At 45.0% G+C, this 40,923-nt stretch carries 34 protein-coding genes and 8 pseudogenes; 18 read left to right on the top strand and 24 right to left on the bottom strand.

Annotation, left to right across the window (positions count from 1 at the left end):
• Positions 1–122 precede the first annotated feature (122 nt).
• A pseudogene (locus tag FTT63_RS10575) lies at positions 123–349 on the top strand (transposase domain-containing protein); the annotation flags it as partial.
• Positions 350–407: 58 nt separating this feature from the next.
• Here the strand turns inward: FTT63_RS10575 and FTT63_RS10570 are convergent.
• From FTT63_RS10570 to FTT63_RS10550, 5 genes are all read right to left on the bottom strand, one after another.
• Positions 408–1,154, bottom strand: coding sequence for an IS5 family transposase (locus FTT63_RS10570; RefSeq protein ID WP_180192260.1), 747 nt, complete (start codon positions 1,152–1,154; stop codon positions 408–410).
• Between the two features lie 263 nt (positions 1,155–1,417).
• Positions 1,418–2,218 carry a sulfite exporter TauE/SafE family protein gene (locus FTT63_RS10565; protein ID WP_180192259.1) on the bottom strand — a complete coding sequence of 267 codons (801 nt, stop codon included), beginning with the start codon at positions 2,216–2,218 and terminating at the stop codon, positions 1,418–1,420.
• A 41-nt stretch (positions 2,219–2,259) separates the two neighbouring features.
• A complete protein-coding gene (locus FTT63_RS10560) occupies positions 2,260–2,751 on the bottom strand; it encodes a flavin reductase (protein ID WP_160232475.1) in 492 nt (163 codons plus the stop codon).
• Positions 2,752–2,860: 109 nt separating this feature from the next.
• Positions 2,861–3,889 carry a methionine synthase gene (locus tag FTT63_RS10555; RefSeq protein ID WP_180192258.1) on the bottom strand — a complete coding sequence of 343 codons (1,029 nt, stop codon included), beginning with the start codon at positions 3,887–3,889 and terminating at the stop codon, positions 2,861–2,863.
• A 43-nt stretch (positions 3,890–3,932) separates the two neighbouring features.
• The gene (locus tag FTT63_RS10550; RefSeq protein ID WP_016658148.1) at positions 3,933–4,919 is read right to left on the bottom strand and encodes a DUF1852 domain-containing protein; all 987 of its coding nucleotides are present in this window, start codon (positions 4,917–4,919) and stop codon (positions 3,933–3,935) included.
• Positions 4,920–5,578: 659 nt separating this feature from the next.
• On the opposite strand from FTT63_RS10550, the gene FTT63_RS10545 reads away from it, so the two are divergent.
• Complete coding sequence (locus FTT63_RS10545) at positions 5,579–6,586, top strand: OmpA family protein (RefSeq protein WP_180192257.1); 1,008 nt, start codon at positions 5,579–5,581, stop codon at positions 6,584–6,586.
• Positions 6,587–6,739: 153 nt separating this feature from the next.
• On the opposite strand, the gene FTT63_RS10540 is transcribed toward FTT63_RS10545, so the two are convergent.
• Both FTT63_RS10540 and FTT63_RS10535 read right to left on the bottom strand, forming a co-directional pair.
• Entirely contained in the window at positions 6,740–6,949 is a 210-nt protein-coding gene (locus FTT63_RS10540) for a hypothetical protein (protein WP_180192256.1), read from the bottom strand.
• The gene (locus FTT63_RS10535) at positions 6,946–7,434 is read right to left on the bottom strand and encodes an Abi family protein (protein WP_227554655.1); all 489 of its coding nucleotides are present in this window, start codon (positions 7,432–7,434) and stop codon (positions 6,946–6,948) included. Before FTT63_RS10535 ends, FTT63_RS10540 begins: the two co-directional genes overlap by 4 nt.
• A gap of 9 nt (positions 7,435–7,443) precedes the next feature.
• Here FTT63_RS10535 and FTT63_RS10530 point away from each other — a divergent pair, with 9 nt between their 5' ends.
• Positions 7,444–7,839 (top strand): transposase family protein, encoded by a 396-nt coding sequence (locus FTT63_RS10530; RefSeq protein WP_075166718.1) that lies wholly within the window; start codon positions 7,444–7,446, stop codon positions 7,837–7,839.
• Positions 7,787–8,257, top strand: coding sequence for a transposase family protein (locus FTT63_RS10525; protein ID WP_180192255.1), 471 nt, complete (start codon positions 7,787–7,789; stop codon positions 8,255–8,257). Before FTT63_RS10530 ends, FTT63_RS10525 begins: the two co-directional genes overlap by 53 nt.
• On the opposite strand, the gene FTT63_RS10520 is transcribed toward FTT63_RS10525, so the two are convergent.
• From FTT63_RS10520 to dsbD, 4 genes are all read right to left on the bottom strand, one after another.
• Complete coding sequence (locus tag FTT63_RS10520) at positions 8,216–8,788, bottom strand: Abi family protein (protein ID WP_227554654.1); 573 nt, start codon at positions 8,786–8,788, stop codon at positions 8,216–8,218. The two genes, FTT63_RS10525 and FTT63_RS10520, sit on opposite strands and share 42 nt — an antisense overlap.
• Before the next feature lie 271 nt (positions 8,789–9,059).
• A complete protein-coding gene (dsbG, locus tag FTT63_RS10515) occupies positions 9,060–9,800 on the bottom strand; it encodes a thiol:disulfide interchange protein DsbG (RefSeq protein WP_180192254.1) in 741 nt (246 codons plus the stop codon).
• Positions 9,801–9,812: 12 nt separating this feature from the next.
• A complete protein-coding gene (locus FTT63_RS10510; protein WP_180192253.1) occupies positions 9,813–10,655 on the bottom strand; it encodes a TlpA disulfide reductase family protein in 843 nt (280 codons plus the stop codon).
• Positions 10,652–12,634 carry a protein-disulfide reductase DsbD gene (dsbD, locus tag FTT63_RS10505; RefSeq protein ID WP_180192252.1) on the bottom strand — a complete coding sequence of 661 codons (1,983 nt, stop codon included), beginning with the start codon at positions 12,632–12,634 and terminating at the stop codon, positions 10,652–10,654. The genes FTT63_RS10510 and dsbD overlap by 4 nt, the downstream gene beginning before the upstream one ends.
• Before the next feature lie 109 nt (positions 12,635–12,743).
• Between dsbD and FTT63_RS10500 the strand changes: the two genes are divergently transcribed.
• Positions 12,744–13,415 (top strand): response regulator transcription factor, encoded by a 672-nt coding sequence (locus FTT63_RS10500; RefSeq protein ID WP_171431915.1) that lies wholly within the window; start codon positions 12,744–12,746, stop codon positions 13,413–13,415.
• A 2-nt stretch (positions 13,416–13,417) separates the two neighbouring features.
• The gene (locus FTT63_RS10495; protein WP_180192251.1) at positions 13,418–14,809 is read left to right on the top strand and encodes an ATP-binding protein; all 1,392 of its coding nucleotides are present in this window, start codon (positions 13,418–13,420) and stop codon (positions 14,807–14,809) included.
• 23 nt (positions 14,810–14,832) lie between these two features.
• Here FTT63_RS10495 and FTT63_RS10490 read toward each other — a convergent pair whose 3' ends face one another.
• From FTT63_RS10490 to betI, 4 genes are all read right to left on the bottom strand, one after another.
• On the bottom strand, positions 14,833–15,606 hold the full coding sequence (locus FTT63_RS10490) for a hypothetical protein (protein ID WP_180192250.1): 774 nt from the start codon (positions 15,604–15,606) through the stop codon (positions 14,833–14,835).
• Between the two features lie 157 nt (positions 15,607–15,763).
• The gene (gene betA / locus FTT63_RS10485) at positions 15,764–17,431 is read right to left on the bottom strand and encodes a choline dehydrogenase (protein ID WP_180192249.1); all 1,668 of its coding nucleotides are present in this window, start codon (positions 17,429–17,431) and stop codon (positions 15,764–15,766) included.
• Positions 17,432–17,447: 16 nt separating this feature from the next.
• Positions 17,448–18,923 (bottom strand): betaine-aldehyde dehydrogenase, encoded by a 1,476-nt coding sequence (gene betB, locus FTT63_RS10480; protein ID WP_180192248.1) that lies wholly within the window; start codon positions 18,921–18,923, stop codon positions 17,448–17,450.
• A 17-nt stretch (positions 18,924–18,940) separates the two neighbouring features.
• Positions 18,941–19,525 carry a transcriptional regulator BetI gene (betI, locus tag FTT63_RS10475; protein WP_034597681.1) on the bottom strand — a complete coding sequence of 195 codons (585 nt, stop codon included), beginning with the start codon at positions 19,523–19,525 and terminating at the stop codon, positions 18,941–18,943.
• A gap of 228 nt (positions 19,526–19,753) precedes the next feature.
• On the opposite strand from betI, the gene FTT63_RS10470 reads away from it, so the two are divergent.
• Both FTT63_RS10470 and FTT63_RS10465 read left to right on the top strand, forming a co-directional pair.
• Complete coding sequence (locus FTT63_RS10470) at positions 19,754–21,790, top strand: choline transporter (RefSeq protein WP_180192247.1); 2,037 nt, start codon at positions 19,754–19,756, stop codon at positions 21,788–21,790.
• Between the two features lie 12 nt (positions 21,791–21,802).
• Positions 21,803–22,411, top strand: coding sequence for a MarC family protein (locus FTT63_RS10465; protein ID WP_005177911.1), 609 nt, complete (start codon positions 21,803–21,805; stop codon positions 22,409–22,411).
• A 108-nt stretch (positions 22,412–22,519) separates the two neighbouring features.
• Here FTT63_RS10465 and FTT63_RS15755 read toward each other — a convergent pair.
• Positions 22,520–22,627, bottom strand: a pseudogene (locus FTT63_RS15755) (IS982 family transposase); the annotation flags it as partial.
• A gap of 54 nt (positions 22,628–22,681) precedes the next feature.
• Here FTT63_RS15755 and FTT63_RS10460 point away from each other — a divergent pair.
• Positions 22,682–22,780: pseudogene (locus tag FTT63_RS10460) on the top strand (IS1 family transposase); the annotation flags it as partial.
• Positions 22,781–22,794: 14 nt separating this feature from the next.
• On the opposite strand, the pseudogene FTT63_RS10455 reads toward FTT63_RS10460, so the two are convergent.
• Positions 22,795–23,279 (bottom strand): annotated as a pseudogene (locus FTT63_RS10455) (IS3 family transposase); the annotation flags it as partial.
• Positions 23,280–23,306: 27 nt separating this feature from the next.
• On the opposite strand from FTT63_RS10455, the pseudogene FTT63_RS10450 reads away from it, so the two are divergent.
• The 5 genes and pseudogenes from FTT63_RS10450 to FTT63_RS10430 form a co-directional block, all read left to right on the top strand.
• Positions 23,307–23,795, top strand: a pseudogene (locus FTT63_RS10450) (IS3 family transposase); the annotation flags it as partial.
• A gap of 171 nt (positions 23,796–23,966) precedes the next feature.
• Positions 23,967–25,427 carry a TolC family protein gene (locus tag FTT63_RS10445; RefSeq protein WP_127800761.1) on the top strand — a complete coding sequence of 487 codons (1,461 nt, stop codon included), beginning with the start codon at positions 23,967–23,969 and terminating at the stop codon, positions 25,425–25,427.
• Positions 25,428–25,438: 11 nt separating this feature from the next.
• Complete coding sequence (locus tag FTT63_RS10440; protein WP_127800763.1) at positions 25,439–26,569, top strand: HlyD family secretion protein; 1,131 nt, start codon at positions 25,439–25,441, stop codon at positions 26,567–26,569.
• Complete coding sequence (locus FTT63_RS10435) at positions 26,569–27,699, top strand: ABC transporter permease (RefSeq protein WP_180192246.1); 1,131 nt, start codon at positions 26,569–26,571, stop codon at positions 27,697–27,699. Before FTT63_RS10440 ends, FTT63_RS10435 begins: the two co-directional genes overlap by 1 nt.
• Entirely contained in the window at positions 27,696–28,796 is a 1,101-nt protein-coding gene (locus tag FTT63_RS10430; protein WP_127800767.1) for an ABC transporter permease, read from the top strand. The genes FTT63_RS10435 and FTT63_RS10430 overlap by 4 nt, the downstream gene beginning before the upstream one ends.
• A gap of 549 nt (positions 28,797–29,345) precedes the next feature.
• On the opposite strand, the pseudogene FTT63_RS10425 reads toward FTT63_RS10430, so the two are convergent.
• Positions 29,346–30,236 (bottom strand): annotated as a pseudogene (locus FTT63_RS10425) (aldehyde dehydrogenase family protein); the annotation flags it as partial.
• Positions 30,237–30,413: 177 nt separating this feature from the next.
• On the opposite strand from FTT63_RS10425, the pseudogene FTT63_RS10420 reads away from it, so the two are divergent.
• Positions 30,414–31,296: pseudogene (locus tag FTT63_RS10420) on the top strand (LysR family transcriptional regulator).
• A 131-nt stretch (positions 31,297–31,427) separates the two neighbouring features.
• Positions 31,428–32,105 (top strand): type 1 glutamine amidotransferase domain-containing protein, encoded by a 678-nt coding sequence (locus FTT63_RS10415; protein ID WP_127800769.1) that lies wholly within the window; start codon positions 31,428–31,430, stop codon positions 32,103–32,105.
• Between the two features lie 86 nt (positions 32,106–32,191).
• Here FTT63_RS10415 and aliA read toward each other — a convergent pair whose 3' ends face one another.
• The 4 genes from aliA to FTT63_RS10395 all read right to left on the bottom strand — a co-directional run bounded on the left by aliA (position 32,192) and on the right by FTT63_RS10395 (position 36,786).
• The gene (aliA, locus tag FTT63_RS10410) at positions 32,192–33,847 is read right to left on the bottom strand and encodes a cyclohexanecarboxylate-CoA ligase (protein WP_127800771.1); all 1,656 of its coding nucleotides are present in this window, start codon (positions 33,845–33,847) and stop codon (positions 32,192–32,194) included.
• A gap of 162 nt (positions 33,848–34,009) precedes the next feature.
• Entirely contained in the window at positions 34,010–35,167 is a 1,158-nt protein-coding gene (aliB, locus tag FTT63_RS10405; RefSeq protein WP_180192245.1) for a cyclohexanecarboxyl-CoA dehydrogenase, read from the bottom strand.
• A 12-nt stretch (positions 35,168–35,179) separates the two neighbouring features.
• Complete coding sequence (gene badI, locus FTT63_RS10400; RefSeq protein WP_180192244.1) at positions 35,180–35,962, bottom strand: 2-ketocyclohexanecarboxyl-CoA hydrolase; 783 nt, start codon at positions 35,960–35,962, stop codon at positions 35,180–35,182.
• 59 nt (positions 35,963–36,021) lie between these two features.
• Complete coding sequence (locus FTT63_RS10395) at positions 36,022–36,786, bottom strand: glucose 1-dehydrogenase (protein WP_180192243.1); 765 nt, start codon at positions 36,784–36,786, stop codon at positions 36,022–36,024.
• A 504-nt stretch (positions 36,787–37,290) separates the two neighbouring features.
• Between FTT63_RS10395 and FTT63_RS10390 the strand changes: the two genes are divergently transcribed.
• Positions 37,291–37,779 carry a MarR family winged helix-turn-helix transcriptional regulator gene (locus FTT63_RS10390; RefSeq protein WP_180192242.1) on the top strand — a complete coding sequence of 163 codons (489 nt, stop codon included), beginning with the start codon at positions 37,291–37,293 and terminating at the stop codon, positions 37,777–37,779.
• 85 nt (positions 37,780–37,864) lie between these two features.
• Here FTT63_RS10390 and FTT63_RS10385 read toward each other — a convergent pair whose 3' ends face one another.
• Positions 37,865–39,154 carry an MFS transporter gene (locus FTT63_RS10385; protein ID WP_180002002.1) on the bottom strand — a complete coding sequence of 430 codons (1,290 nt, stop codon included), beginning with the start codon at positions 39,152–39,154 and terminating at the stop codon, positions 37,865–37,867.
• A 346-nt stretch (positions 39,155–39,500) separates the two neighbouring features.
• On the opposite strand from FTT63_RS10385, the gene FTT63_RS10380 reads away from it, so the two are divergent.
• Positions 39,501–40,724, top strand: a complete 1,224-nt coding sequence (locus FTT63_RS10380) for a CaiB/BaiF CoA-transferase family protein (protein ID WP_180192241.1) — start codon at positions 39,501–39,503, stop codon at positions 40,722–40,724.
• A gap of 53 nt (positions 40,725–40,777) precedes the next feature.
• Here FTT63_RS10380 and FTT63_RS10375 read toward each other — a convergent pair.
• Positions 40,778–40,923: pseudogene (locus FTT63_RS10375) on the bottom strand (IS4 family transposase); the annotation flags it as partial.

Raw genomic sequence — 40,923 nt, 5'->3', positions numbered from 1 at the left:
AATGTCAACGATGTATAACCGGGTGCCGAATGGCGCCTTAGCAGAGGCTTGAGCCGTGTGCTGGGAAACTCGCATGCACGGTTCTTAGGGGGTTGGACGTAGGTAACTGCGTCTGACTACCCGACAACCAAATGCGACCTTGGGCGTTAGGACGCAAGAACTGGCTGTTTGCGGGCTCGCTGCGTAGTGGTCAACGAGCTGCCAATATCATGACTTTAATCCAGTCAGCAAAGCTGAATGGACTGGATCCGTATGCTTTTTAAGTGATGTGCTGAAAAGGTTACCGACACATAAAGTGACTCAAATAGAAGAATTACTGCCACACTGCTGGAAACCTGAACCGAATTAAAAAATAGCGATGGGGTTTAGCGGACGCTTACTGATCAAGTTTAGGGTCTGTTGACATTTCATAATGGTAGCCAAATAAAGATACAAGCTAAGGCAACAGAATTTTCATAGCTTTGCTTTAGCTTGTCATAGCGTGTGGCAATTCCTCTAAATTGCTTTAATCTAGCAAAGGCATTCTCAATTAAATGCCTGATTTTATAAAAATACCGATCCACATGATCATTATTTGAAAGCGTATTGGATTTCTTGGGAATATTAGCTTGAGTCCCCGTTTTTTCTATCTGTTCTCTCAAGGATTCAGAGTCATACCCCTTATCGGCACAGAGAATTTCTGTCTCATTCAGATCTATGCTATTAATTAATTTCGGTGCCACTTTTACATCATGGGTCGTACCATCCTCTATCAAAAACTGAACAGGGTTCCCATGAGAATCAACTGCCAAATGAATTTTAGAACTATTTCCACCGATACTTTTTGAGATAGCCTGATCCTTGATTCCTGTAGCATGCTGATGAGCCCTCACATGGCTAGCATCAATAAACACCCACTCTAGATCAGCATCAGATGAAATTAACTTAAATATTTTTAATAACTTATTATCTTTCGACCACCGGGAAAATTTCTTGAATATGGAGTTTGGCTTTCCGAAGGCAGCAGGTAAATCCCGCCACGGGCAGCCTGTACGGATTCTATAAAGAATAGCTTCAATAAAATTTCGAAGATTTTGTTTGAGATAAATACGAAAATTACGGAAAATGTTTTCTAACTTAGCCCAGTGTTGATCAGTCAATATTGTACGAGGCATAGCGAGGAGTAGATTTGGTTTGGCGATTAAATTCTACTTTTTCGCTATTTTTTTTGCACAGTAAATGTCAACAGACCCTAATATTTATTGTTCTATTTTTTAATTGAGGTAACCGACTTCTTCTAAGTAAATCAAGTAATCCAAATTGAACAGGAAGCTCCTTCTAAAGATAATTATTTAGATCATGAATCTGCTAAGAAGCATACGCTCTATAATCAAACCACTATTATGAGCGTATTCGTTATCTTCCAATTGCCTTCAGCTTAACCCAAACCCTTAACCAGAAAGAAACAGCCCACAATCACCAATAACACGGCGAAACATTTTTTCAGGATTTGTGGCGATAATGCATGTGCTGTTTTCGCCCCAAGTTTGGCAGTAAAGAAACTCATAATGCTAATACCAAGAAAAGCATAAATATGAACAAAGCCAATAGTATTGGGCACATTCACCTGCGCCTGCATCCCAAAAATCATAAATCCCAAAGCACCGGCAACTGCAATGGGGAAACCACAGGCTGCAGATGTGCCTACTGCCTGTTGCATGACCACGCCATAACGGTTGAGATACGGTACGGTCAAGCTGCCACCGCCAATCCCAAAGATGGCTGAAGCAAAACCAATTCCCGAACCTGCAGCGATTTGTTGACCGGTTGAGGGTAAGGTTTTCCCCTGCTCTACCGGCTTTTTGCTACCTATGAACATGGTATACGCTACCCAGATCAGAAAGATTCCTACCACAATCTGCAAATGTAAGCCTGAAATTAAACCGGCAATCCCTGCACCGAAAAAGCATCCAATGGCCATAGGCGGAGCTAGATGTCTAAAGACTGGCCACAGCACTGCCTCGTTCTTATGGTGCGCCATCAATGAACTGATAGAGGTGATCACAATAGTTGCTAGCGATGTACCTAAAGCCAAATGCATAATCACATCCGGACTATAACCCATCTGCATAAACACGATATATAACAGTGGTACAATGATTGTTCCGCCACCGACCCCAAACAGCCCAGCGGCAAAACCTGCGCATGCCCCGATAATTAAAAAAATGATAATTTCCACGAAATACTGACTGAATAATTTGAAATTAAAGACAAGGCGCCTTAAGCAAGTTCCAGCTCACCAACCTGATGATAGGCACGATTAAAATACACCAGACCATGTTCTTGCTGACTGTGCTGAATGGCCAGCACACGGCACATAAAAATGCTATGCGTACCCACCTGCTGAATCTGCTCAATCTCGCAATCAAAGCTGGTCAAGGCATCTGTTAACACCGGCGCGCCGGTTTCCAGCTCAGTCCAGGTTCCATATTGAAAGCGCTCTTCAGACTTCATTTTGGAAGCAAAGACATTGGAGATCTGCTGATGCTGCGCGCCTAGCACATTCACGCTCAAGACTTTATTTTCAATAAAATGGGCGTGTGAACGTGAGGTCTGATTCATGCAAACCAATAAGGTCGGTGGTGTATCGGTTACACTACACACGGCAGATGCGGTAAATCCATGCACACCAGATGCCCCAGCCGTGGTCACCACATTGACCGCGCTGCTGAGCAAAGACATGGCATTTCTAAAGTCTGCTGCTTCAATCATCACCGGATTCCTTCATTTTCTTGGGTTATGCTTGAAATGGTTGTTAAGCGGATGGGCCAGATGTTTTCCATCCATTCCCATCAGCTCTGCCACATGATGTACCTGCGCGTTAAGCACTCAATTCTTGACGCACAATATCGGCGCCAGCGCTTAAAGCACGCAGTTTACCTTGCGCCACCTGACGTGATAACGGCGTCATACCACAGTTGGTCGATGGATAAAGCTTGTCGGCATCGACAAATTGCAAGGCCTTACGCAAGGTATTGGCCACTTCTTCTGCGGTTTCAATCTGGTTGGTGGCCACATCAATAGCGCCAACCATGACTTTTTTGCCACGGATCAGCTCAATCAGGTCCATCGGTACGCGCGAGTTCTGGCATTCCAGCGATACAATATCAATTTTGGATTGTTGCAATTTCGGGAATACGGCTTCATATTGTCGCCATTCAGTGCCTAAGGTTTTTTTCCAGTCGGTATTGGCTTTAATGCCATAGCCATAACAGATATGCACGGCGGTTTCGCATTTCAGTCCTTCCAGTGCGCGTTCCAGTGTGGCCACGCCCCAGTCATTGACTTCATCAAAGAACACGTTAAAAGCAGGTTCATCAAACTGGATAATATCGACCCCAGCGGCTTCGAGTTCCCTTGCCTCCTGATTCAGGATTTTGGCAAATTCCCAGGCCAGTTTTTCACGGCTTTTGTAATGACCATCGTACAGGGTATCAATCATGGTCATTGGACCCGGCAAAGCCCATTTAATTGGCTGAGTGGTCTGGCTGCGTAAAAACTTGGCATCTTCCACAAACACCGGCTGTTTCCGGGCCACCTCACCGATCACCGAAGGTACGCTGGCATCATAACGGTTACGAATACGCACCGTTTCCCGTTTTTCAAAATCCACACCTTCGAGATGTTCAATAAAGGTGGTGACAAAATGCTGACGGGTTTGTTCACCATCACTGACAATATCAATCCCGGCCAGTAACTGTTCATGCAGTGACAGGCTCAAGGCATCCTGTTTGGCTTCACGCAGTGCATTGCCTTCAAGTTTCCACGGCGACCAGAGTTGTTCCGGTTCCGCCAGCCAGGACGGTTTCGGTAAGCTGCCTGCGGTTGAGGTTGGGAGTAAAATGCTCATCTCTAATCTTTTATCTCTATACGTTGAATTAATATACGTTGAATTAAGCAGCGTTGGTTGCTACGGCGTAGCTGGCAGCCCACTGTTCCAGAATGTGCTGATACGGTTTGATAAAGTGTTCTTCTGTCCATTTGCCCTGTTTTACGGCCAGCTGGCTACGTTCGACACGGTCATAGACAATTTGCGTTAAGGAATAATCCGGGTACTCAAGACTAGGTTGATAGACCTGACCAGCAGTCGAGTTGGCATTGTAAATTTCAGGACGATAAATCTTCTGGAAGCTTTCCATGGTGCTAATCGCGCTGATTAATTCAAGATCGGTATAATCTGCCAATAAATCACCGCTAAAATAGAACGCCAAAGGTGCAGCACTATTTTCCGGTTTAAAATAGCGAACAGTTAAACCCATTTTTGCGAAATAATGATCTGTTCTTGAGTATTCATTTTGCTGATATTCAACCCCTAACACCGGATGAATATTGGCGGTACGATAATAGGTTTTGGTGGTCGATACGCTCAGGCAGATCACCGGCTGTTTATTAAACTGTGACTGGAACGCCTCGGAATTCACCACGTACTGATACAGCTTGCCGTGCAAATCACCAAAGTTGTCAGGCATTTCCCCGGCTTTATGGCCTTGGGACAATAAAAGCACGCTAAAGTCATAATCACGCACATACGATGAAAAACTGTTTCCGATCATGCCTTCAATACGCTGATTGGTACGATGATCAACAATCGTCGATTTCAGCATTTCAATGGCTGGAAAGGCGTTACCATTGCCTTCGACATCAAGATCTGCAGACACAATATCAATTTCCAGTGAATAACGGTCACCCTTCGGATTATCCCAATGTGCCAAGGCATTAAAACGGTTATTGATCATGCGCAGCGTGTTACGCAGGTTCTGTTCACGGCTTTCGCCACGCGCCAGATTGGCAAAGTTGGTTGTTAAACGGGTACTGTCCGCTGGTTGATAGTTTTCATCAAAACGAATACGTTTAATTGAACATGCAAACTGTTGACTCATCTGTTCCACCGCTTTAAATATCTAAAAATAAAAATCTGAATGTCTTTCTGGTTTTAGTTATACGTGAACCCTAAGATGAATAAAAATGATTTAATCTAAGTTAATAGTGAATTAAATTCATGTTTTGATTTGAATAGCGTTATTTAAGGCGAAAATATAGAAAAATAGACTGCCCTATGAGTCATCAATCGAGTCCAATTTTTCTTGCTGGAAAAAGGCCAAAAAGCTAGATTTAGAATCAAAATAGATTTTTTTAATTTTAATAAAAACAATTATTTATAATTTTTATTGTAGCTAAATATCTTCACATTTTGTTGAAGAAAATGAGCTTCTTGATGGAATAAAAAATTGGCTCGCCTAAATATTTGGATCTGGTCTGTTTAGGTCAAACGGCGCTTATATAAAAATGTCTATAAAAGCATCAACATGAATTTGGCTCAGTTGAAGATGAGGAAAAATCAAGGGGTTTAGCTTGTAAATGATCAGTGATTTACCTTCCTATTAAACGAATAGATGCAGTGTTCTTCTGTAGCCCAATTTCCTTGAGAAACGACTTTGCGACTTTCAGCTTCTATAAGAAATGAAAATTTAAACCGGCTCAGCTATACTGTTTAAAATATAAGCAGAATATTGAGATCAGTAAAATAAGGAAATATCTGATGACTTTTCAAAAAACAATTTTGGGGCTAAGTTTAAGTTGTGTACTGGCACTTATGTATGGCTGTACCAAACCGGCTTCTGATCAGGCTGAAACTGAAGTCAGTACTTCTGAAATCACATCGGATTCAAATGAAACTGCCAAAGCCAGCCCAGATTTTGATCTGAATAACATCCCCATTTCGACCGCAGTGCTTGGCGAGTTTCCTTATATTGAGTTACCACAGGGTTATCGCTATCAGAATGATGAAAATCGAAAGTTTGAACGTGTGCCGTTTTGGACAGGACATGACTTTCACTGGGTTGAAGGAAAACTGTTTAGTTCGGGTATTAGCGCTGAATCAGATTATAAAGAAGGCAGTTATTTAGAAATACAGCGTAATCTTGATGCGGTAATTAAACAGCTTGGCGGTGTAGGAGTTGCCAATAGTCAAATCCCCAAAGAGCTTGCCAATAGTCTGCCTGATGCCATTCGGGTGCAACATGGTTCAGGTTTGGCTGATATTTATAATTACCCTGCGCAAACGTATGTGATTCGACAAGCGGATAAAAATATTTGGTTCCATTTGGCGCAATCTGGCAACTATATGGGTTTAATGGTAGCGGAAAGTCGGCCCTTAAACATCACTGCCAAAGCACTGACGTCGAGTGCACTGAAACAAAGTCTAGATCAGAACAGTAAAGTGAGTGTGCAAATTAACTTTGCCACAGATCAAGCCGAGATTTTGCCAGACTCACAAGAACAAATGGACCAGATTATTGCTTTACTGAAAGATAATGCCGATTTAAAGCTTGGCATTTATGGACATACTGATAATACAGGTGATGCAGCACATAATTTAAAACTGTCTGAGCAACGTGCGCAAGCTGTAGTTGCTGCCCTAACTAAAGCAGGCATTGATACAAATCGTCTGACAGCCAAAGGTTTTGGGGATACTCAGCCTGTTGCAGATAATGCGACTGAAGATGGTAAGGCGAAAAACCGTCGGGTGGAGTTGGTGAAATTATAAAAGTCTAAATACTAAAAAGACCGCAATATAGCGGTCTTTTTTACATCTTTTTATAAATGGTATCACGGCGGTCAACGTCTAAGACAAGCACCACAATTTTGGCGTCAATGACTTGATAGACTAAGCGATACGCGGTTTCAGCTTATCAAACTTTTAAGTGCGGTTTTTGTGAACTCGAACTCTTAAGTCATCTAAAGTTATCCTGATAGTGTCTTCACTTTTCGCTTTTTCTGCTAGTTGTAATAAATAAACCTCATCCATAACACAATCTTTTAATATTATTTTTGTATTTTCCAAAATGCGATTTTGACGATCAGGGCTACGACCGTCTAAAAATTCTGGTATTTTTTTACCATATTTCATAAGCTCCAAATAGGATGTTCTTCCCAATTATCAGGAAAACCCATTGCAACACGCCAATTTTCATCTTTCACAATAGGTTTTAAGAGTTTATTCAATTGATTGCACCACTCTGAATCAAATCCTGTCGGTCTTAGCAAGGTTTTTAAGATTAAGAGTACATAGAAGATACGTTTATTCGTCGGTGTAATCGGTGATTGCCAATTTGGATCTTTGTCAGCTTTAGATTTAATTGCTAATTCTTTATTCCATAACCGTCCATGATGGGCACAAATATTTCTTACATAGGTCAATATATGCAACCATTCAGCTAATTTTTCATGATGCAAAGAAAAATACTGTGCGATTGCTTTCTTATCTTCTTTATTATTTGCCTTATTATTTATTAAACCACTATATAAAAATGACAATAGATCTCTTTCATAAATCAAAAAACGATCTTCTTTTTGGTTGATATTTGCACTCCAGATTTCTTGGCATTCATGCATAATCTGCGGATGAAATACATCGATTCAAACAAGCTTTCTGATCCTCAGTTCAAGCGATACACGGGCATCTCATGGTCAACCTTTGATTTAATGGTTGAGCAATTGAAGAAACATGTCCCTGCCAAAGGCAGACCGCCCAAGTTAAGCCTGGAAGACCAGGTTCTGCTCTGTCTAAGCTATTGGCGTGAATACCGAACATTGTTCCATGTCGCAACAAGTTATGGCGTGTCAGAGCCCACAGCCTCAAGAATTGTCCGTCATGTTGAAGACTGCCTGATTCGGTCCAATCTCTTTAATTTATCCAAAGATTTACCCGAGGGCGAAGGCATCGATTGGAATGTTGTGATCGTGGATGCCACAGAAATTCCAATCCAAAGGCCTAAAAAAACAGAAGAAAAGCTATAGCGGCAAGAAAAAGACCCACAGCTTCAAAGTACAGGCCATCATTCATTATCAAACTCAAAAAATCCTGAGTTTATGTACGAGTCGTGGTGCCGTACATGATTTCGAACTCTTCAAACGTAACTTGAATCAGATTCCTGCAGGTGCATTTATCCTTGCGGATAAGGGTTATCAGGGAATTTATACAGTGTATCCAAATAGCTTGTTGCCATTAAAAGCAAAGAAGCGCTGTAAACTGGATTCCGAACTAAAAATCTATAATCAGGAAATCAATAAAAGAAGAATTGGAATTGAGCATGTATTTGGCAGTTTGAAAACCTTCAAAATTCTTGCTGAGCGATATCGCAATCGAGGCAAAAGACTAGCATTAAGATTCAATCTAATTGCTGGAATTTATAACTTGGAGCTGAGTAAAAAATGACTTATGAAAGAAATCTATTGAACCAAAACTTAAAACTTCAGTCAGCATCCAGATTGGGATTTGAGGAAAACCATCATAATTTTGTTGAAAATGCTGGATGAACGTATCTTTAGAGCGTCCAACTTCTTTGTTGCATGTTTCTACAAATTTTCTATGGTTAAATTTGGGATAAAAATTTTGTGCATTGTAGATACCAAATGCACCATATTGATGACCGAGATAATACGTTAATTTCGTTCGTAAAAACGTTTCTATAATTTCGATAGCACCGAATATTTGTAATCGTAATTCAGTATCAAATTCATATAATTGCACAATTTTTTCAAACGAAGTGCCCGGCTTGAATCGATCTAAGACATTATTTCCTGACCTTATTCGGTAAGGATACCAATATGCACTTAAGCGATAATAACCATATTTTGCCAATATTCCTTCAGCCCAAGCAACATTATGAATACTCAATCCTTTAGACTGTAGATGATGCACTTGCTCAGCATATGATAAAGGCTTTTTATTATAAGGTTTTAACATAATTCACTAAAATCGAGGCATAAAAAACCGCCAAGGTTGCGCGGACTTCAAAAGAAGAACTAAGCGTGGCGGCTGTATTAAATACATAATAGCGACAATTGTCATTATTAGCAAGTTATGATCAAAAACCGCCCTTAGCGACGGTCTTTTTTATATCTAATCTCCTCTACCCCCTATTTATTAAAGAGGTGAGGAACAGCATTCCGCAAGGGGAGAATTTTTAAGCCACAGGTGATAACCTAAACAACATCTGCCATTGTTCATGAACCTTTTACTTCTCAAAAATCACTCTTAAATCCTCCGTCATCCCTTGGGCGGACTTAAACTCGCCTTGCTGGTTTTTCCACACCATTGACGGCGTGGCAAAGAAACCATATTTAGCCATCAGTTCCTGATTGGCATCTATTTTTGCAGCAATATCAGCAGGGATATTCTTGGTAATTTTTAACTTGTTTTGCCCTTTGTTGGCATTGTAACTGGTAAATACCTGCTGCGGATTTTTAGCCATCAGCATGGTCGCCACTTGCCCGCGGCTCTCATCACGAATGACTGCCACCTGAATATGTCTAAGCTGTACCTTCCCCGCCTTCACCCACGGACGTGCCTTTTGCCAGAAGGTATGGCAATACGGACAATTCGGGTCTGAAAATACATATACAATCCGCGGCGCATCTTTTTGTCCATCCTGAATCCAGGTGGAGTTCTCCAGACTTTTCCAGACATCATCCAGCACGGCGTCTTTAACATGGGTTTCAAGCGCTTTGATGGTCAGGTTCTCACCCTTGGCATTGTGCAAATCGCCAATAATGTAATATTTCTGGTCATTGGAAATAAACACGGTCGCCGGACTTTGCTGCATATGCCCGGCCCATCCGGTCATTTGCTCTGGCGCTTCAATCTGCTTGATAAATTTAAAGCCTTCCTGCTCAATCTGTTTTTTCAGATCAGTTTGGGCAAATGCTGTTGTATTTAACAGCAGCAGGAACAACGCAGCGGGATAGATCATTTTCATAAGAATTTCCTGTTATTTTGAAGATGGAGCAGAAAGATCGTTGATATAGCGACGCAGCATCGGCTGGGTCAGTTCTCCCATATGCCGATGCACGAGCTGTCCTTGCGCATTAAAGAACAAGGTGCTTGGCAAGCCGTACATATTCATCTGGGTGGCCATGTCACCTTGAGGATCAAACAGGACATGCTGGAAATTAAAACCATGCTGACGCAGATAATCCTGTACCGTGTCAGTCGTTTCGCCCTGATTCAGCATTACAAAATGAATGTCCGGATAATCCTGCTGGGCCTGATGTAAAACCGGCATTTCCCGGTGACACGGCGGACACCAGCTGGCCCACAGGTTGATGACGGTCGGTTTGCCAACCCAGTGCTGTAGCGGCACCTGTTGCTGCTGTAAATTTTGAAATTGCAGGTCAGGATACTGATTCTGCTGTGGTAAAACCGTTTGAATACCCCAGTTCAGACAAAGCTGGATCGCAACAAATAGCGCGATCAATATCGCTTTAGGCAGATTGGCCAATGCCCGGTTTTTCCATAAAAACCACCCAATGCCGGCAATCAATCCGCCATAAAAATGAAAGCCTTTGTCCTGAATTTTGATTATATCCAGTGGTGTCGCCAGATAAAGATCGGCATGCATTAGTACAAAAACCAGTCGTGCGGCAATTAACCCCACCCAGAATGACGTCCACAAGCTGTCACTAAAGATGCGCCAGCTAGGTTCAGGCCATTGCTGTTTGTGTCTGAAATATCGCCCTGCCCCATACACCAGCACTAAACTGGTGAGCAGCAGCACCATCTGCCACGGCAACATTAGTGGGCCCATATGCAGCGCCGTTGCAGAAACCATCATGGCGTGTTCGCCTGCTGAAGTTGCTGCAAGCGCTGAATAAGTTGGGTCGCGGTAAAGGTGCCGGTTAAACGTAAAGTACGCTGTTCCTGCTGCTGGCTGTCCAGGAAAATCATGGTCGGTGGGCCAAGAATCTGCCAGTCACGCAGTAATGCATCTTGAGATGGATGATACTCGGTTAAATCCAGTTTAATCCGCACCACATCCTGCAAGGCTGCCTGTACATCGGTACGTGGCAGGACTTCATTTTCTACCGGTTGACAGGCCACACACCAGTCGGCATAGACATCAATCACGATACTGCGTCCACTGTTTTGCTGTAGCAGCTGTGCCAGTTCCTGCTGGGTATGCACCTTTTGCCAGCTGAGTGTTTGTTGGGCATGGACTGCACCCATCTGCTGAAGGCCATGTTGAATATGCCAAATACTAATAGCGGTCATGGCCAGCGCCAGTACAATAACGCCAACACGCGAAATTTTCCCTTGCAGATGTCTGCGGATTAAATCGAAGCAGTAAATCGCCAGTGCCAGGAAAATAATGCCCATCAACAGGAAATAGGCCACAGTCGGCAGCAATGGGCGGGCGAAATAAACCGCCAGCGCCAGCATTAAAAAGCCGAAACTGAATTTCAACCGGTCCATCCACAAACCCGGTTTCGGTAAATATTTGGCGCCAAATACAGCGGCAATAAATAAAGGAATCCCGAGGCCCAGACCCAGTACAAACAGATAGGTCGCGCCAAGTACCGGCTGATCCAGTTGCGATACAAACAGCAAGGCACCGGCCAAAGGCGCACTCATACACGGACCTACAATCAGCGCGGAAATCATCCCCATTAACGCAGCACCGACCAGCGTACCGCCCTGCTGTTTTTGCTGCCATCGGTCCAGTCGTTGTAATAAACCTTGTGGTAAGGACAGCTGATACACCCCAAACAGGTTCAAGGCAAACAGGATAAACAACACCGCAAAGATGCCAATAAAGATCGGGCTTTGGAACCAGCGCTGGAAACTATAGCCCAGTTGTGCAACCGCCAGTCCCATCACCGCATACACTGCGGCCATACCCAGCACAAAAGCCAGCGCAATCAACGCAGCACGATAACCACGATGACGCTGTACCAGAATACCGGACAGAATTGGAATCAGTGGCAAAGAACAAGGTAAAAAGGCCAGTAAAATACCAAAACCTAAAAAAATCAGCAGATTAAAAAATAAATGATGTTCCGAGAGTAAATTGAAAAAATACTGGTCATTGTTCCATTCAGATTGTAATGATGCGGTGGCTGCCGTTTGTGTCTCGCCTGCGATTTCACGGGCCGGCACCGGATTAGACGCTACGACTGAAATTTCTGAAGCTGCGATAGCATCGGTGAGTTTTGTCGGCTCTGTATTCTCTTCTACGGCAATCGCTTCATCTTCAATTACATTTGCTTCTACTACAGCTGGTGTGGTTGTCAGCGCTGTTTTTTCAGGCTTACTGGGTGCTGCTTCAATTTTAGCCGGTGCATCCAGCGCGACCGGTTTGGCAGCGCTTAATAAACGCCGTTCGCTTGAAGGTGCATCTGACTGGGGCAACAAGCCTTGCGCATCGGTCTGAATGGTGGCGCGTTGCACCGGATAACATAAACCGCTTTCGGCACAGCCCTGCCACTGAATTTTAAATTGCTGGTTTGGCGCGACCTTAATTGTAGTCTTGACCTGATGATAATGCACCTTGGTCTGGCCAAAGGTCGGATCGTTCTTATCTTCCGGGACTGGCAGCTGTAATTTTAGCGCACCGGCATCGCTACGCACCTGCAGCTGATCATGATATAAATAATAATCCTCGGCGATGGTCCAGCGCAGTTCCGCCTGATCATCACTAATAGAACGCGCCTGAAACTGAAACGCCTGATCGGGTGGCAAGAACTCCTGCGCCTGTGACCAGACTGGCCAGAATGCACAAAGAACCACAAGCAAAGCACTTACACGCGTAATCATGACGTCCATTTTTCTGTAGAAAACCCGATTCATTATTAAAAAGATTAAATTAAGAGAACATTAACATAGCTCATTATTTATAAAATAGGATTTCAGGTGGAGAGTAACTATGTTTGTGGTTCTGGTCGAAGATGATCCTTATATTGCCCAAAGTATCTGTTCAGCGCTGGACTATTTAAATATTTCAGTTGAGCATGTGGCTACTGCGCGTGCTGCCGATTATTTTATCCGGCAAAGTGCGGTCGACCTGTGCCTGCTGGATTTGGGCCTGCCCGATCAGGATGGTCTGGAACTGCTGCAGCAGTGGCGTCAGGATAAAATTCATCTGCCGGTACTGGTTCTAACTGCCCGGCATCAAACCCGGCAATGTGTAGAAGCCTTAAATCTGGGGGCCGATGACTACCTGACCAAACCCTTTGAACTGGATGAGCTGATTGCCCGTATTCATGCGCTGGCACGGCGTAATCGAGGTTTTTCTTCCAATCTGTTACAACTGGGCGATTTGCAGTTAAACCGCGATACCCAGGAAGTGACGTTCCAGCAGCAGCCGGTGACTCTGTCACGGCGTGAATACAGCCTGCTGGAAACCCTGATGAGCCATCCCAACCAGATTTTAAAAAATGAACAGCTGCTCGATAAACTGTATGGCTATCAGGACAGTATCGAGAGCAACGCGCTGAATGTGCATATTTATCATTTACGCCAGAAACTAGAGCCGCAGCTGATTCAGACCATTCGTGGTGTGGGCTATATGTTTAAAGTACCGGAAACCGAGAGCTGAATATGCAGAACTACAGTTTAAAATGGCGGCTGGTCAGCATGTTTATGGTGGTGTTTCTTAGCCTGTGGAGTCTGGTGTTTTGCTGGCTGTATTATGATTTGCAGCAGCGGCTGCAAGATACGCTGGATCAGCGCCTGTTTGCCTCTGCACAAATGGTGGCGCGGCTGATTCAGCATTTGCCGCTCCAGGAAATTAATCCTGACTCCTTAAAACAGGTGGCCGAACAGTATCATGCGCAAAACCTGATTGCCTGTGAGGTGTCGGTGTTTAGCTCGGATATTACCCTGGGACCCTATGTGGTGGCCCGTACCCGCGGTGCGCCGGCACAGCTGACCGGGCAGCAACCGGGCTTTAGTACCTGGCAGGAAAATGGTGTGGAATGGCGCAGTTATGTGCTGCGTAAAGGCGATATTCAGGTGGTGGCCGCAGAACGGCTGGTGCTTAGAGCGTCGTTATTGCAACAGATTCTGCAATCGGTGCTGATTCCGCTGGTGTTATCGCTATTGATCTGTATGGCGCTGGTGATTCATATTTTGCGTAAAGAATTCCGCCCTTTAGATGATATGGCCCAGCAACTGGCAGATAAGCAGCATTCGCTGTCAGATGCCGCGCATTATCTGCAACATCTGGATGCGCGCAAAATTCCCAAAGAAGTCCAGCCTTTTGTCGATAATTCCAATCAGCTGATTCAGAATCTGCATCATAGTCTGGAAAATGAAAAACTGTTTACCGCCTATGCCGCGCATGAACTGCGTAGCCCTTTAACCGCAATTAAAACTCATGTACAACTCAGCCTGATGATGGTTGAACAGAATCCGGCGCAGGCCAGCAAGCTGATTGAAAACCTGAAACAGGCCGAAAACAGTATCTGGCGCTATCAGCAGTTGCTGGAACAGTTGTTATTACTGAGCCAGACCGATCATGACGCTGCGCAAGCCGCCCCAAATTCGGAAACCACCGAAGTCGCACCAGTTTTGAGGCAAGTGATGGAAGAATTAAGTCCGGTTTATCCACATTTAAACACTATCTTGCAGGTCGATTGGGAAAGTCTGCAGACCCTGCAACTACCACCGCTGAGCTTGCAGACCATCCTGAAAAATCTGCTGGAAAATGCCCTGTTACATGCCCAAGGCTTAAGCCGAATTGCAATTGCCATGCATGATCAGCAACTACTGGTACAAGATGATGGTCAGGGGCTGACTGGCGCTGAACTGACCCAGATGACCCGGCGCTTCTGGCGTAAATCTGCCCAGCAACAGGGTCATGGTTTAGGGCTGGCTTTGGTGAAAGCGCTGCTCCAACATCATCACTACCAGATGGATTTAAGCCTGAACCCGCCTCAGGGTTTAAGCATTCGCATTCGGCCGGAGCAACCCTCTTCCACGCTCAATTAAAGGGTTGATGCTTGGGGACTAGATTAGAAGCTATATCTTAAGCCCCAAACCGTCTGATTTTTCTGTTTGATTTTACTGCGGTCATAGCCACCCAGAATGAAGTCGGAAAAGACATTCACATTCGGCGCAACTGCATAATCCAGCCCGACCGAGGCAAAACGAAAAGCGGTATCGGTCTGGGTATCTAAAAATTCCTGACCTTCATATTTGCCGGAGTCATTAAAATAGGAACCTGCAACGGCCAGATTTCCAGTTAATTTGTCGCTGAGCTGATGGGCATAGTTCAGGCTGACATAGGTATCGCCCTGATTCATATACACCACATCATATAAATAGGTCGACACGCCGAAGGTTAGTGTAGCTTGCTCATTCAGGTTTTTACTGACACGCAGGCCCAGTTCATTGGAGGTGGTGCTGTCCCCACCCGGATAATAATAGGTCGCATTCCACAGATCCCAAGTGAGGCCTTTAAAATCTGACACATGCCCGACAATAAAATCATGTTCCATTTTATCGGTGCTGTATTGCCGGCCTTGTTGTAAATCGCGGTATGAATAACCCAGTGTACTGCCCCAATAAGCAGCGTAAAAATTTCCATAGCCCAGGGTTAAAGAGGCCTGCAAAGCCAGGTCTTCATTTTCTGGTGCATTGGTCAGACCGCGCGACACATATTTAGATACTGCGGTCAGCTGACCAGACACATCAATAGAGGAAGAGGATGCATCATTGGCCCAGCTGGACATGCTGATACATGACAGACACCCGGCGGCGACCACCGTTCTTGTAAATGGAATCATTGTTTTAAAATTTAACCTGATTGAATGTAAAAATCCCAGCCAACCATCCGACCGTGAGCTGTGCGGATGGTTGGATATGTGATTTTAACTAAGAAAAAAGGATATGTATAAAAATGCACATCAAAATGATCTAAGAGATCAAAGCGTTCTGTTGCGGCTAGATTGACCGGACTGGCGTATTGGCCCGGTAAAATGGCGCCGTAGATTTGGCCAGCGCCGGTTTGGCACGAATATGATCGGCCAGTTTTTCGGCCATCATAATGGTGGTGGCATTCAGGTTGCCGGTAATAATCAGCGGCATGATGGAAGCATCAATCACTCGCAGGTTTTGCAGCCCATGTACCCGCCCGTAGCCATCGACCACCGCCATATCATCTTCACCCATTTTGCAGCTGCAAGATGGATGGAACGCAGTTTCAGCGTGGTTACGGATAAATTCGTCCAGCTCGGCATCGCTTTGTACCTGTTTGCCCGGGCTGATTTCTTCGCCGCGATAGGCATCTAAAGCCGGTTGATGCATGATGTCCCGGGTAATGCGGATGGCATCACGGAACTCGCGCCAGTCCTGTTCGGTACTCATATAATTGAACAGGATACTTGGATGCTGAAACGGATCTTTGGAGCACAGTTTGACCCGCCCACGAGATGGAGAGCGCATAGAACCGACATGCGCCTGAAAACCATGCTGCTGAATGGCATTACTGCCATTGTAGTTAATAGCGACCGGTAAAAAGTGATACTGGATATTCGGCCAGGCAAACTCATCGGAGGTGCGGATAAAGCCACCGGCTTCAAACTGGTTACTGGCACCCACACCCTGACCTAAAAACAGCCATTCTGCGCCAATTTTTGGCTGGTTATACCATTTTAAGGCTGGATATAAGCTGACCGGTTTTTTGCACTGATACTGTAAATACATTTCCAGATGATCTTGCAGGTTTTCGCCCACGCCCGGTAAATCATGAACCACCGGAATCTCCAGGCTTTTTAGATGCTGGGCATTACCGACACCGGAACGCTGCAGAATTTGCGGGGAAGCAATGGCACCCCCACAGAGCAACACTTCTTTTTTAGCAAAGACTTGGAGTGGCTGCGCGGTACTTTGTCCCTGAAAATATTCGACGCCTATAGCCTGCTTGCCATTAAATAGAATTTTATTGGTCATGGCATGGGTGCGAATGGTTAAATTCGGGCGCTGTCTGGCCATATCCAGATAACCACGCGCTGTGCTGGAACGGCGTCCCTGCGGGGTTACGGTACGGTCCATCGGACCAAATCCTTCCTGCTGATAGCCATTTAAATCATCGGTACGTGGATAGCCGGCCTGCACCGCAGCATCGACCATGGCATGAAACAGCTCGTTATTTCCAGCTTTCGGGGTGGCGACCCGTACCGGACCGCTGTCGCCATGATAGTCATTGCCGCCAATATCACGGGTTTCGGCCTTTTTATAATAAGGCAGGCAGTCGGCATAGCTCCAATGCTCCAGTCCTTTCAAACTGGCCCATTGTTCCAGATCCATCGCATTGCCGCGGATATAACACATGCCGTTAATCAGGGAGGACCCGCCCAAGCCTTTACCACGACCACATTCCATACGGCGGTTATTCATATACGGTTCCGGATCGGTCAGATAGGCCCAGTTATAACGCCGGCCCTGTAAGGGATAAGCCAGCGCGGCAGGCATCTGGGTACGAAAATCCAGCCGATAGTCCGGCCCACCTGCTTCCAATAGCAGTACCGTCGTATCCGGATCTTCGGTTAATCGAGCCGCCAGCACATTCCCGGCAGAACCTGCGCCAATAATAATATAGTCATAATTCATGCAGCATGATCCTCCCTTAAGCTGAAAATACAGATTGGAAAGGACTCAGTTCCACCTGAACCGATTTGGTCTGGGTATAGTGCTGTAAGGTCACCAGACCATTTTCACGGCCAACACCGGACTGTTTATAGCCACCAACCGGCATTTCTGCCGGAGATTCGCCCCAGGTATTCAGCCAGCAAATCCCTGCCTCAATCTGATGAATAATGCGATGGGCCCGGCTTAAATCTGGACTGACCACACCGGCAGCCAGACCATAGGTGGTGGCATTGGCTCTGCGGATCACTTCATCTTCGCTGTCATAGCTTAAGATGCTCATAACCGGGCCAAAAATTTCTTCCTGAACAATGCGCATTTCATCATGACAGTCGGTAAATACCGTGGGTTCAACAAAAGCCCCGTGCGCAAATTCAGCTGCCGCTGCGCGCTGTCCACCTGTTAACAGACGGGCGCCCTGTTGCTTGCCCAGCTCAATGTAATGCAATACTTTTTCCATATGGGCAAAGCTGGACAGTGGTCCGAAATTGGTGTTCGGGTCTAAAGGCTGCCCCATCCGCACATAAGGAATGCGCTGCAGAATCTTTTCTTCAAAAGCAGTTTTTAAAGCAGCAGGAATAAACACCCGGGTTCCATTGGTACACACCTGTCCAGAGCTGTAGAAATTGGCCATCATGGCGATATCGGCAGCCAGATCCAGATTGGCATCTTCACAGATAATTAACGGTGATTTTCCACCGAGTTCCATGGTGACTTCTTTTAAGCTGGACGCCGCCGCCTGTGCCATTACTTTTTTACCGGTACTCACACCGCCGGTAAAGGATACTTTGGCAATCTCCGGATGCTCAGTTAAATAGCTACCCACATCGCCACCACCGGTCACCACATTAAAGACGCCGTCCGGTACTCCGGCTTCACTATAAATTTCGGCCAGTTTTAACGCGGTCAGTGGGGTAATTTCACTGGCTTTAAACACCATGGCGTTGCCTGCGGCCAAGGCCGGTGCAGATTTCCATAACGCAATCTGGATTGGATAATTCCAGGCGCCAATACCGGCCACCACACCCAGCGGTTCACGGCGGGTATAAATAAAAGAACTTTCTCTTAATGGAATTTGCTGGCCTTCGAGCGCTGGTAAAATGCTGGCATAATATTCCAGCACATCTGCCCCGGTCACAATATCGACGCTCCGGGTTTCACTTAAAGGCTTGCCACTGTCCAGGCTTTCAATTTCTGCCAGCTCATCATTGCGTGCCCGTAAAATGGCTACGGCCTGATTTAAAATGCGTGAACGCTGCATGGTGGTCATGGCTGCCCAGACTTTTTGTCCCTGTTTGGCAGACTGTACTGCCCGATCAACATCGGCCTGGTTACATCCCTGAATGGTGGCCAACACCTCAGCATTGGCCGGATTAATACTTTGGAATGTTTCAGAGGATGAAGCATCGACAAACTGACCGTGAATATAAGGTCGTTGTGTATTGAATTGCATCAATTGGTTCTCCTCGTAATTTAGTGAATATTGAGTTGCTGACGGATATAGTCGGCACAAATCTGAATAGGTAAATCGGCATCCAGTTCAGTGGTCATTAAGGAACCGCGTAACCAGAAACCGTCAATCAGTGCGGCCAGACCCTGCGCGGCGCGTTCAGCCTGCTCGCGATCCAGCTGTTTGGCAAACTCATGCTTGATATTGGAATGCAGGCGATAATGGTTGACCTGCTGCAAACGGTGCAAGTCAGGTTGATGCATACTGTTGGCCCAGAATGCCAGCCAGGTTTTCATGGCGGCTTTATCGGTCTGTTCGGCCGAGAAATTGGCACGCACAATCGCAATCAGGCGCTGCTCCGGGGTGTTTTCTGCAGCGTTTAAACTGGCAGAAATGGCATCGCCCAGCTGTTGCAGCAAATAACGCATGGTCGCTTCAATCAGGCCATGCTTGCCCTGAAAATAATGACTGATGATGCCTGTAGACACACCTGCCCGCTGGGCAATCTGGCTGATAGATGCTTCAGCAAAACCCAGTTCATTAATGGCAGATAAGGTGGCATCAATCAGCTGTTGACGACGAATCGGTTGCATACCAACTTTAGGCATAAGATCGACCTGACTAATAAAAATCATGCACAAGGCAAGGTAACATATAAAAACGTTATTTTAATTGAACGTTCAATTAAAATAAATTATAGTCCCGTCTGCTTCCTGATGTACAGCTCAGTTTGTTTTTCATTTGCAAATGTTTGTAATGAGAGCCATGCCTATAGTCTGGTTAAGCCAAAACACACTGCGCTGTAGATCCGAATTAAAAAATATGGTCACAGATTTATGCAAAAGAAAACTGAACAGACGACCGATAGTCTGAACAAAGTTGTCTTTTTTCTTTCGGCAACACTCATCCTGCTGTTTTCGCTGGTTACGATTTTATTTAATGACCAGGCGAATCAGCTCATTACCCAAATCTTGAACTGGGTCAGCCGGACCTTTAGCTGGTATTACCTGCTGGCGGCCACCTTATATCTGGTCTTTGTACTGTTTATTGCCCTGTCGCGTTATGGCGATATCAAATTAGGTCCCAAACATTCCAAGCCGGAATTTAGCCTGCTGAGCTGGTCGGCAATGCTGTTCTCGGCCGGAATCGGGATTGACCTGATGTTCTTCTCGGTGGCCGAACCGCTGTCTCACTATATGAATCCACCTGTCGGCGAAGGCCAGACTTTTGAGGCTGCGCGCCAGTCAATGGTCTGGACCCTGTTCCACTATGGATTAACTGGCTGGAGCATGTATGCCTTGGTTGGCGTGGCTTTGGGTTATTTTAGTTATCGTTATAACCTGCCGCTAACCATCCGCTCGGCGCTTTATCCGATTTTTGGCAAGCGTGTTAATGGCTGGATTGGACATAGTGTTGATACCGCGGCCGTTTTGGGCACCATTTTTGGTATTGCCACCACCTGCGGGATTGGTGTGGTTCAGCTCAACTACGGCCTGCATGTACTGTTTGATGTGCCAGAAAACCTGCTGATCCAGTCGGCGCTGATTGCCGTTGCAGTCATTATTACTGCAATTTCAGTGGCTTCTGGGGTAAATAAAGGCCTCCGGATTCTGTCTGAAGTCAATATTTATGTGTCGATTGGTCTGCTGCTGTTTATTCTGGTGATGGGCAATACCGAGTTTTTACTGGCAGCGTTAATCCAGAACTTTGGCGACTATATTAGCCAGTTCCCGCAACTGTCCTTAACCAGTTTTCCGTTTCAGCAACCGAAAGAATGGATGAACAGCTGGACCCTGTTTTTCTGGGCCTGGTGGATTGCCTGGTCGCCATTTGTCGGCCTGTTCCTGGCGCGAATTTCCCGTGGCCGAACCATCCGTGAATTTGTGGCCGGTACCTTAATTATTCCCCTGCTGTTTACCCTGACCTGGCTGTCAATTTTTGGAAATAGCGCCCTGCACAGCGTAATTTTTGATGGCAATACCCAGCTGGCCACCACCGTATTGGCCAATCCGGCACATGGTTTCTATGACCTGCTTGCCCAATATCCGTGGTTCCCATTTCTGGCCGGCGTCGCTACCATTACCGGTTTGCTGTTTTATGTGACTTCTGCCGATTCAGGCGCACTGGTACTGGGGAATTTCACTACCAAATTTAGCAATATTGAACATGATTCGCCGCGCTGGTTAAGTGTCTTCTGGGCACTGGCGATTGGTTTACTGACTTTGGCCATGCTGATGGCCAATGGTGTGACTGCGCTGCAAAACACCACCATTATTATGGGGCTGCCTTTTAGCTTTGTAATTTTCTTTGTGATGGCGGGTTTGTACAAGTCATTAAGACTGGAAGATTTTCGTCAGGCCAGTACCAGCATGAATGCGGCACCTGTAGTCGGTAATGTCGACATCTTTAACTGGAAAAAACGCCTCAGCCGGGTAATGTTACATGCCAATTTATCGCAGACCCAGCAAATGCTGGAAGAGGTCTGTAAACCGGCAATGCAGGCGGTGGCCACAGAATTCATCAACAAAGGCATTCAGGTCGATCTGGCGGAAAAAGTCCTGGATGATGAACCGGAGCTGTCACATCTGGATTTAACCATTCAGCTGGATGAAGAAGAAAACTTTGTTTACCAGATCTGGCCAATCCGTTATGACACGCCCAACTTCAGTTCACGCGGCAAACGTACCAAGAAATACTATTACCGTCTGGAAACCTATCTGTTTGAAGGCTCGCAAGGCAATGATCTGGTGGGTTATAGCAAGGAACAGGTCATTAATGACATTCTGGATAAATACGAGCGCCATCTGATGTTCTTGCACATCAACCGGATTAGTCCAGGCAAGCGCCCGCTCTTTCCAGACCCGGATCAATAAGGAATCTGTAGGATGTCTGAATCGCTTCACGCCTTTGCACTGTTTTTCTCATTATTAAACCCGTTTTTAATGAGTATTTATATGCTCGGCATTATCCGTAATTCCGAGGCCCGAGTGTTTAATCGCGCCCTGATTCAGGGCAGTTTAATCAGCTTTGTGGTGTTTATTATTTTCGCCAAAACCGGTGAAGCCTTTTTTCATGATGTCCTGCATGTCCGTTTTGAATCTTTCCAGATTTTTGGCGGGATTATTTTTCTGGTGATTGGTTATCGCTATGTGTTTGAAGGCGCCGATACCATTGGGGTGATGCGCGGTGCGCCACATCATTTGGCCGGCACCATTGCCATGCCGTTTATGATTGGCCCGGGAACCATCAGCGCCGCGGTCATTACCGGAATTCAGCTAAGCCTGTGGCAACTGGTGCTGGTGATTTTTGTGACACTGTTTCTGACCTGTAGCCTGCTTATTTTAATGAAATATGCACATGATCATTTGCAGCATAAACATTCCAATTATATTGATTTGTATGTCGATATTGTCGGGCGTCTGGCCGCCTTGCTGATTGGGACCATCGCCATTGATATGATTGTGACCGGTGTCAGCGGGATTATGCAGAGCTAAAATAACCTGAGTTCGATGAAATCCACTTAGCCTTTTAGCATATTTTGGAAAGTTGGCTTATTGGGGTTCAAACAATAAAGCAGATTTCCAGAATGGAACGATCATTTAGCAATAAAAATATTTGAAGAATCTAAAACCGGATTGATGAAATAAAATGACAATAGTCATTGCTTCAGACAAGCTTAAAGCTGACTTTTTCAACCTGGTTTTTTGGTGGTGTTTCAAAAAGTATGCTGAAAAAAACAGGTTGGCTTTTGATAAGATAGTGAGATGCAAATAACACTAGAAATCAAATGTCCAACCTGTCTAAGTGACAGTATAAAGAAAAATGGCCTCAAACTATATGGCAAGCAAAACTATCAATGTGAATAGCCACCAAAATTCTAGACACACATAATCATCTTTTGATGGGCCTTTTCATAATCTAATGGAGAACGCTGACCATTGGAACCATGTCTGCGTTTTGAATTGTAGAACATCTCAATATATTCAAAGATATCCGACCTTGCTTCAGTTCTGGTCGCATAGATTTTCTTTTTAATTCGTTCCCGCTTTAATAGCTGGAAGAAGCTTTCTGCAACAGCATTGTCATGGCATGAGCAGTGTACTGCGCAAGTCGACGACTCATACTACTTTCAAGATTATGATGCTTGAGAAATGTCTGCCATTCATGACGGGTGTATTGGCTGCCTTGGTCAGAATGGATTAGGACTTTGTTCTTTGGGTTTCTTCGCCACAAAGCCATCAATAACGCATCTAAAACCAGATCTGCCGTGATTCTGGATTTCATAGACCAGCCAACAACAAGACGTGAAAACAGGTCAATCACAACTGCGAGATATAGCCACCCTTCATAAGTGCGGATATAAGGGTGAGATTCCTTTGGTCTACTCACCCCTATATTCAAACAAATTCAGGCTGGGTCTATACCGCCTTTATTATTGATGTGTTCTCACGAGCAATTGTTGGATGGAAAGTATCTACACGGATGAATACAGATATGGTACTCGATGCACTTGAGCAAGCATTGCACGATCGAGGCATGCCAAAGAATGTGATTCATCATTCCGATAGAGGTGTTCAATATCTTTCTATTCGCTATACCAATCGTTTAGAAGCTGCAAATTTACGAGCATCAGTCGGTACAACTGGTGATTCATACGATAATGCTCTGGCTGAAACGGTGAATGGCTTATACAAAACAGAGGTGATTGAATATTTAAAAGCAGATTGGCAAGGTTTAGCAGATGTACAACTAGCGACACTCAACTGGGTAGATTGTTTCAATAAAAAGCGTGTACACAGTGCACTGGGTTATGTATCGCCTTTTGAGTTTGAAGCAATGTACTATGATAAGATTAACCCGTTAGGTCAGGTGGCCTAACTTAAATAAAAAAGTCTCCGACAAACCCGGTACGGTTCAGATAGGCTTGTGCAACAAAGCCATACAGATGTAAAAGAAACAATACTATAACTTTACACTAGTTCTATCTGCGAACCTTTGATTTATACTAGCCGGATAACATCACCGGCTTTAAATCAGTTTAGCGACTTTATGAACTTAAAGAAAAATAAAAGACAGCTTGTCTGGGGTTTAAATCTGCTTGCATCGATGATGTATGGCAGCTTTGCTCATGCGCAGAGCATCAGCTTTCAGGACGCTGAACGTCAGTTGTTGCAAAATTCTTATAGCAGCCAAGCCTATCAAAGTCTGGAACAGGCTTCAAAACTTGAAGCTGAAGCAGTGAAAGGTATAGGTCTGCCACGAGTCGACCTGAATGTTCGTGCGTATGCCTTTCATAATGAACTCGATCTGCCTTTGGGTGCATTAAAAAATAATTTAGAGCAATCCTTAACGGATGGTGTAAATAATAGAATTGATGAACTGAACTTAGGGGGGCTGGCTGACCCGCTAAAAAATAGTCTAAGACAACCTATTCAAAATGGGGTGGGCTTAATTCCTGATAGTTCGCATGTCGTGCTGGATGATCAGGTAATTCGCCCGACGATTTCAGTCATGATGCCGCTTTATACCGGTGGGCTGACAAGCAGCGCTAAAGAAATCGCCAATATTCAGGTCGGTCGTAGTCAGCTCAGCAACAAACAGCAGCAAGACACGCAGCGTTTTGAACTGATTCAAAGTTATTTTAATGTACAGCTCCAAAAGCAACTGCATGCAGCTGCGCTGTTTAATCTGAATGCCATGCAGCAGCATTATCGCAATGCCTTAAAGATGGAACAGCAAGGTTTTATCAGTAAAGGGCACCGCATGCAGTTTGAAGTGGCACGCAATAATGCCGAGCGCAGCCAGCAAAATACACAGGCCAATTTGAATGCTGCCCTGTTCCAGCTGAATAATCTGCTTCAGGAAAGTAGCATCACCGAACTTTCGACGCCTTTATTTGTCAATAAAACCGAGCCACAGGCCTTAAATCATCTGCTGAAAACCTTTAGTCAGAACTCTGCGCTGATTCAAAAAATGCAGCTGGATACTCAATTAGCTCAAGCCAATGTCAAAGCCCAGCAAGCAGCTAAAAAACCGAATGTTTTTGCTTTTGGCGAATATAGTCTGGATCAAAATGAAAACTGGATTGTCGGAGTTGCCGCACGCTATAACCTGTTTTCTGGGATCGATAAAAACAAAAATATTCAGGCTGCCGAACTCAAACGCTCTGCCACAGAACTGCTCACTGCACGCACCCAGCAGGAAATTGAAAATCTGATTTATAAATCTTATAGCGAAGCACTCAGCGCACAGCAAAGTGATGCACTTCTGGCACAAAATTTGAAAGCCGCACAGGAAAATTTACGCATCCAAGAATTGTCCTTTAAAGAAGATATGGGCACCGCCATACAGGTCATCGATGCACAAAATATGCTGAGCGGACTACGAGCCGAAACTGCCTTGAATGCTTACAAATATGTGATGTCACTGGCCACACTATTACAAAGCCATGGCTCGATTGCAGAATTTCCGAACTACATCCAACATACCAACACTCACTATATTCGCTAATGGAGCCGAACATGAACGAAGATCAAAAACCCAATGATCCTGTGAATGAAGCGGCTTCATCCAGCGATACAGAAAAATCGCCTGCGCAACAGGTAGAAACAAAAACTGAAATAGAAAACAACGCGACGACTTCGACCGAGCAACAACAAGCTCCTGAAATCGCTAAAAAGAAAAAATATTTATTGCTCGCCCTGATTCCAGTTCTGCTGGCAGTCATCGCATTTGGATTATGGAAAAGCTACCAACCGGCTCCGCTTGAATTGCAGGGTCGTGTAGAAGCTGAAACAGTTCAGGTGGCGACCAAAGTGCCAAGCCGTATTGAAGAAATTTATGTAGAAGAAGGTCAGCGAGTCAAAAAAGGCGATGTGCTGGTGCGCTTAAACAGCCCGGAAATTCAGGCCAAAAAACAGCAAGCCGCAGCGGCTTTACAATCTGCGCTGGCCTTACAATCGACTGCTGAACGTGGCTCGCAAGAAGAAAATATCGCCAGCCTGTATGCCAACTGGCAATCGCTGAAAGCACAGCAAAATTTAGCCAAAGTTTCTTATGAGCGTGGTGCAAATTTATTTAAGGAAGGTGTGATTTCACGCCAGCGCCGTGATGAATTGTATGCAGCCAGTCAATCAGCGGCACAAATGACAGAAGCAGCGTATCAGCAATACGCACGTGCCAAACGTGGCAGCACCTCGCAGCAAAAGAGTTCTGCCGATGCACAAGTAGATATTGCCCAGGCTGCGCTGGATGAAGCCAATGCATTAGAGGCAGAAACCCAATTAGTAGCACCTGTAAACGGAACGGTGTCTAAAACCTATGGCAAAGTCTCGGAGCTGGTAGCCACCGCAGTCCCTGTGGTCAGCCTGATTGAAGATCAAATGTGGGTGAGCCTGAATATTCGTGAAGACCAATATGCCCCGTTTCAGAAAATGAGCAGTATTGAAGGTTATATTCCCGCCCTAGATAAAACCGCCACTTTTAAAATCAAGCAGATCAGTGCTGAAGGTGAATTTGCCACCATTAAGACCACACGCCAAACCGGCGGTTATGATGTGCGAAGTTTTAAGCTGCATCTTGTGCCCACACCAGCGATTCCTGAACTGAAAGTTGGGATGAGCGTGTTATTTAAACTGAAAGAGACCCTATAATGTGGACGGGTATATGGCGCGAACTGCGCTATCTGCTCCGCGAAAAATGGGATCTGTGTCTGGTCACGCTGGCACCTGCACTGGTGATTATTTTATTCAGCAGCATGTTTGCTCAAGGGAAATCGGATCATTTACCGATTGCGATTATTGATCAAGACCAGAGTGCGCTGAGTCAAAGCATTTATCAACATGTGGCGCTGAATCATACTCTTAAAATTGCTACGATGTCGGAACAAACAGCTGAAATTGAGCGCCTGTTAAATCAAAATAAAATTTGGGGTTATATCCATATTCCCAGCGGTGCAGAGCAACGTCTGGTTCGTGCCCAGGATGCTGACATCAGTATTGCTTTTAACCAGAGTTATTTCAGTATTGGAAATACCATTTCCTCTGCCATGCTGGTCAGTACCCTACAAGCAATCGCTGAATTTAGCGGACAGCAATATCTGGGCAACCGGCTGCCTTCTCTCGAAGCACCGTCACCGCATATTAAAATATCTCCGCTGTATAATCCGCAACTAAATTATGAATTCTATCTGGAACCCTATGTCATTCCGGCAATTCTGCATTTACTGCTGTGTTGTTGTGTGGCATTTTCCGTCGGTCAGGAACTGAAGCGACAGACCTTAACAAGCTGGATTAGCAACTCGTCCATCTGGATGGCATTACTGTCTAAGAACCTGGTCTATGTGGCTATTTTTAGTCTATGGACCTGGATCTGGATGTTCTGGCTGATTGAAATTCGCGGCTGGTTTGTTGCTGGCTCGCTCGCTCTGATTCTATCGGCACAATTTCTGCTATATAGCGCTTATGCATTTTTAAGCAGTGCAGTGGTTCTGGCGACCAAAGATTTAAGTAAATCTTTTGGCATCATTGCGGTCTATGGTGGTTCATCTTTGAGTTTTGCAGGTGTGACCCTCCCTTTAAATAATGCGCCCCTGTTCACCCAGTTTTGGTCCAATATTATTCCGTTTACGCCCTATGCCAAATTACAAACTGAACAATGGGTGATTGGTAGTCCATTGCATATTTCACTGCAAGCTGGATTCATGCTGCTGATCTATGCCCTAGTCTACGCTCTGCTGGCTTATCTGTTTCTTAAAAAAATAGCTAAAGGAGCAGTCCAATGAAATCCCTCTGGTTTTACTATCTGCAAGGCTTCAAGGATATTGTCAGTCACGGCGCGATCTTTACCACGCTGATTCTATCCGTCTTATTTTACAGCTTTTTTTATCCAACCGCTTATCAGGCACAGCAGGCTGAAGCCTTACCGATTATTATTGTCGATGAAGAACAAAGTAACTTAAGCACCCGTATTATTGGTCAGGTGGCACAAAGCCCCAATGTGGAAATTGAGGCGATTACCGGCAATTTTGCCGAAGCTAAACAATGGGTTGAATCTCAAAAAGCCGATGGCATTTTACTGCTACCGGACAATTTATCGCAAAGCTTAAGGCATGGTGAAACAGGCGGCATTGGCCTGTATTTAAGCACAGCCAACTTTTTAGTGACCAAACAAATTGGTCTGGGCTTAGCCACATCGGTTGAGCAAACTTTGGCAGACTATACTGAACGCTTTGGCGAGGTCTCGGACTTTTCACCTGCCCTTTCTGTGCATCAAATTCCTTTATTTAATCCGCTATCCGGCTATGGCAGTTATGTCTTTCCTGCGGTTGCACCTTTAATTATCCACCAAACTATTCTTCTGGGTTTGAGTATGCTGATTTTGGTATATCGGGAAAGAAAAATAGAATTAAACACAAATGCATTGATTGGGATGTGTTTAGCGGTCTTTACTATTGGCTGTCTGGGATGTTTCTATTTATTCGGCTTTAGCTTCTGGCTATTTGATTATCCACGTGGTGGCAACCTGTTCGGGATGCTACTGGCTGTTCCGGTTTTTATCTATACAATAATTGGCATGACCTGCCTATTCGCCAGTTTTCTGGATCTGCCGGAACGTGCGGGTCATGTAATTGTATTCACTTCCATTCCACTGTTCTTTTTATCTGGTGCGGCCTGGCCGCATGCTGCAATGCCTATCTGGATGCAAGTCGTTGGCGAAATCCTGCCTTCCACCCAAATTGTGCAGATGTTTATTCAACTCAATCAGATGGGTGTACCTACAGAGCTAGTCTTGCCTAAATTGCTTTATCTCGGAATGATCGGCAGCTTGTGCTTTTTCTTGGCTTATCGACGTTTAATTTCAAACTGTGGAACTTTCTAGCTTGTATATTATTGAACCTGTAAATAATTTTATGTAATTGCTTTTGATAAATTTAAAGGTGATTGCTTCACTGGTCACCGAATTCAATAATAAATCGGCTCATGGCTAAACGCCAGTCACGAATATAGGAATAGAATCTGGCTATCTATTTGCGTGATACTGGTCTGATTCTTTTTAGTAAGATGTGGCTCAAATGTACCGTCACGATCTCATGGTGCGGTGGTTCTTAATCTCCCCCATGACCGCTATATTAACCAAGGGGGTCAGTTTTACACTGCCGCTAACACGAATTACCCAAATATGTAAGGTAATTCCGCTGAGTCAGAACGAAGCTTCTGGCTCATTTACCCAATCCTGAAGACGTTATGAACAACTCTTCACTTTAATTTTGTAGGTAATCCCAGTTCCTTCGGGAGCTGGGATTAATACATATAAAGCAAAAGCTTAATCATCAAAATAAGGCTGTATTGAAATGATAATCGCTGAGCCAAGTGCATCTGACTTTAGTATCCAATATTTAAAGACCACTATTTTAATTTAAACACTAAACATCAACGCCAAAGACAGGGCCATACAACGCTGACCAGCTGCGCCAACCAAGGCATTTAAGGTCTGTTCTTTATTGGCATCCGGCATCACCACCACATGGTTTTTGGCGCCCATCATTGACTGCACCCGTTTGCCATGCTGGCCTGCCAGGTTATAGACATGGGTACCGACCGCGGTTGAACCGACAAAGGAAATGGCCTTGATGTCAGAATGCGTACACAGCAGATCGACCACTTCTTTACCGCCATGCACCACATTCAGTACCCCGGCAGGAACACCGGCCTGCATCGCCAGCTCGACCAGCATCATGGTCGATAGCGGATCCTGCTCCGACGGCTTTAAGACAAAGGTATTGCCGCAGACAATGGCCATCGGGAACATCCACAACGGAATCATGGCCGGGAAATTAAATGGAGTAATTCCGGCACAGACACCTAAGGGTTGCTGCATGGTATAGGTATCGACCCCGCGCGCCACGCCTTCAATATATTCACCCATTTGCAGCGAACCGACCGAGCAGGCATGTTCTACCACTTCCAAGCCACGCTGAATATCACCTTCGGCATCTGCTAATGTTTTGCCCTGTTCAGCGGTCAGGACTTGTGCAATACTTTTTAAGTTTTGACGGATCAGCTCCTGCAGTTTCAGCATAATCCGCATACGGGCCTGAATAGGTGTTTCACGCCAGCTGGCAAAAGCCTGTTGGGCTGCGGCAATGGCGGTATTGACTTCTTCTGCAGTGGCAAATGGTACCTGACCCAGAACTTCCTGAGTGGCAGGATTGACAATATCCTGCCAATGGCTGGTGGTGGAGTCGATAAATTCACCATTAATCAGCAGTTTTGCCGTGGTGATGCCGGTATTCGAATGGGGATGATGAATCGCGTTCATGGTCGCTCCGTGCTGGTTTGTTATTGTCGTTTTATCTGCCTTTACTGGCTGTTTTTAACGTATTATTTTTTACGCTGTTTCAGCAGACTAACAAAGAACACTTTTGGCACCAATAGAGATTGGCGCACGACGGTTGTGCAAATTTGCACAGAGATTTAACAGGATGTTAAACATAAAATGAAAGTTGATTGGGATCACTTACGCTTTTTTCTGGTCTTGGCGCGGGCCAAAACCCTCACCAATGCTGCGCGCCTGATGGAAGTGGAACACAGCACCGTGGCACGGCGCATTCAGGCGCTGGAAAATACCTTGGGTACCCAGCTGTTTAAACGTGAAGCCAAAGGCTATGAACTGACCGCGGAAGGTCTGGCGCTGGTGCCCCGTGTCGAACAGATGGAACAGTCGTTTATCCAGATTGATAAACGCCATGACCCTTTACAGGGCCGGGTACGCTGGTGCGCCGGAAGGTTTCGGGACGGCGTTTCTGGCCCGGCTGCTGGCGGAGTTTTCACAGCATTATCCCTCGCTGACTATTGACCTGATTCCGGTGCCCAAAACCATCAAACTTTCACATCGTGAAGCTGATATTGTCATTTCAATTGACCGGCCTAAATCCGGGCCTTATATCATTACCCGGCTCTCAAATTACTGTTTAAAACTGTACGGCAGTCAAAGCTATTTACAGCAAAATCCACCAATTAGACAGCTAGAAGATCTGAAACAGCACCGATTTGTCGATTATATTGACGATCTGGTGTATAGCTCGGCGCTGTATTCGCTGGAACGTTTGCCGCTGCAAGTGACAGCCTGTTTTCGCAGTAACAGTATTCTGGCCCAGCAGATTGCGGTCAGTACCGGCGCCGGACTGGCAATTTTGCCGCGATTTCTGGTGCATGATAAACCCGATCTGCAAGAAGTTCTGGGCGATCAGGTCAGTTTTACCCATACCTTCTGGATGTTGACCCTGGTCGATTTACAGCATGAACCGAAAATAAAACTGGTCTGGGATTTCCTGCGCAAACAGGCCGATGTACAGCAGGCCCTGTTAATGGGAACTTAAAATTCTTACGGTATCTGGCGATTGACACACGCCGATACAGCAACTGAACATATCACAACACTTAGCGCTTCTTACGCTTGCTAAATTAACAGCCGATGAACCGAATAATATAAACCATTCAGGAAAAGGATATGAAGATTCTCATCGTGCTGACCTCTCATGACCGTCTGGGTGATACAGGCAAACAGACCGGCTTCTGGCTGGAAGAGCTGGCTGCCCCTTATTATGCTTTTGTTGATGCTGGTGCCGAAGTCACCTTGGCCTCTCCTAAAGGTGGTCAACCGCCTCTTGATCCCAAAAGTAATGCACCCGATGCCCAGACCAAAGCCACTGAACGTTTTAAGGCAGATACCGCCGCCATGCAAGATCTGGCGCAGACACGCAAACTCAGTGAGGTGTCGATTGCCGATTTTGATGCCGTGTTTTATCCGGGTGGTCATGGGCCATTATGGGATTTGGCCGAAGACCCGGATTCTATCTCTTTGATTGAACAAACATTACAAGCCAATAAACCGGTGGCTTTGGTCTGTCATGCGCCGGGAGTATTACGTCATGTCAAAGCACAGGATGGCCAGCCATTGGTCAAAGGCAAGAATGTAACCGGTTTTAGCAATACAGAAGAAGATGCAGTCGGGCTAACCAATATTGTGCCCTTTTTAGTTGAAGATATGCTGAAAGAATACGGCGGACAATATTCAAAAGCCGAGGACTGGCAGGTGCATGTACAGCAAGATGGTTTGCTGATTACCGGACAGAATCCGGCCTCCTCAGAGGCGACCGCAGAAGCGTTATTGAAATTCTCGAAATAAGCATAGACATCGACGTCATCGCTTTTTGGGCTTAATAGAAAACTCCTGAATGGATTATTCAGGAGTTTTGCTTTTAATGAAAGGAATTAACTGGCAGATGCAATATGCTGGGCCAGCATTTCCCGAAGTTTAAATTTCTGGATTTTCCCGGATGGGGTCATTGGAATTTCATCCCAGATTTCTAAACGCTCTGGAATATACTGAATTGCCAGATTGTGTGCTTTCAGGAACTCGACCAGATCCTTTAATTGCATGGTTTGCGTGCCTTCTTTGAGCTTCACGATGGCGCAGGCTTTTTCACCCAGCCGTTCATCTGCATACGGAATTAATGCCACGGTCGCTACATCTGGATGCAGGTAGATCAACGATTCAACTTCGGCCACCGGAATATTTTCACCACCGCGAATAATTACATCTTTTTTACGTCCGGCAATGCGGATATAACCCTGCTCGTCCAGGTAGGCAATATCACCGGTATCAAACCAGTCATCTTCACTGGTTTCATTTAAATGCGGGCGTTTCAGATAGCCACCAAAATTCGAACAACTCCGGATCATTAGTGTGCCTGATTGATGCGGTGCTAATTCCTCGCCATCATCCCCCACCACTTTGACTTCAACACCAGGAAGTGGCAGACCGTCAGTATTAAATGAACGCTCATCATCATCTTCCGGACGAGTCGTAGTCACAGCACCACACTCGGTCATGCCCCAAGCGGAAATCACTTTCACACCGATGTTTTGACGCGCTTTTTGTACCAGCGTGCTTGGAATAGGTGCGCCTGCACACAGGAATATTTTCAAACTATCTAAAGATTTGTGACTATTGAGTACCGCTTCAGATAAGTCATTTAAGAATGGCGTCGAAGCCATGGTGAAGGTCGCCTGATGCTTGTGAATCAGATCAATGGCAGTATTGACCTCCCAGACATCCAGCAATACCGCTTTGGCTTTTAACAGCACTGGCATGATCAGGCCATACATAAAGCCAGTTTGATGTGCCATCGGTGATCCCATGAAAATCACATCATTCTGGTTTAAATGCAAACGCTTGGCATAAGGTACGATATTGGAAAATAAAGTGTTCGCAGTATGCATCACACCTTTGGGTTCACCTGTGGTACCTGAGGTAAACACCAGTTGTGCAATATCATCGGCTGTGATGGTGACATCATTCAGGGTATTCAGGATTTGTGGATCTTGATCCAGTCCATGGTTAAGCAATAAATTTTCAAAACTGTTCTCGCCTTCACCACCGACGACAATAATCTGTTCCAGGCTCTCAATATTTTTCTGTAATTGATCGGCCAGTTTTTCATGGTCAAACTTACGGAACACTTTCGGTACGATAAAGACCTTACTTTCCGTATGTTTCAGCATAAATGAAAGCTCACGCTCTCGGAAAATCGGCATCAGCGGATTCAGGATGGCACCAATCCGACGACACGCAATATACAATAAAGTGAACTCCCACCAGTTGGGGAGTTGGCAAGACACAATATCCTGTTTCTGTACACCTAACTGTTTTAATCCCAACGAAATTTTATTGGCTGTCTCCAGCATTTCCCGGTAAGTAAAACTTTGCTCTGACTGACTTTCAGTTTTATAGCTGACCAAGGCAATTTTATCTGGATCTTGCTGTACCGCTTCATTCAATGATTGAAGAATGGTCTTATTTAACCAATAACCTTGTTGCAACATTTTTTCCCGGCGTGGGGGTAAAAGAACCGCATCGAAATCCATTCTATAACTCCAATTTTATAATTATCTACCTGTTCTCTTGGTCAGACCGCACAATCGTCGTCAGCCCGAAAATTGCAGATACAAACTCTGCTATGCAGATGACTCAAACTTCTATTTGTGTCATCTGCAGGATTGATCACGCATCCACGTCATCGGTTTACATCAAGCTGGAACAGCTTTGCGTCCGGCTTTTTTACGCGCAATAATAGTTTTCATAATTTGCGCAGTGCCATCACCAATCTGGAAGCCCAGTACATCGCGCATACGCTGCTCCATCACTCCGCGGTCATAGCCTGCATGACCAAAGGTCAGTAAGCATTGATGAATCACATCATAGGCCAGTTTCGGCCCCCACCATTTACACATCCCGGCTTCAGAGGTGTGCGGTAAATGGTTGTCTTTTAGCCATAACGTTTGCAAACACAATAACCGTGCGGCTTCGACCTGGGTTTCATATTCAGCCAGAGGATGTGAAATGCCCTGAAATGCCGTGAGTGGCTGGCCAAAAGCTTCGCGCTGCGCTGCATATTCCCAGGCTTCATCCAGGCTCACCCGTGCTACAGCCAGCACCTGTAAACCAATCAAGGCACGGGAAAAGTCAAATCCTTGCATAACCTGGACAAACCCTTTGTTTTCATCTCCCAGGCGATGATTGACCGGAACCCGAACGTTATCAAAGAAAATGGAACCGCGACCAATGGCACGCTGGCCATGACAATCAAAACGTGTGGTGCTAATACCCGGCAAGTCCATCGGCACCAGCAATGCCGTTACGCCATGTGCACCATCTTCAACCGAACCGGTACGTCCAAACACCACCGATGCATCAGCCTGATCAGCTGCAGAAATCGAGGTTTTTTCACCATTAATGACATATTCATCTCCCTCACGTTCGATCTTTAAACGTAAGTTGGCAGCATCTGAACCACCACGCGGTTCGGTCAGCGCAATTGAGAAAATCGCTTCACCAGCGGTCAGTTTTTTTAACCATGGCTCCACCACTTCAGGCTGTCCATGTTCTGCCAGAATCTGACCATTTAAAGAAGCCAGCAAGTTGATATAGGAAAAACTTAAGTCTGCTTTGGCAATGGCTTCATGGATAATCCCTGCCGCCAGTCGGCCCATGCCCTGACCGCCGTATTGTTCCGGCAGTTCTGGTGCAATAAAGCCCATTTCACCCATCTTTTTCACCAGATCACGATCAAAGACTCGGCTTTGGTCGCGCTCCAGAAATCCCGGAGCCACATATTTCTGGGCAAACTTTTCTGCCGTTTCAGCTAAAAATTCTAGATCTTCGGTGATATAAGGATTCTTTTTCATTAATGAGTCTCCTTATTTGGCATATTTACGGAATTCAGGCTGACGTTTTTCCTTCAATGCATTCACGCCTTCACGAGACTCTTCAGTATCGTAATAAAGTTTTAGCGCATACATGCCCATGCCAGCGATTCCTGCCTGATGTGCGGTATCCATATTGAAACTGCGTTTGGCAATCGCGATTGCGGTCGGACTACGCTGACAGATTTCTTCGCCCCATGCCTGAACTTCTGCATCAAGTTGATCTGCCGGCACACATTTATTGGCCAAGCCAATTTCAACCGCTTCCTGACCAGAATAACGACGGCACATATACCAAATTTCACGGGCTTTCTTCTCACCCACGACGCGCGCTAAAAATGCTGTGCCATAACCAGGATCAACAGATCCCATCTTTGGTCCGACCTGACCGAAAATGGCTTTATCTGAGCAGATCGTCAGATCACAAATGGTGGCCAGTACATTACCACCCCCAATTGCATAACCTTGTACACGCGCAATTACCGGTTTTGGAACATCACGAATGGCGGTATGCAATTCTTCCATCGGTAAACCAATGGTACCGCGACCGTCATAATTGCCATCATGCGCAGACTGATCACCACCAGTACAGAAGGCTTTTTCACCTGCGCCAGCCAATACAATCACACCAACGTTACGGTCATAACCAGCTTTGTTTAAGGCCTTAATCAGTTCGTCACAGGTTGTACCACGAAAGGCATTCATTTTTTCTGGACGGTTAATCGTGATCCAGGCTACACCGTTTTTAACTTCATATAAGATATCTTCAAAATTCATGTTCATTACGTCCTGTACTGTTTTTATCTATCTAATTTAGTGTTAATTAATTTGATGCTTTAACCGTTCATGGTCAGACCGCCAGAGACACTAAGCACCTGTCCGGTAATAAAGTTGGCATCTTCACTCAAGAAAAAGGCAATCGCAGAGGCTAAATCATCTGGTTGACCCAAACGGCCCAGTGGAATAGCACGAATAAAGGCTTCACGTAATTTTTCCGGATTTGATGCACCTTCAGTTACACCTGCCAGTAAGGCCGTATCCGTCGGTCCTGGGCAAATCACATTAATTTTGATGTTGTGGCGTGAATGTTCGCGTGCCAGAGTTTTGGAGAAAGATAGCAATCCTCCCTTACAAGCTGCATAAACTGCTTCGCCTGAAGAGCCGACACGAGCCGCATCTGAGGCAATATTAACGATGCTGCCAGCATTACGCTCGACCATGCCTTTCAGCACAGCAAAGTGCATATTCAGCATACCAACCAGATTGATCTGGATGAGTTTTTGCCATTCATCAGGCGTACTTTTGATGAAAGGTTTGAAAATGTCCCATCCGGCATTATTCACCAGTCCATCGATCGGACCCAATTCATCTTCTGTTTTTTGAACCGCCTGTTCAACGATGTCACTTTGGGTAATATCACACTGAATTGCTAACGCCTGACCGTATTGATTAATTTCATTTGCCAGCTTCTCGGCAGCTTCCAGATTCATATCAAAAATGGCAACTTTTGCGCCTTCTTCAGCCAGACGTCGGCAGGTTGCGGAACCAATTCCGCCAGCACCACCTGTCACAATCACGACCTTATCTTTTAATCCTTTCATTGTTTTATCCCTACGCTATTTGTTGTCGAATTTAATCGGCTGTTGTTCTAATTCGGTGTGTTTTATCTAAAATAGAAAGAGATTAGATTTATGTCAATATATTTACATAAAATAATATTTATATTTCTATAAATATATATATAACAACTACTTAATAATTTTATTTATTCAATGTATTGACCTATATTAACTTTTTTCTTTAGAGTAGCCCATATCTAGCCCCAGCTTATAACTAAGCTATTTCTGTTTCATGAAGGATGTTTTATTTCTTTAGATTGCTAGATGGCTGCCTTGATATTCAGCTAGGGAACGAACTGAGACCGTGAATATCAAGAGAGATATTTGGAATGATTCAACTGCTTAGTACAGAATTTAAAGGTGCAGATTTCTGCTAAAACACTATGATTTTTAAAACAAATTATAAAAGAAATTGAATTATGCGAAAAAGCGATAGGTTATACTTTGCGCCGTTTAGCTATTTCAGTTTTGAGGATGTTGCATATAGTGAGTGATACTTTGTCAAAAAAATATGATCAATCCTTATATTCCGCTCATAACCGGCTGTTTTTCCGTCTGTTTCAGGTGGGAAACAGTCTGGATCGAAAGTGCTTAAATGAGCTAAAAATATCTCCTGTGCATTGGGCTGTGCTGGGTGCCCTGTCTCGTCCTAAAGTTAAATCTGGTATGTCTTTTTCAGATCTGACCGAATATCTGGGTGTGAGTCGCCAAAATCTGGATGCTGTCTTAAAACGACTGGAACGTGATGGACTGGTAGAGCGTGTTATCAATGAACAGGATCGCCGTGCCAAAATTGTTGCGCTCACCACTGAAGGTTTTCAGACCTGGGATAGCCTGCAGGATGATTTTTTTGAGTTTTATGGACAGGCCTTAAATAAACTGGCTTTTGATGATGTGATTACCCTGATTCATTTACTCAATAAAGTAAATGATGGACTAAAAAGTATTCATCTGCAAAAAGAGCCGGATCAATAAAAAATAGACATCTTATTTTTAAATTAAATAGAAAAAAAATGAGCCCTTATGAGGCTCATTTTTAACATCATTGTTTAAAAGATCATTATGCTTTTTGTGGGTCGTATTGACGATCTTTGATAAAGATCCCGGATACTGCACCACACAAGAAATAGGCACCGCCCATAATCAAGAAGCCCAAACCAATTGAACCACCACTCGCTGCTGCACCAATAATCGCAGGTGCAAACATGGCCCCAATACGCCCTGCATTATAAGCACCACCGACGGCTGTACCGCGGATCGAAGTGGCAAAGCTTTCGGTCATATAAGTGGCATTAATTGCATACGGAATACCATAGAGGAAGCCAAAGAAAATCAGCAGATAGGCAATATTATCCGGGGTGTTGAACAGCACAATTACCGGTAAGAAAATCGCTGTACCAATCGCGCCAAACGAGAAAACGGCGCGTCGACCTAAACGGTCTGCAGCAAAACCGGCCAGAACTTTACCAAAAATCATGGCAACATAGGTTCCGATCATATAACCCGCCATTGATTTAAAGTTCATATGTAATTCAGATTCTAGATAAGCAGGCATCCAGTTATTTACACCGTAATAGCCAAACTGCAGGAACCCAGCCGTAAAAATCCATAAAATAAACATCTTGCGATTCGCAGGATCTGCAAAGATTTCTTTGACGGTACTTTTCTTAACAGGCTGTTTGGTGGTTTCTTCAGCGGGTGCATATAAACGTAGTAATCTTGCACGCTGCCACGATTCTGGTTCAGGAACCAATTTCTGGATAAAAATCGCCATAACGGATGGGATAATCGCGACAAAAAACAGTGTACGCCAGCCATATTCAGGAATAATCCAACCTGCCAATACAGTAGCTACGATATAGCCAACGGTCCAACCTGCCTGTAATGTGCCTAAAATTGTAGTCCGGTATTTGGTTGGTACATATTCAGCCATCAGTGTACTGGCTGCAATATATAAAGACCCGATCCCAAACGCAGACAGGAAACGTAGTACGGCGAACTGTTCATAGTTTTGGGTAAAGCCTAAGGCTGCAGTTAATACTGAAAAGATCAGAATTGAAATAACGACTGTACGTACCCGGCCTAAACGGTCGCACGCCCATCCACCAATAAAACCGCCAATCGCCATACCTGCCAGTGTAAAACTGCCCAAGGTACCGGCTTGTAAATTACTTAAACCAAATTCTGCTTTCAGGCTGTTTAAGCTGAAGGATAGCAGTAGCATGTCTGCGCCATCGACCAAGAGTGCCAAAAAGGCAAAAACAAAGGCAATCTGCTGGGTTCGCTTGGTGGTGGGTTTTATCTTTGCAAGTTCTCTTTCTAAAACTTGTTCTCTTACTAATTCCGTCATATTTAAATCTCTATTCCTATCCTTAGGTTTTTTCATTCTGATCTTGTGTATGCACACTTCTATATGCATGCGCTTTAAGCGCGATCCGTTTTCAAAGCACAGTACTTACTCCTGTTTTTGTCGTCTCTTTCCCGAGACTTTTCCCTCTCCTGTTATTTTTGAATCGTATTTATTCTCGTCATCAGGCTAAAGAAGTTAGGATGATTTTTCAATCATTTTAGATGTTTTATTTTGTTAGGCAAAATTAAGTATCATAAAGTTGATTGTTTTTCCATTTTCCTATAGCTTTAAAGCGATTATCAAAAATGACATGCAATCTAAATAACATCGAACAAGGAGCGTAACGATGGGTGCTTTAACAGGCTTTCGTGTACTGGATTTAAGCCGGATTTTGGCTGGTCCTTGGTGTAGCCAGATTTTGGCTGACCTGGGTGCAGAAGTGATTAAAATTGAAAAGCCTGATCATGGAGATGACACACGCATCTGGGGACCACCTTGGCTTAAAAATAATCAGCAGGAAGATACCCATGAATCGGCTTACTATCTTTCAGCCAATCGTGGTAAACATTCGGTTGCCGTAGATTTATCTACCCCGGAAGGTCAAAGCATTATCAAGAAACTCGCAGAACAAAGCGATGTGGTCATTGAGAACTATAAAGCGGGTTCGTTGAAAAGATATGGTCTGGACTATGAAAGCCTGAGCCAGATCAATCCGCGTCTGGTGTACTGTTCAATTACTGGCTTTGGTCAAAATGGCCCACGTGCGCAAGAGCCAGGTTATGACTTCATTGTTCAGGGTATGGGCGGCATGATGAGTGTTACGGGTGAACGTGATGACTTACCTGGCGGCGGCCCGCAAAAAGCAGGTCTGGCCTTTGCCGATCTGACCACGGGATTATATGCCGCAATTGCGATCCAAGCTGCTTTATTGTCCCGTGAAAAAACCGGTGAAGGTCAGCATATTGATATGGCACTGCTGGACACCCAGGTCGCTTCCCTTTCTGTTCTAGCCATGAATTATCTGACCTCTGGTAAAGTCCCGGGCCGCTTCGGTAATGCCCATGCCAATATTGTGCCTTATCAGGTGTTTAAAGCACAGGAAGGTGAGTTCATTATTGCCTGCGGGAATGACTTGCAATTTCAAGCGCTGTGTCAGGCCGTGGGTTTGAATAACGTGGCAGAAGATCCGCGCTTCTTGAAAAATTCAGGACGGGTTACACATCGTGAAGAACTGACCACCCTTCTGCAGGCGCATTTCTATTCTCAACCGGCAAAACACTGGGTAGATCTTATTCATGCAGTCAAAGTCCCAGTGGGCATGATCAATAACCTGAAACAGGCTTTGGAAGAAGAACAGGTTCTGGCGCGTGAAATGGTCATTCAGATGCCGCATACCTTACGTGACGATTACACCTCGATTGGTTCGCCGATTAAACTTTCCAAGACCCCGGTAGAATATAAAAAAGCCCCACCGTGTCTGGGTGAAGATACAGATGCCATTTTGAGTCAGTATTTAAGCCCTGATGAAATGCAAGAATTGAAAAACAAAAAAGTCATTCAGCAGCGATAAATTGGCAAGCAATAAAAAAAGGAATCGAAAGATCATTGCTGTCCCACAATTTTTCACAAGAGGAAGCTCAAATGAGCTTCCTCTTGTTTTATGGGTATTTTATCGGGTGAAAATAAAGCTTTTAAAGTTCTTCTTTCAAACAAATTCACTTGAATTATTCTGAGTAAACGTTGAACTGTCCAACCTGTTTTTCCTAAAT

The organism is Acinetobacter sp. C15, assembly GCF_013420645.1.
GTDB lineage: Bacteria > Pseudomonadota > Gammaproteobacteria > Pseudomonadales > Moraxellaceae > Acinetobacter > Acinetobacter indicus.
The sequence above is the reverse complement of the archived record's forward strand: the minus strand, read 5'-3'. Positions and strand labels throughout refer to the sequence as shown.

What these genes read in the sequence shown, in the direction of transcription:
- FTT63_RS10385 (WP_180002002.1), bottom strand. Translation starts at nt 39,154, where the DNA reads ATGACGGAATTAGTAAGAGAACAAGTTTTAGAAAGAGAACTTGCAAAG.
- FTT63_RS10540 (WP_180192256.1), bottom strand. Translation starts at nt 6,949, where the DNA reads ATGAAATATGGTAAAAAAATACCAGAATTTTTAGACGGTCGTAGCCCT.
- FTT63_RS10570 (WP_180192260.1), bottom strand. Translation starts at nt 1,154, where the DNA reads ATGCCTCGTACAATATTGACTGATCAACACTGGGCTAAGTTAGAAAAC.
- FTT63_RS10395 (WP_180192243.1), bottom strand. Translation starts at nt 36,786, where the DNA reads ATGAAAGGATTAAAAGATAAGGTCGTGATTGTGACAGGTGGTGCTGGC.
- FTT63_RS10500 (WP_171431915.1), top strand. Translation starts at nt 12,744, where the DNA reads ATGTTTGTGGTTCTGGTCGAAGATGATCCTTATATTGCCCAAAGTATC.
- FTT63_RS10560 (WP_160232475.1), bottom strand. Translation starts at nt 2,751, where the DNA reads ATGATTGAAGCAGCAGACTTTAGAAATGCCATGTCTTTGCTCAGCAGC.
- FTT63_RS10435 (WP_180192246.1), top strand. Translation starts at nt 26,569, where the DNA reads ATGTGGACGGGTATATGGCGCGAACTGCGCTATCTGCTCCGCGAAAAA.
- FTT63_RS10415 (WP_127800769.1), top strand. Translation starts at nt 31,428, where the DNA reads ATGAAGATTCTCATCGTGCTGACCTCTCATGACCGTCTGGGTGATACA.
- FTT63_RS10380 (WP_180192241.1), top strand. Translation starts at nt 39,501, where the DNA reads ATGGGTGCTTTAACAGGCTTTCGTGTACTGGATTTAAGCCGGATTTTG.
- FTT63_RS10430 (WP_127800767.1), top strand. Translation starts at nt 27,696, where the DNA reads ATGAAATCCCTCTGGTTTTACTATCTGCAAGGCTTCAAGGATATTGTC.
- FTT63_RS10535 (WP_227554655.1), bottom strand. Translation starts at nt 7,434, where the DNA reads ATGCATGAATGCCAAGAAATCTGGAGTGCAAATATCAACCAAAAAGAA.
- FTT63_RS10525 (WP_180192255.1), top strand. Translation starts at nt 7,787, where the DNA reads ATGCCACAGAAATTCCAATCCAAAGGCCTAAAAAAACAGAAGAAAAGC.
- FTT63_RS10445 (WP_127800761.1), top strand. Translation starts at nt 23,967, where the DNA reads ATGAACTTAAAGAAAAATAAAAGACAGCTTGTCTGGGGTTTAAATCTG.
- FTT63_RS10545 (WP_180192257.1), top strand. Translation starts at nt 5,579, where the DNA reads ATGACTTTTCAAAAAACAATTTTGGGGCTAAGTTTAAGTTGTGTACTG.
- FTT63_RS10470 (WP_180192247.1), top strand. Translation starts at nt 19,754, where the DNA reads ATGCAAAAGAAAACTGAACAGACGACCGATAGTCTGAACAAAGTTGTC.
- FTT63_RS10520 (WP_227554654.1), bottom strand. Translation starts at nt 8,788, where the DNA reads ATGTTAAAACCTTATAATAAAAAGCCTTTATCATATGCTGAGCAAGTG.
- betI (WP_034597681.1), bottom strand. Translation starts at nt 19,525, where the DNA reads ATGCCTAAAGTTGGTATGCAACCGATTCGTCGTCAACAGCTGATTGAT.
- FTT63_RS10495 (WP_180192251.1), top strand. Translation starts at nt 13,418, where the DNA reads ATGCAGAACTACAGTTTAAAATGGCGGCTGGTCAGCATGTTTATGGTG.
- FTT63_RS10440 (WP_127800763.1), top strand. Translation starts at nt 25,439, where the DNA reads ATGAACGAAGATCAAAAACCCAATGATCCTGTGAATGAAGCGGCTTCA.
- betA (WP_180192249.1), bottom strand. Translation starts at nt 17,431, where the DNA reads ATGAATTATGACTATATTATTATTGGCGCAGGTTCTGCCGGGAATGTG.
- FTT63_RS10510 (WP_180192253.1), bottom strand. Translation starts at nt 10,655, where the DNA reads ATGATGGTTTCTGCAACGGCGCTGCATATGGGCCCACTAATGTTGCCG.
- FTT63_RS10490 (WP_180192250.1), bottom strand. Translation starts at nt 15,606, where the DNA reads ATGATTCCATTTACAAGAACGGTGGTCGCCGCCGGGTGTCTGTCATGT.
- aliB (WP_180192245.1), bottom strand. Translation starts at nt 35,167, where the DNA reads ATGAAAAAGAATCCTTATATCACCGAAGATCTAGAATTTTTAGCTGAA.
- FTT63_RS10530 (WP_075166718.1), top strand. Translation starts at nt 7,444, where the DNA reads ATGAAATACATCGATTCAAACAAGCTTTCTGATCCTCAGTTCAAGCGA.
- FTT63_RS10550 (WP_016658148.1), bottom strand. Translation starts at nt 4,919, where the DNA reads ATGAGTCAACAGTTTGCATGTTCAATTAAACGTATTCGTTTTGATGAA.
- badI (WP_180192244.1), bottom strand. Translation starts at nt 35,962, where the DNA reads ATGAATTTTGAAGATATCTTATATGAAGTTAAAAACGGTGTAGCCTGG.
- dsbD (WP_180192252.1), bottom strand. Translation starts at nt 12,634, where the DNA reads ATGATTACGCGTGTAAGTGCTTTGCTTGTGGTTCTTTGTGCATTCTGG.
- FTT63_RS10465 (WP_005177911.1), top strand. Translation starts at nt 21,803, where the DNA reads ATGTCTGAATCGCTTCACGCCTTTGCACTGTTTTTCTCATTATTAAAC.
- aliA (WP_127800771.1), bottom strand. Translation starts at nt 33,847, where the DNA reads ATGGATTTCGATGCGGTTCTTTTACCCCCACGCCGGGAAAAAATGTTG.
- dsbG (WP_180192254.1), bottom strand. Translation starts at nt 9,800, where the DNA reads ATGAAAATGATCTATCCCGCTGCGTTGTTCCTGCTGCTGTTAAATACA.
- FTT63_RS10555 (WP_180192258.1), bottom strand. Translation starts at nt 3,889, where the DNA reads ATGAGCATTTTACTCCCAACCTCAACCGCAGGCAGCTTACCGAAACCG.